A 54,361-nucleotide genomic window follows, 5' to 3' on the forward strand; every position below is an offset into this window, starting at 1 on the left:
GGGGCGGGAAGAAGGCCACTCCGCAACCGGCGAGCGCCGCGACGGCGAGCCAGGCCGGCCAGGCCACGGCCCGTGCGGCGGCCGGCCGCCGGGCCTCTCGCCGCACGTCGTGCCGTTCGTCCCGCGGCGCCTCCTGCCGGGGGTCGCGCGGCGCGTCCCGTCGCTGGTCGTGCCGGGCGTCCTGCCGGGCGGCGCGGACCCGCCGCGGTGTCCGGCGGCGTTCACGGCCGGACCGGCCGGCGCCCACGAGCGCGCCGGTCAGCCCGCCCGACCGGGCCGGCGGCTCCGGCCGGTCCGGGTCGCCGTCCTCCGCGAAGGTCCGCGGCTCCTCGTCCGGCCGGTCCGCGTGCTCCCGCCGCTCCTCGGCGAGCCGGCCGATGAGCTGCACCAGTTCCTCGACGGGGCGTCCGGTGGCGGCGGCGCGCACCGCCTCCTGCCCGCAGTGCGGTTCCAGGGGGGTGCGGTGCAGCAGCGCCATCAGCCGGGTCACGTCCTCCACCGACCGGCACTCGGCCGCGGCGCGGAGCGCCTCGTCGGCGCTGTCGGGGTGCCGGGGCGGCCGGGTGAGCAGGCCGACCAGCCGGGTGACGTCCTCCACGGACCGGTTGACGCCGACCGCCCGCAGCGCGTCGACCGTCGCCTCCGCGTACTCGGGCGACTGCTCCAGCATGGTGATCAGGGCGACGACCTCTTCCAGCGGCCGGTCGGCCACGGCGGCCCGGACCAGGTCGCCGACCGGGTCGCCGTACGCCGCCGCGTCCCGGTGGGCGGGGGGATCCTCGTCGTGGGCCGGTTCGGCGCGCTCCGGGCCCCGCTCGGCGGCGGGCCGGGGGCCCGGGCCGGCGTCTGGCCGGGGGCCGGGGTCGGCGGCGGGCCGGGGGCCGGGGTCGGCGGCGGGCCGGGGGCCGGGGTCGGCGGGCCCGGGACCGGGATCGGCGGGCCGGGGGCCGGGGTCGGCTCCCGGCGGATGCATCGTGTGGGTGCCGGTGGCTGTGGTGGTCTCGGCGGTCGGCAGGTCCACGGGGGCTATGGCGAACTCGTTCGAACGCGATGTTGAAGAGCCGGTGGTCATGGTCTGCTCCGTGTGTGGGGGGTGCGGCCGCTCCTGCGTCCCCGACGTGCGACACGCGACTTCGTGCTGACCATTACTAAGCGCCCGGGTCCCGGCCTGCCACTCGGACGGTCCACAGGGATGAGTCGCCCGCCCGGGAGCCATATGTGTGCCTCAAACGGGAATCTCGTAAAGGACGCGTGCCCGACGGCACACACCGGAAGGAGGGGCGGGTGGACACGACCACAGCGCTGATCGTCGCGGCGGTGTCGCTGGCGGCGGTCGTGCTCGCTCTGGCGGTCGCCGTCCTGGTGCGGCTGGTCCGGACCCGGCGGGACCTCAGGCGGGCCGGGCTGCCGACCGGACCGCGCTGGGTCTTCTGGGGGGCCGTCCTCTATCTCGTCCTGCCGGCCGACCTGGTGCCCGATCCGGTGTACCTGGACGACGTCGGCGCACTCCTCCTCGCTCTGCGCGGCATGCGCGGCTCCCTCGGCGAGCGGGGGCGGCGCACCGCGCCACTGCGGCCGGACCACGAACCCACGGCATGACGGCATGTCATTACGCGGCGTAGTACTACGGAGCGTAAGGAAACCATTCACCCGTTCGATTCGTATAAGTCTCTGGGAGCCGAAGGAAGTCGGCGGACCAGGCGACGGCGCAGCTGGACCATCGCTTGATCGGCGAGCACCGACGAGGGAGAGACGATGCAACCGTTCGCGCTCAACTACGCACGTCCCGCAGCGGAGTTGGAAGCGGCCACTCCGTACGTCTACGACTCCGGGCTGCAGTTGAACGTACTCCTCGACGGCCGGGTGGCGGCCCGCGACCACACCCTGCTCAGGGAGCTGGGGACCACGACCTCCACGGCGGGCTCGAAGACTCACTTCGACGACTGAACGCGGACCGCCGACGATGACGGTGTTGATCCTGACCTGTGAAGAGGACGTCACCGCGGACATGGTGGTGGTGCACCTCAACGAATCGGGGGTTCCGGTGGTCCGGCTGGATCCGGCCGACCTGACCGGTTCCGTGGCCCTCTCCGGGGAATACGTGCACGGCTCCTTCCGCGGCCATCTGTCGTCCGGGGGGCGGCTGGTGAGCATCGGCTGCCTGCGGTCGGTCTGGGTGCGCCGGCCGGGCACCCCGGCCACGCGGGCGGCCGAGCCGTCCGCGTGGCTGACGGAGGAGTCCGCCCAGGCGCTCTACGGCATGCTGCGCGGCTCGGGGGCCCGCTGGATGAACCATCCGGACGCGGCCCGCCGGGCCCGCCACAAACCCTGGCAGCTGAGGCTGGCGCAGAGCTGCGGCCTGCCGGTGCCTGCCACGCTGATCACCACGTTCCCGCGGGCGGCGCGGGAGTTCGCGGAGCGGTATCCGGACCTGGTGGTCAAGCCGGTCTCGGGCGCCCACCCCCAGGACCCGCCCCTGGCGGTGCCGGCCAGCCGGGTTCCGCCGGAGGCGGACTTCTCCGCCGTCGCCTTCGGGCCCACGCTGCTGCAGCGCCGGGTGCCCAAGCATGCCGACATCCGGCTCACCGCCGTCGGCGACCGGCTGCTGGCCGCCCGCAAGGCGACCGCCGCGGACGCGGACCCCGACGAGGTGGACGTCCGGTTCACCACGTCCCCGGAGCCCTGGCGCCCCGTCGACGTGCCGCCCCGCGTCGCCTCGGCCGTCCGGGAGTACCTCCGTGCGGCCGGACTCGCCTACGGCGCCTTCGACTTCGCCGAGGACCGCGACGGCACCTGGTGGTTCCTGGAGTGCAACCAGTCGGGGCAGTTCGGCTTCGTGGAGGTGGACACGGGCCAGCCGATCGCCCGCACCATTGCCCAGTGGCTGGCCCGGCCGGAGGCGCCGGAGCCGGTGCGCCTGGGCTGCGCCGACAGGGCGGTCGGCTGACCGGTGGCGGGGCCGGCCCGGTCAGTTCGGGCGGGGGCCGGGCAGCATGGCGGTACGCTGCCAGCCGTTGCCGGGAGACGGCGGGCGTTCGCCGCCGGGCGAGTGCAGCGGGCGCATGACGACCTCCAGTTCCCGGCTCACGCGCTCGGCTTCCCGGCGCACCTGCGCGGGGACGTCACCGCATTCGGCGACCAGTCGGTCGTAGATGGGGGAATCCTGGAACACCCGTCAACGTGCCTTTCGTGTCGTCAGCCCCTGTGTGCGAGGGCCGACTGAGCAGTCTAGGGGTCCGCCGGCCCGGTGGGGGGGGCGTTCCGTCCAGAGCGGGGTGACAGGCGCTCAGGCTCCGGTGGTGGAACCCGGCCGCACGATCATCAGGACGGTGACCGTCGCCCAGAGCAGGTTGAACACCCCGGTGAACATGGCGAGCCGGACGGTGCCGGCGCGTTCGACGGGCTTGCGCTCGGTCAGCTGGTCCAGCAGCTCCCCCTGGTGGGGCAGGACGAAGGCGATGAGGACGCCCGCGGCCGCGGCCGTCAGCGTCATGGAGACGATGAGCCAGGCGTCGCCCAGGACGCCCATGGCGAGCGCGGTGGCGAGACCGAGCACCGGAACCGCGACGCCGAGGCCCGCGTAGACCCGGCAGATGCGGTGCAGCAGCCGCACCGTGCCCACCGCGCTGCCGGTGCCGTCCGTACCCGCGCCGGGCAGGGCCGCCCGGCGGGCCGCCGGCGGGAACATGCTCGCCGCGACGGTGACGGGTCCGACGGCGATGATGGCGGCCAGGACGTGCAGGGACAGCAGGATCTTCGTCATCGGTCGGGGCTCCGGAGGCAGCAGGGGCGTCGGGGATCGGACACCACGCTAGGAATCCTCCGCAAGATCGCACAGAGGCTGAAACGACAGCCTCCAACGGATTCTCGCCAACGCTCCCACCTGGGACGCGTCCCCGGCCCACGGTCCTCCTCCAGCTCCCGCACCCGGCGTGATCCCGCTTATGGTGGCGGACATGCACACCGTGGCGATCCTGGTCCTCGACGACGTGGTGCCCTTCGACATGGCGGCACCCCTGCAGACCTTCGACTGGACACGGCTGCCCGACGGACGCCGGCCGTACCGGGTCCGGCTGTGCGCAGAGTCACCGGAGGTGCGCACGTCGGGGCTGGGCCTGCGGATCGACCGGGGGCTCGAGGCGCTCGAGGACGCCGACACGATCATCGTCCCGGGCCGCTCCGAGGAGTCCGGGCCGCCCTCCGGCCGGGTGCTGGCCGCCCTGCGCCGCGCGGCCGGGGCCGGTACCCGGATCGCCTCCGTGTGCGTGGGCGCCTTCGTCCTCGCGGAGGCCGGGCTGCTGGACGGGCTGCGCGCCACCACGCACTGGATGGCGACGGAGGAGCTGGCCCGCCGCTACCCGCGCGTCGAGGTCCAGCCGGACGTGCTGTACGTGGACAACGGCCAGATCCTCACCTCGGCGGGTGCCGCCGCCGGGCTGGACATGTGCCTGCACATGATCCGGCGCGACCTGGGTTCCGCGGTCGCCGCGCACGCCGCCCGGATGTGCGTCATGCCGCTGGAACGGGAGGGCGGTCAGGCCCAGTTCATCGTGCACGAGCATCCGCCCGTGCCGCGCGGCTCGGATCTGGAGCCCGTGCTGGAGTGGATCGAGGACAACCTGGCCCGGGATATCACGCTCGCGGCGATGGCGGAGCGCTCGGGCATGAGCGAGCGCACCTTCAGCCGCCGGTTCCGCGAGCAGACCGGCACCACACCGTTGCAGTGGGTGCTCCGGGCCCGGGTGCGGCGGGCGCAGTACCTGCTGGAGAACAGCGACCACCCGGTCGAACGGATCGCCCGGCAGGCGGGGTTCGGTTCCCCGACCGCGCTCCGGGAGCGGTTCCGCCGGGTGGTCGGCACCACGCCGCACGCCTACCGCGCGGCGTTCCACAGCAGGCCGGCCTCCCTGGCGGACCGCTCCGAGGACAGGCCCTGACGGATCAGACGGCCAGCGACAGGTCGCTCTCGCCGTCCTGGCCCGTCGGCTCGGCGGCGTTCTTGCGCCCCTTGGCGAGCAGCAGGGCGTCCGCTCGCTCCACCGCGTCGTGGATGCTGGTCGTTCCCATCATCACGCACAAGGTGTAGCTGACGTCCGCCAGCTCGCGCGCCGTCGCCGGCCTCTCCCGTTCCGCCTGAGCGATCCGCAGTGACGCGTAGCGCGTCAGCAACTCCCTGACGACCTTCGGGTCCGGTACGAGCACGAAGCGCCCCTCTCTCGATTTTCGCTGCGTATGCCCGGACCCGGTCGAAACATTCGCACCTTGCACATGCCTGGGCGCAATTGACGAGAAATAGTCGCTTACTGACCTGCCGATGACCGGAACGGGCGGCAATTCGGGCGAAACGTTACGGCAGCGCCCGGGCGGCCCGCGTCCGGTTCCGTGCCGGCGGGCGCGGGCCTACTCCCCCAGCGTCCGGGCCAGTTCGGTGCTGGCGCGGGCGATCTCGGTGTCGTCCTCGGCCAGCAGCCGCCGCAGGTCCTCGCGCCGGGCACGGACGGCCTGACGCGCCGCGCGCTCCCACACCACGGGGTTCTCGCGGTGATTGAGCAGCTTGGGATAGACGGCGGCGGTGCTCTCCCACTGCCGGGCGTCGGCGATGCTCCTGAGCAGCTGGATGATCTGCGCCCGGCAGCTGACCTCGGGGCGCTGGGCCAGCTCCCACAGGAAGGGGACGGTGGCCGCGGTGGCCTGCTCGACGACGAAGCCGTACTGGCAGATGCGGCGGCGCAGCTCACCGAGGGCCGTCCGGGCGGTGTCGGGGTCGCCCCAGGCGACGCTGTGCAGAAGCCGCGGGATGGCCGCGGCGGAGCCGCTGGAGTCCTGGATCTCGCGCCAGGGAACCTGGTCGAGCCCGACGAGGGGGGCGGTCCGGGCGTGACCGGTCGGCGGCGTGCGACGGTCGGCGCGCGGCGTGCTCGGCTGCTGGGTCGGAGCGGTGCGCATGGGGGGGCCTTTCCGCGGCAGTCGGATCAGGTGAGGGGGCGGGTCGACAACTTGGCCCAGACGGTCTTGCCTGCGGGGGGTCTCGGAGTCCAGCCCCACTCGTCCGCCAGGGCGTCGACGATGCACAGTCCGCGGCCGTGCTCCCGCAGGGAGGCGCCGCCGGACGGTGCGTACACGGGCGCGTCGTCCCCGGGGTCGGAGACGGTCAGCGTCAGGAAACCGGGGTCCAGGGTGAGCCCGAGCCCGATCTCGTTCGTTCCGGCCGCCGTCGGCACCGCGTGCGCCACGGCGTTCGAGGCCAGCTCGGTGATGACGAGGACGGCGTCGTCGCAGCGGTGGTCGAGCGCCCAGCCGCGCAGGGTGTCGCGGGTGAACGCCCGCGCCCGGGCGAAGCCCTCCGCGCTGCACGTGACGCGGAGCACGGCCGGTACGGGCCCGTCGCCGGAGGGCCGGCGACGCTCCTGTGCTGCGGACCGCGGGCGGTCGGCCGGAACGGTGGCCGGTCGCGCCGTGCGCGGAAGCAGGTCGTACCGGCTCACCCCGCCTGCCGTCGAGGCTGGTTCGCTCCGCGGGCGGAGCGTTCGGTGCGCGGGTGATGACACGGCATCTCCTCGATGCGACGTCAGGTCGGGGCGTCTCCCGGGGGGTTGACGCCGCGGCTATTATCCACGCTGACGGCGCTCGCGTGCAATTGCACGAGAAATTGCGCAGAAAATCGGCTGGAAGCGCGTGCGGGCCGGCAGGGCGGGTAACGCTTCCCCGAAACAGGCAAGGAGACTGTGGTGCCACCAGTGCGGAACGGAGTACGGGCCAGTTCGCTGGACGCCCGCTGGACGAAGAGCCGGCACAGCAACGCCGAGGGCAACTGCGTCGAGGTCGCCCCGGTGGACGGGGGCATCGCGATGCGCAACTCCCGCGATCCGGACGGACCGGCGCTGGTGTACACCTCGGCCGAGGTGGCGGCCTTCCTGGCCGGGGCCAAGGACGGGGAGTTCGACCACCTGCTGTGACCGCCCGGCCGGGGAGGTGCGGACCGGGCGGTGAACTGCCCGATGCGGCCGCAAGGATGCGGCGCGGCGGATCGGGTGAGATAGTGTATGTCTCAAGTCTGCCGGTCTGCTGGGAGTCAGGATGTCCGCCGCGTCGCACCGCCTCTCCCGTCTCGAACCCTATCTGGACCGGCCCGAGCCGGCTCCGACCCTGCTGAAGATGCTCGTCGGCGTGCAGCTGGCGGGTTTCCGTGAGGACGCCGGCCTGTCGCAGGACCAGGCGGCCCGCGAGCTGGGTTTCAGCGCGGCGAAGCTGTCCCGTATCGAGGCGGGCAAGGGCCGCAGGCCTCCGGCGGAGACCGACGTCCGTGCGCTGCTGCGGCTGTACGGCACGGACGACTACGAGGTCTCGGTGCTGCTCAAGCTGCTGAAGCGGGCCGGTGAGCCGGGCTGGTGGCAGCGGTACGACAAGCGGCTGATGCCGGAGTGGTTCGACCGGCTGGTCGGGCTCCAGGAGGCCGCCGCGACCATCCGGACGTTCGAGATCCAGTACGTTCCCGGGCTGCTGCAGACCCCGGAGTACACCCGTGCCGTGGTCCGGCGCGGCCTGCCGAACGCGCCCGCCGGTGAGGTGGAGCGCCGGGTCGAGCTGCGGATGCGCCGGGCGCGGCTGCTGGAGCGCGTGGACGCGCCGCAGCTGTGGGCGGTCATCGACGAGTCGGTGCTGCTGCGCGTCCTGGGCAGTCGCGAGGTGATGCGCGAGCAGCTGGCCCATCTGGTGGCGATGGCCGAACGGTCCCATGTGTCCCTGCAGATCGTGCCGTTGGACGTGACGAACGCGTCGGCACCCGCGATCCCGGTGACCTACCTGCGCTTCTGGGGAGCCGACCTGCCCGATGTGGTCTATCTGGAGCACATCAAGAGCGCGAACTTCCTCGAGGACCGCGACGAGACCGAGGAGTACCGCGTCGCGCTGGACCGGCTGGCCGACGAGGCGCTGACGCCGCGCGAGTCGCTGGAACTGCTGCGCAAGACGATGGACGACCGCTACCCGGCGGTCTGAGAGACGGCGGTCCGAGAAGACACGAGAAGCGGCTACCGGGCCGCGCGCTCCGCGGTGACGGTGCCCGCGGCCCGAGCCGTTGCGGACGGCCCGAGCCGTTGCGGGCGAGTCCGGTCAGACGATGCGTCCGACGCCGCCGAACTCGATCCACTCCTGGGTGACCTGCCGGGGCGCCACCTCGCTGTCCGGGCGCCAGGTGGAGACCTCCACCAGACCGGGCTCGAGGATCTCCATGCCCTCGAACCACTCCGCGACGTCCTTCTCCTCGCGGACCCGGCCCCAGTGACCCTGTGTCGCCTGGTCCATGAAGTTGGTGACGAACTCGCGGACCTCGGGATCACCACTGACGAGCTGGCACATCACCGCGTAGCTGCCGGGTACGAGCCGCTCGGTCACCCGGCGGACGACGGCCATCGGTCCGTCGGTGTCGCTGTCCGGGATGCAGTGGAAGACCGAGTTGAACAGCACGGCCACCGGCTCCGAGAAGTCGATCAGGCGCTGGGTGTCCGGGTGGGAGAAGATCTCCTCCGTCGAGCGCATGTCCGCGTGGATGACCGCCGTCCGGTCGTTCTGGTCGAGCAGCGCACGGCCGTGGACCAGCACCATCGGGTCGTTGTCGACGTAGACGACGCGGGACTCCGGCTCGATGCGCTGGGCGACCTGGTGCACGTTGTCCTGCGTGGGCAGGCCGGAGCCGTGGTCGAGGAACTGGCGGATGCCGTAGTCCTCGCTGAGGGTCCTGACCACCCGGTTCAGGAAGCGCCGGTTGTTCAGGGCCAGCGCGCGGGTGCTGGGCACGACCTTGTCGAGTTCCGCGACCGCCGCCCGGTCGGCCGCGTAGTTGTCCTTGCCGCCCAGGTAGTAGTCGTACATACGAGCGGCTGTCGGCACATTGGCATTGATCTCCGTGGACAGCTGCTTGTCGGCTTGCATCTTTCCCCCAGCTCCGTACGGCGCCAACTGCACTGACTGCACAGAGAGTACAGCGTGAGGAACGTCTCGTTCACCGGAACCGCAAGACGTCCCGCGGACGGGGACGGACCGGCGGTCCGACGGCCGGGTCGCCGTCGAGCCGCCGGTCCGGCTGCCGCGTCGGTCCCCGGTCAGTCGCGCGACCTCAGGTACTCCTCGGCGCCGGGCACTTCCTGGGCGTCCTCCGCGACCACCAGGCCGCCGACGGCCTTCTTGTCGGGCTTGAGCACGTAGGACGACGTGCTGGCGGGGCGGGAGACGTCGGTGAAGTCCTGCGGGGTGCCGAGGCCGGTGTCGGCGTCGTCCTGCGAGCGGTGCGCCTTGACCAGGTCCTCCCGGGTCAGGCTGCCCAGCGCGCAGGCCTTCTTCAGGTCGTCGCCCATCACCTGGGCGGCGTTGTATCCGGAGAGCACGCCGGAGTCGACCGGGGAGTCGGGGTACTTCTTCTGGTACGCCGCGACCATCCGCTCGACGCCCGGGATGTCCGCGCTGACCGCCGGGGCGGCGCTGACCACGTGCAGCATGGCCTGGAGGGCTCCCGCCGCGGGCGTCTCCATCAGCTGCGGGGCGTAGCCCGGGGCACTGCTGACGACCGGCACCTTCAGGCCGCGGGAGGCGGCGACGCCGACGAGGGAGGCGGTCTGCGCGGGGCCGGCGCTGATCAGGATCGCCTTCACGCCGGCCTGGCGGAGGGCGGACACCTGGGCGGACAGGTCGGTGTCCGTGGCCTTGATCTTCTGGCCGACCACCGTCATCCCGGCCCGCTTCGCGGCCCACTGGGAGCCCTCGAGGGCGTTGGTGCCGTAGTCGCCCTCGAAGTAGACGTGGCCGATCTTGTCGCCCTTGGCGAGCTTCTTGGTCCGGGTGAGGAAGTCGACCGCGGCGATCATGTCGATGTCGTACGTGGTGCCGAGGACCTGGACGGGGTCCTTGCCCAGCAGGGAGGCGGCCCAGGCCTGCGGGAAGGTCAGGACCTGGTCCCGCTCGATGTCGTCGAGCAGGGCCGCGACCACCGGCGAGCCGATGACCTGGGGCATCGCGACGACGTCCGGGGAGATGTCGGCGTAGGCGGTGACCGCCTTCTGCACGTCGTAGCCGTGGTCCTTGACCACGATCTCGACCTTGCGCTCGCAGATGCCGCCCTTGGCGTTGACCTCGTCGGCCCACATCTGCTGGGCCTGCACGATGCTCTTGCCGAGGGTGGCGTAGGGGCCGGTCAGGTCGGTCAGCGCGCCGAGCTTGATCGTCTCGGCGCTGACACCGGGGCCGGTCTTGAGGCCGTCGGCGCCGTCGCCGCCACTGCCGTCGTCCCCCTTGGAGCTGCATCCGGTGCCCGCGAGCAGTACGGCGGCCAGTGCCGCGGCCAGGGCGGTGCGGGTGGTGCGGGGCCTGGGGTGGTGCGTGAGGTTCACGGGGTGTGCTCCTTGGTTCGTACGGCGGTGGCGGGTGGCCGGACCGAAGTCGCGGTGTCGGAGGGGCCGGTAGGGGTGCGTCGGCGCCTGAGGCGGGCGCGGAGACGGCGGGCGAGACCGTGCAGGCCGTCGGGGGCGTACAGCAGGATCACGACGATCGCGGCGCCGTAGAGGTAACGGGCGGCCTCGGTGGGGCCGATCGAGCCGTCGCCGGAGCCCGGGGCGGCGACCAGCGGCAGCTGGTCGGCGTAGCGGGTCATGAGCAGGGGCAGCGCGGTGACGAAGACGGCGCCGGCGGTGGCACCGGCCACGGAGCCGAGGCCGCCGATCACGATCATGGCGAGGTAGTCGACGGAGAGGGCGAGGGAGAAGTAGTCGGGCACCACGCGGCGGAAGGACAGGGCGAGGAGGACCCCGGCGAGTCCGGCGTACATCGAGGAGACGACGAACGCGGCGGAGCGGTAGCGGGCCACGTGCACGCCCATCACGGACGCGGCCGTCTCGCTGTCGCGCAGCGCCGCGAGGGCGCGGCCGGGGCGACCGCGCAGCAGGCCGCGCGCGGTGAACCAGGTGAGGGCGAACAGGGCCAGGCCCAGGTACCACAGGCGTTCCTCGGCGCCGAACGGGACGCCCAGGACGGTGAGTTCGGGGTCGCTCTGGGCGAAGGTGAAGCCGCCGATCTCCAGCGGCGGGACGGAGCGTCCGTTGAAGCCGCCGGTGACGGAGTCCGCGGTGAGCAGGATGTGGTGGCCGAGGAAGACGAGGGCGAGGGTGGCGACGCCCAGGTAGATGCCCTTGACCCGGCCGGCGACGGGGCTGAACAGGCCGCCGGCGGCGCCGGCGAGCAGGACGGCCAGGAGGACGGCGACGGCGGGCGGCAGGCCCGGCCCGGGTTCGCCGGCCAGCCACACGTAGCCGTAGGCGCCGACGGCGAGGAAGAAGGCGTGGCCGAGGGAGAGCTGACCGGCGGTGCCGCTGAGCAGGGCGAGTCCGACGGCGCCGATGGCGGCGGCCATGGCGAACAGGCCGATGCGCAGCCAGAAGGCGTCGAGGTAGAAGGGCAGCGCGCACAGCAGGAGGACGGGCAGCAGGAGGGCGGCTCGCTTGCGCAGGTCAGACACGGGCCGCTCCCTTCGCCGCGAACAGCCCGGCGGGGCGCACCAGGAGGACGAGGACCATCACGGCGTAGGGGGCGACGTCGCCGAAGCCCTCGCCGAGGACGTGCAGGTCGGACTGGTAGCCGGCGACGAAGGCCTCGGTGAGGCCGATCAGCATGCTGCCGACCAGGGCGCCGACCGGGGAGGCCATGCCGCCGAGGATGGCGGCCGGGAAGGCCTTGAGGGCGATCTGTCCGGTGGTGCGTTCCAGGCCGGGGGCGGGGAAGGCGACCAGGAAGATCGCGGCCAGTGCGGCGAGGCCGCCGGCCAGGCACCAGGCGAGGGTGCGCACCCGGGTCAGCCGTACGCCCATGAGGGCGGCGGCCTCGCCGTCCTCGGCCGCCGCCCTGAGCGACAGGCCCCAGGGGGTGAACCGGAAGAGGGCGAAGGCGCCGGCGATGGCCGCGCCGGAGACGAGGATGGCGGCGATGCGGCTGTCGGCGACGGTCACCGGTCCCATGTCGGTGACCGCGTCGCCCCAGGGGTCGCCGGTCGAGAGCAGGTCGCCGCCGATGCGCCGGGCCAGGTCGGTGACGAGGACGATGTCGATGCCGATGGTGACGATGGTCTGCACATGGGCGGCGTGGGCGTCGGTCCCGATCCGCTGGAGGACCAGCCGGTCCAGGGCTCCGGCCACCAGGGCGGTGACGACGATCGCGAGCGCCAGGGCGCCGGCGAAGCCGAGGTCGTCGTGGAGGACGGCGACCAGGTAGCCGCCGAGCAGCAGCAGGGAGCCGTGGGTGAAGCTGAGGACGCCGGAGGCCTTGAAGATGGTGACGAAGCCGAGGGCGATCAGGGCGTAGACCGAGCCGAGGGCCAGGCCGTTGACGAGGCTGTCGAGCACACCGGTCATGCCGCCTCCTCCCCCGTGCCGTCGGTGCCGAGGTAGGCGCGCAGCACCTCGGGGTCGCGGCGGACCTCGTCGGGGGTGCCGTGGGCGATGACCTTGCCGAAGTCGAGGACGGTGACCTCGTCGGCGAGCCGCATGACCAGGCCCATGTCGTGCTCCACCAGCAGCACGGTGAGGCCGAGTTCGGCACGGACGTGCCGGACCACCTCGGCGGTGCGGGCGCGTTCGGCGGCGTTCATGCCGGCCACGGGTTCGTCGAGCAGCAGCACGGTGGGCTCCAGGCAGAGGGCGCGGGCGAGTTCGACCCGCTTGCGGTCGCCGTAGGACAGCAGGGCGACGGGGGTGTCGAAGTGGCTGCCGAGGCCGGTGAGTTCGGCGATCTCGCGGGCCTCGGCGAGGTGTCGGCGCTGTTCGCGCACGGCGCGCGGCAGGCGCAGGGCGCTGGCGGCGAAGCCCGCGCGGGACAGGGCGTGACGGCCGAGCATCAGGTTGTCGGCGACCGTGCCCTGGGTGGTGACGATGTTCTGGAAGGTGCGGGCGACGCCGAGGGCGGCGATCCGGTGCGGGGCGAGCCGGGTCAGGTCGGCCTGGCCGAACCGGACGGCGCCCCGGGTGGGCCGGTACAGGCCGGACAGGACGTTGAAGCAGGTGGACTTGCCGGCTCCGTTGGGGCCGATGACGGCGTGCACCGTGCCGGGGGTGACGGTGAAGGAGACGTCGTCGAGGGCGGTGAGCCCGGCGAAGCGCACGGTGACGTCACGGACCTCGAGTGGGTGCGGGGCGGCGGTACGGGTGGTCACGCGGCCCCCTGACCGTCGGCGGACTCGTCGGCGGCCTCGCCGAGGTAGAGGCGGCGCACGGCGTCGGTGCGGGCGAGTTCGCCGGCGGGACCGGACAGCCGGATCTCGCCGACGTCCAGGACGTACGCCCGGTCGGCGAGCGACAGCGCCATGCCGGCGTTCTGCTCCACCAGCAGGACGGCGGTGCCCTGGGCGTTGATCTCGCGGACCACCTCGGCGATCCGCTGCACCATCAGGGGGGCGAGTCCGAGGGAGGGCTCGTCCAGCAGGAGCAGGCGCGGGTGGGCCATCAGGGCCCGGCCGATGGCCAGCATCTGCTGTTCCCCGCCGGAGAGCAGGCCCGCGGCCTGGCCGGTGCGTTCGGCGAGCCGGGGAAAGAGGGCGAAGACGCGGTCCCGGGCCGCACGGACCTGGGCGGGGGCGCGGCGGGACAGGCCGAGCCCGCCGGCCTTGAGGTTCTCGTCGACGCTGAGCCCGGCGAAGACCCGCCGGCCCTCGGGCACCTGGACGACGCCGGCGCGTACGGCGGCCACCGGGTCGCGGCCGTCGAGGACCGTGTCGCCGTAGCGGACACGGCCGGCCGTGATGGCGCCGTGGTGCAGTCGCAGCGTGCCGGACACGGCCCGCAGCAGCGTCGTCTTGCCGGCGCCGTTGGCACCGAGCAGGGCGACGACGCCGCCGGGCGGGACGGTCAGCGACACGGAGCGGAGGGCGGACAGGGCGCGGCCGTACGTCACGTCGAGTTCCTCGACGTGCAGCGCGGGCGCCCCGCCCGGTGGTGCTTCGGGCATTGCGGCTCCTTGGCACCGTGCCGGACCGGCACGGCTTCGGGGGTCGTTCGGGCGTTCGACGAAGGAACGCCGCTCACGACAGCACGGCCGCCGGTGCCGGTACAGCGCCCGGACCGGGGACGCTGCGGCGTCCCAGTCCCGGGCGGGTCAGTCTGTGCGGGTGCCCAGCCCGCCCCTGCCCGGAGCCGGAGCCCGTGCCGGCGCCGGTACCGTCAGTCGCGCAGCAGCGTGCGGGCGGTCAGGGCGAGGCTGACCTCGACGACGTCGGACGGGCGGGCCAGGGAGCGCCCGGTGAGCTGCTCGCAGCGGCGCAGCCGGTTCAGGACGGTGTTGCGGTGGCAGTAGAGGCGCTCCCCGGCCCGCTGGGCGGAGCCGTCGCAGGCGAGCCAGGTGGTGAGGGTGTCGAGCAGCACCTCGCGGTCGGCGGGTTCCAGGCGCAGCAGGGGTCCGAGGACCTTCTCGGCGAGCGCGCGGCCGAGTTCGGGGCTGGAGACGACCAGCGCGGCGGGCAGGTGGTCGGCCAGGCGGACGGTGCCGCCGCCGGCGGGGCAGATGTTCAGCGCGGTGTCGGCGAGCCGGCGGGCCTCACCCACGGAGGCCAGCCCGTCGACGGGGCTGCCGATGCCGATACGGACGCCGGAGGCCGGGCCGTCCGGCCGCGGGTCCGGCTCGGGCAGCCCGCCCTGTCCCACGAGGACGATGCCGTGGTCCACGTCGACGCCGGTGTGCCAGTAGACGCGCAAGGCGTCGGGTACGGCCGCGGCGCGGGCGGTGGTGCACCGCGCGGGGTGTCCGCCGGCCACGGCGACGACCACGTACCGGCCATGTTCGGGCAGGTCGAGGGCCTGCGCGGCCTCGGGCAGGTCGGCGATGCGGCTGGTGCCGTCGAGCAGGGCGGCGGCCAGCAGCCGGGCCCGGTTCTCGCGGCGCCGGTTCAGCTGCCACTCGACCTGCCGGTAGGCGTCGGCGACGAGGGTGCAGTGCTCGTCGACGAAGTTCCACACGTCGGCCGCCACGTGCACCAGCAGGCGGACGTCCTCGGGGGCGGTGCGGGAGGTCTCCTCGACGAGGCGCTGCCACACCAGGGAGCCGCCCAGCCGGAAGGCGTGCAGCAGGGCGTCCAGCGGCAGTCCCTGTTCGGCGCGGGTGGCCCCGATCCGCCAGGAGCAGCGGCGGGCGGCGTCCCGGGTGCCGCGCGGGTCGATCAGTGAGGTGACGCTGTGCCGCAGCGAGCGGTGCACCTCCTGCCAGATGCCGGTGGGGTCGCCCGCGACTGCCGTGCGGTAGGCGGGCTCCTGCTCCTGCAGGATGGCCACCAGCCCGTCGGTCAGATCGGGCAGGTCGTCGAGGAGCACACCGGCGGCCCGGTGCAGGACGCGCAGCGCGTCGGCGTCGATCAGCGACCGGACGCGCGGTGTCCGCGGGCGCGGAACCGGCGTGGGTCCGGTGCGGATGGCGGCTCGGGACCGTATGGCGTGGTGCGTCGCGGCGGCGTGGTGCATCGCGGCCCTCCCCCAGGCTCGGGCTTCCGGCGGCGGGACGGCCCGGGGCATGCCGCCCCGCGCCGTGCCACCCCTGACTCGTCCTGCCCGAAGGATGGCATACCGTCCGGTCGGTCCCTAGGCCTTGGCGGCAAATTCTGGTCGATCCGCCCGGCGGACCGGGCCGGCTGCGGGCGGCCGTCGCCCACCGGCGGCAGACGCCTGAGCACCTTCGACGGGCCTCCCCGGCCCGCGGGGAGCGCGCCGGACCGGCGCCACCGAGCGGGCGGAACCGGCCACCGGGCGCCGGCTAGGTGTATTGCCCTGTGAGGTTGGGGACGCGGCTGGCGGGTGGCTGGCCCTTGAGCGCGGTGTGTCCGCGGTGGTGATTGTAGGTGTGCAGCCAGCTGGGGAAGGCGTCACGTCTTTCCTGCTCTGACTGGTAGGGGCGGGCGTAGGCCCACTCGTCGAGCAGGGTGCGGTTGAAGCGTTCGACCTTGCCGTTGGTCTGGGGCCGGTAAGGCCGGGTTCGCTTGTGGGTGATCCCGGCCGCTGCCAGCGCGTCGCGCCAGGCACGGGAGCGGTAGCAGGAGCCGTTGTCGGTCAGGACCCGCTCGACGCTGATTCCCGCCTGTGCGAAGAAGGTCTGGGCCCGCTGCCAGAAGCCGGTGGCGGTCTCCTTCTTCTCGTCGGTGTGTATCTCGCTGTAGGCCAGGCGGGAGTGGTCGTCGACGGCGGTGTGCAGGTAGCTGTAGCCGACGCTGGACCGTTTGGCACGACCGGCCTGGCGGCCGAGGACGTTGTGGCCGCCGCCGTCGGGGATGTTGCCCAGCTTCTTGATGTCGACGTGGACCAGCTCGCCGGGCTTGTCGCGTTCGTAGCGGCGTATGACACGGCCCGTTGCCCGGTCCAGATGGGCGAGGCGGGCCAGGCCGTAGCGGGTCAGGACCCGATGCACGGTCGAGGGCACCAGGTGCAGCAGGTGCGCGATGCGAGCCGGGCCCCACCGGCGCAGCACGCGGACCTTGATGATGCGCCGCTCGGTGCGGGTCGGGGTGCGGCGCGGGCTCGTGTGCGGGCGGGAGGACACATCACTCATCCCGGCCTCGCCGGACGCCCGGTAGCGGTCGGCCCACCGCTGAGCGGTGGTGGGCGAGACCTGGAAGCGTTCAGCGGCCCGGCGAAGAGTCCAGCCGTCCTCGACCACGCAGCGGGCCAGACGCAGCCGTCCAGTCTCGGTCAGGGGTGCATTACGGTGGGGCACGAGGGCCTTTCTGTTGGTGTAGACGTCGCAATCCACACCGAACCGGAAGGCCCTCACCTGTTCAAGATCCCTCAGCCGAGACCTGGCTCACCCGTCCACAACCTCCCCGGACAGAACAGCTAGGGCTCCGCCGCGGTCTTCTCCGCCTCGTCGACCAGGCGGGCCAGCTCCACGCGGGAGCGGACGCCGAGGGCCGCGAAGACCTTGCGCAGGTGGTAGTCGACCGTGCGGGTGCTGACCGCGAGGGTGAGGGCGACCTCCCGGTTGGTGGCGCCCTCGGCGACCTGCCGGGCGATGCGCAGCTGCTGCGGGGTCAGCCGGGTCAGGGCGCCGGCGTCCCGGCCGCGCGGGGCGGCCCCGAGGGGGCGCAGCTCGCCACGTGTCTGCTGGGCCCAGACGCCCGCGCCGCAGCGCTCGAAGCCGGCCAGGGCGGCGCCGAGGCGGTCACGGGCCTCGCGGGGCCGGCGTCGGCGGCGCAGCCATTTGCCGTACAGCAGCGCGGTGCGGGCGCGTTCGAAGTCGCCGCCGGCCTCGTCGTGCCGGGCCAGCGCGCGCCGGTAGAGGTCGTCCGCCCGGTCCGGCGGTGCCAGCAGCGCACGGCAGCGGGCCAGCTGGGCGGCGGCCTGCGCGTCGGCGCCGAACGCCGCCCACCCGGCGAAGTCCTCCAGCAGCGTCCGGGCGTCGTCGTGCCGTCCGGCGAGCGCCGCGGCCTCCACGAAGCAGGGCACGGCGAGCCGCCACACGGCGAAGTGGCCGCGGCGGGGGCCGGGCAGCACGAGGAGGCCGAGCCGGTCGGCGGCGTCGAGGGGGCGGCCTCGGCCGAGGTCGGCCCGGCCGGCCGCCCACTCCGCCAGGGTGGCGGCCTGCGCCAGACCGTGCCGCCGGGCCGTGGCCAGGGCGGCCGTCACATGCCGGTCCACGACGGCCGGCTCCTCCTCGATGGACGCCGCCAGGGCCAGTACGGCGTGGTGGTGGGCGGCGGTGTTGCGCTGTCCGGCACGCAGCGCGGTGCGCAGTCCCTCCTCGGCGTGCGCGCGGGCCTGTGCGTGCCGGCCCGCGCGGAGTTCGGCGTAGGCGAGGTACTCCAGGGCCTGTGGCACCAGCGCCGCCGACCCGAGGTGCCGGGCCGCCGCAAGGGCCCGGGCGCCGGCGCGGCGGGCGGCGTCCGCCTCACCGAGCAGCAGCGCGGCCGCCGCCGCCCGCAGCAGTTCCTCGGGACGGTGGCCGGTCCGGCCGCGGTCCACCACGTGCCCCAGCGGTACGGCGGCCCGGTCCCGGTGGCCTTCGAGCAGGGCCCGCATGCCGAGGCGGTGGTCACGCATCGCGTCCCCGGCCGGGACGGCGGCGGCCTCGCCGTGCCGCTGTTCGTTCCCGAGCGTCGCCAGACACGCCGTGAGGTCCCCGGCCGCCCAGGCCGCGTCGACGGCGGCGAGAGCGGCGACGGCCGCCTGCTCGGGGGCGGAGGCGGCGAGCAGGGACGCCGCCAGCAGCAAGGACTGGTGCGCGTCTCCGACGGGGCCGTCCCGCAGCTCGGTCAGGCCGCTCACCAGCTCGGCACGTCCCCGTGTCCCCGCCGGTGCGGCCCGGTCGCGGGCGGCTGCGATCAGCGGACGGGCCCGGTCCGGCCGCCCGGCGAGCAGCGCCTGCTCGGCCGCGGCCGTGTACCGCTCGGCGCGGGCCGGGGCGTCCGCCGTCAGCTCCGCGGCCCGGGCGTACGCCCTCGACCGCAGCAGGTGGGAGGCGGCGAGCGACTCGTCGGCCGCCTCCGCCGCCAGCCGATCGGCCAGCGCGGCCCCGGCCGAACCGCCCACGAGGGCCCGGCGCGCGCCGGCCACTCCGCCCCCGGCCAGGCCCGCTGCCCCACCTCCGGGCACGTCGGCCGACCCCTCCCCCACCAGGTCGCCCACCCCACCACCGGACGCGTCGGTCACCGAGCCCCCGGACACGCCGGGCTCCCGAGCCCCGGACACGCCGGAAACCCGCGCCCCGGACCCGTCGCCCACTCCGCCCCCCGGCAGGGCGGCCGGCCCGCCTCCGGACGCGTCGGCCGCCGAGCCGACGGACACGTCGGGCGCTTCCCTCCCGGACACCTCGGCGACACCCCCGAACACACCGGCCGCCTCCCCGGACGCGTCGGTCACACCCCCCGGCGCGTCGGCCAGTGACCACGTGTGGTGCAGGAGTCCGGTGAGGCGGTGGCCGGTGGTCCGTGTCGCCCGGGCCAGTGCGGCATGGGCGGCGCGGCGGCGGTGGGGGTCGGCGGTCGCGTAGGCGGCGCGGCGGAGCAGGGAGCCGAGCAGGCGGAGCCGGCCGTCGGCCGGTTCGGGTTCCGGCGCGGTGGGCCGCAGGTGCCGTACGGCTCGATGGACGAGGCCGGCGTCGGCGTCGGGCAGGTCCGATGCCCGTACCGCGGCCGCCGCCGTCAGCAACAGGTCCCGGTCGTCGGGGTCGAGGCCGTCGAGGGCGGGCCCCGCCACGGCCGCCAGCGTCGCGGCGTCGGCGAGAGGTCTCGGCAGCGGGCCGTGGCCGCGCAGTTCGGCGGACGACAGCCGGCCGACCAGGGCGAGCAGCAGGGCCGGGTTCCCCTCGGCCTCGGCCAGCAGCTCGGCGGCGACGGCCGGGTCCGCGGCGCCGTCGGTCGCGTCGTCGAGCAGGGCGGCGGCCTGCGGCGGCGACAGCGGGTCCAGGCGTACCACGGGCAGCCGGGCGAACTCCGGGTCGGCGGCGCGGTGTCCGGCGACGGAGAGCAGCAGCCCGGTCCGGCCCGTGCCGGCCGCGCCGCGCAGCGCGGCGCGGGCGGGAGCGGACCACAGGTGGACGTCGTCGGCGCACAGCAGCACCGGCGTGTCCGGCGCGAGGGCGCGCAGCGCGTGGGGGGCCGTCCCGTTCTCCAGCCACAGGACGGGCCCGGCCGTGAAGGTGCGCGCGGCCCAGCGGAGCAGGGTGGTGCGGCCGAGACCGGGCTCGCCGGTCACGACGAGTCCGGCGCTGTGCGTCCGCAGCCGGTCCGACAGCGCGGCCACCGCGCGCCGTTCGGCGCACCGGCCGTGCAGCCGCACCGCCGGACGTACGGTCGTCTCTCCGGTCATTCCCGGGAGGTTACGCGCGCGTAACCCGAGGCGGAAGCCTCCGGTCCTCACCGGTCGGCGGCTGTTTTCCGCCCTGTCACCTGCGCTTCGGCCGGCGGCGCGGGCGGGTTGCGGACTGTGCCGCCGCACAGCGTGTGCGACGCCCGGAGGTGCTCCGGCACAACGCCGGCGGCGGCCGCCGGGTGGGCGACCGCCGCCGGATGGTGCCGTCGGGGGATCAGGAACGGAGCGGGCAGTTGCCCCGGTACTCCTCGATGGTCAGGCTCGGACGCGGCAGCGGGCACAGGAACTGCTCGTAGCGGGTGTCGTTGTCGATGAACCGCTTGAGCCAGGAGATGCTGTACTTCGCGATCGTCGTGTTCGACGTGTTGGGCGCGAAGTGGCTGGCGTTGTTCAGCTCCAGGTAGGCGCGGTCCGTGCTGGACGGCAGGGTGTTGTAGAACGGCTCGGAGTGGGAGGAGACGGGGGCGACGGTGTCGCCGTCCGCTCCGATGATCATGGTGGGGGTGCGGACCTCGGGCCAGGTCTTGTCGAGGTTCCACGGGGTCAGCGGGATGGCCGCCTGGAGGGACGGGCGTGACTTGGCGGCCTCCAGCGAGCCACCGCCGCCCATGGAGTGGCCCATGACGCCGAGGCGGCTGCTGTCGATGCGGCTTCTGACCGAGCTGCGCTCGGTGAGGTAGTCCAGGGCCGCGAGCAGCTGCCGTCCGCGCGAGTCCGGCTGGTCGTACCTGGAGTTGGTGTCGATGGTGAACACCACGAAGCCCTGCGAGGCCAGACGCGGTCCGAGCCAGGCCATGGAGGACTGGCTGGCGGTGTAGCCGGGGGCGACCGCGACCGCGCCGAAGGTACCGTCGCTGGTGGTGGTCGGGTAGTAGATGGTGCCGCCGCCGAAGCCGGTGACCACGAGCGAGGAGACGCTCGTGTCCGAGACGGCGTACGGGCCGCGCAGTGCCTCGATGCTGGACTCGGTGGGCGCCGGGCCGCGCTCGTAGGGGTTGTCGGCCGCCTGGGCGGCCGGACCGGTGAGGGTGCTGAATCCGACGACGGCGGCGATGGCCGCCGCCGCGCCGGCGAACCGCCGCCGGATCCCGCCGGACGGCGGCCGGGGAGCCCGGTGAGTGGCAGTGACGTGGGGGTTCGACTGCACGACGAGTCGTCCTCTCTGTCGTGGCGAGGGGCCCGGCCGGTGGCCGCACACGGCTCGGGACGCGTGGGGCCGCGTCCCTCAACTCCGCCGGACGGGCATCGCCGCTGAGCTGGCCGTGCCACTGTCGAGGGGTGCGCCGGTTCCGGGGATCGGCAATATCACCGGTCTCTCGAAACCCTCCGGTCGCGAAGGGCGCGGCGGCCCGGGCGGCCCCGTTCCCCAGGGGTTGCGCGGGAGCCCGGTCGGTGTGTCACGCTCGGCCCCGGCCGGGCGGCCGCGGGCCGGCCCGGGGTTCACCACCGTGGAGAGGCGGCGGCATGCGCATCGGACTGCTCGGCACCGGTCCCTGGGCGGACATGGCTCACGCTCCCGCCCTGAGCCGGCACGACGACCTGGACTTCGTGGGGGTGTGGGGGCGCCGCCCCGAGGCCGCCAAGGAACTGGCGGCGCGTCACGGCACGCGCGCGTACGACGACGTGGACACCCTGCTCGACGACGTGGAGGCCGTCGCCGTGGCGCTGCCCCCGGCCGTGCAGGCCGATGTCGCGGTGCGCGCGGCACGGGCGGGCCGTCATCTGCTGCTGGACAAGCCGCTGGCGGCGACGGTCGCGCAGGGGCGGGCCGTGGCCGAGGCCGTGCGGGAGACCGGCGTCGCCTCGGTCGTCTTCTTCACCGCCCGGTTCCGGCCGGAGACCGAGGGGTGGATCGCCGAACAGGCGGCCCGCGGCGAGTGGTTCACGGCGCGGGCCCAGTGGCTCGGAGCGGTGTTCACCGGTGACAGCCCGTTCGCCCGGTCGCCGTGGCGGCGGGAGAAGGGCGCCCTGTGGGACGTCGGGCCGCACGCGCTGTCGGTGCTGCTGCCGGTGCTGGGCGATGTGGTGCGGGTGACGGCCGCCGGGCACGGCCCGGGGGACACCGTGCACATCGTCCTGGAGCACACCGGCGGCGCGTCGAGCGTGCTGACGCTCAGCCTGACGGCACCGCCGGCCGCGGCCGGCGCCACGGTGGAACTGCTGGGCGGTACCGGGGTGACGCTCCTTCCGCAGAGCGCGGAGGGACCGGTGCCCGCGCTGCTGCGGGCCGCGGACGCGCTGCTCGCCGCCGCGCGTACCGGACGCCCGCACGCGTGCGGCGCCGCGTTCGGTCTGCGGGTGACGGAGATCCTCGCGGAGGCCGAGGCGCGGCTGGCCGGCGCGGTCGGCTAGCCGCGCCGCGTGGTGCCGCGGCCGCCGTGGACCGGCTGCGGGTCCGTCGTGGCCGGCCGGGCCCGGACGGCGGCGCTCGTCGTCCCGCTTCGGTGTGCGGGCGGTGAACGGGCGTGGCGGCGTGAGGGCCCGCGTGGCGGCGTGGTGGTGTCCGAACGGGCCCGAGAGGCGTCCGCCGTGCCGTCGCACCGGGATTCCGGCCGGTGGGGGCCCGCTCCGGGGGCGCCGGGCTCCGGGCGGCGCGGCCCAGGCGGAGCGCCCGGCGAGAAGGGACGTTACGGTGATAGCGGGAGATTCGGAACCGATGGCAGAACCGGGACCGAAACCGACAACGGACCGGAGGAGCTTCAGATCATGGAGATGTCACAGCCCGAGGCTTCCCGGCCGTCCGAGGTTCGCGTGGCCGACGACCGCGCCACCCCGGACGACCTGCTCCACACCCGCACCGGCGTCGACGTGTCGCCGGAGGATCTCGTCCTGGCGTCCGGCAAGGACCTCACGGAACGCAATCTGGAATGGGCCCGGCGCAAGCTGGCCGACGAAGGCCCGGCCGCCCTGGACAAGCTGCTGCCCTGACGCTGGGCGGGCGCCCGGCCGGACTCCCCGGCCGGGCGCCCGCTCAGCGGTCCTCGCGGTCCGGCAGCGCCGTGTCGTCCTCGACGGTGTGCATGGCGGCCTCCTCGGCGCCGGCCGCGCCCCCGTCGATGCCCACGTCCCGGGCGACGGTCTCCTTGGTGGTGTCGGTGCGCGCCCCCTCGTCCGGCGCCACCAGGCGCCCGGAGCGGTCCGTGCCCGCCTCCGGGTCGACGGGCTCGCCGTCCCCGCCGGGGGCGTCGCCCACACCGTCCCCGGAGGGCTCGGTGACGTCGGGGACCTCCTGGGAGAGCCGCTCATCGAGGGTCTCGCCGTCGTGCTGCTCGGCCGCGGTGGTGCCGTGCTTGGTGACGCCGAGCGGCTTCTCCGGCGGCGAGTAGCCCTCGTCCAGGGTGTCGTCGTAGTCCCGCTCGTCGAGGGCGTCCTGCAGGTCGAGCGGCGCGGCGTCCTCCTGCTCCTCATTGCTTCCGGTGGGCTGGTAGGCGTCGTCGGCCATCGGGTTCGTGCCCATCTCTGCCTCCCTCTCGCGCTGCGTCGACTCGGTCGTGTCGGGTGTCTGCATTCGCGTTTCCCGTCACGCGATCTCTAACCTCCGCGGCGCCCGCACGGGCGTACGGGCGCCGCCGGACCGAGAGGGCGGGCGGTCACTTCGCGAGGGGCTGGGTGAAGCGCAGCAGGTTGCCGGCGGGGTCGCGGAAGGCGCAGTCGCGGACGCCGTACGGCTGGTCCATGGGCTCCTGGAGCACCTCGGCGCCGGAGGCGCTGATGCGCTCGAAGGTGGCGTCGCAGTCCTCGGTCGAGAAGAGGACGCCGCGCAGCAGACCCTTGGCCATCAGCTCCGCCAGGGCCTGTTTGTCGGCGGCCGAGGTGCTCGGGTCGGCGGCGGGCGGTTCCAGGACGATGTTCACGTCCGGCTGCGCGGGCGACCCGACGGTCACCCAGCGCATCCCCTCGAACCCGACGTCGTCGCGCACCTCGAGGCCCAGCACGTCGCGGTAGAAGGCGATGGCCTTGTCGTGGTCGTCGACGGCGATGAAGCAGGTGGAGAGCTTGATGTCCATGGCGGACACGCTACGGCCGATCGGTTGGGCGCGCTTCTCCGTTCCTGACCGGCCGTGTGTAGATCTTGGCCATGCACGCCGGGATGGCGGCGCCCCGGTCGTGGTCGCGGGCCCGGTAGGCGCTCGGGCTCTCGCCGACCAGCTCGGTGAAGCGCGAGCTGAACGAACCCAGCGACGTACAGCCGACCGCGAAGCAGACCTCGGTCACCGTCAGGTCGCCGCGCCGCAGCAGCGCCTTGGCCCGCTCGATGCGGCGGGTCATCAGGTAGCTGTACGGCGTCTCGCCGAAGGCGGCGCGGAAGCTGCGGGAGAAGTGGCCCGTCGACATCAGGGCGTCCCGCGCCAGCGCCGGGACGTCGAGCGGCTCGGCGTAGTCGCGGTCCATCCGGTCGCGCGCCCGGCGCAGCCGGACCAGGTCGTCGAGATCGGGCCGTTTCACGTCACGAGTTTCCCACAGCACCCGGGGCCGGGCGGCGGGCAAGTCACCGCCCGGCCTCCGCCACGGACAGGGTCAGGAGCCGACGTAGGCGGCGAGGTGCTCGCCGGTCAGGGTGGAGCGGGCGGCCACCAGATCGGCGGGCGTGCCCTCGAAGACCACCTTGCCGCCGTCGTGGCCGGCGCCGGGGCCGAGGTCGATGATCCAGTCGGCGTGGGCCATGACCGCCTGGTGGTGCTCGATGACGATGACCGACTTGCCGGAGTCCACCAGCCGGTCGAGCAGGCCGAGCAGCTGTTCGACGTCGGCGAGGTGAAGGCCGGTGGTCGGCTCGTCGAGGACGTAGACGCCGCCCTTCTCGGCCATGTGCACGGCCAGCTTCAGCCGCTGCCGCTCACCGCCGGACAGCGTGGTCAGCGGCTGCCCCAGGGTGAGGTAGCCGAGCCCGACGTCGGCGAGCCGGCCGAGGATCTTGTGCGCGGCCGGTGTGCGGGCGTCGCCGCCGCCGAAGAACTCCTCGGCCTCCGCCACCGACATCGCGAGCACCTCGCTGATGTCCCGGCCGCCGAGGTGGTACTCCAGCACCGCCGCCTGGAACCGCTTGCCCTCGCAGTCCTCGCAGGTGCTGGCGACGCTCTGCATGATCGCCAGGTCGGTGTAGACGACCCCGGCGCCGTTGCAGGTGGGGCAGGCGCCCTCGGAGTTGGCGCTGAACAGCGCCGGCTTCACACCGTTGGCCTTGGCAAAGGCCTTGCGGATCGGGTCGAGCAGTCCGGTGTACGTCGCCGGGTTGCTGCGCCGGGAGCCGCGGATGGGGCTCTGGTCGACCGACACCACACCCTCGCCGGCGGGGATCGACCCGTGCAGGAGCGAGCTCTTGCCGGAGCCGGCGACGCCCGTGACGACGGTCAGCACCCCGAGCGGGATGTCGACGTCGACGCTTCGCAGGTTGTTCGCCGTGGCGCCGCGGACCTCCAGCGCGCCCTTCGGCGTGCGCACCGTCTCCTTCAGCGCCGCCCGGTCGTCGAGATGACGGCCGGTGACGGTGCCGGAGGCCCGCAGCCCCTCGACGGTGCCCTCGAAGCAGACCGTGCCGCCCGCCGTACCGGCGCCGGGTCCGAGGTCGACGACGTGGTCGGCGATCGCGATCGTCTCCGGCTTGTGCTCCACGACGAGCACGGTGTTGCCCTTGTCCCGCAGGCGCAGCAGGAGGTCGTTCATGCGCTGGATGTCGTGCGGGTGCAGGCCGGTGGTGGGCTCGTCGAAGACGTAGGTGACGTCGGTGAGCGAGGAGCCGAGGTGGCGGATCATCTTCACGCGCTGGGCCTCGCCGCCCGACAGGGTGCCCGCCGGCCGCTCCAGCGAGAGGTAACCGAGGCCGATCTCCACGAAGGAGTCGAGGGTGCCCTGGAGCTTGGTGAGCAGCGGCGCCACGGTCGGCTCGTCCAGGCCCCGCACCCATTCGGCCAGGTCGCGGATCTCCATCGCGCAGGCGTCGGCGATGGAGATCCCCTTGATCCTGGACGAGCGGGCCGCATCGGCGAGCCGGGTGCCGCCGCACTCGGGACAGGCGGTGAAGGTGACCGCCCGCTCCACGAAGGCCCGGATGTGCGGCTGCATCGCCTCCTTGTCCTTGGCCAGGAACGACTTCTGGATCTTGGGGATCAGGCCCTCGTAGGTGAGGTTGACGCCGTTGACCTTGACCTTGGTGGGCTCCCCGTACAGGAAGTCCCGCATCTCCTTCTCGGTGAAGTCACGGATCGGCTTGTCGGGGTCGAGGAAGCCCGACTGGGCGTAGACCCCCACGGTCCAGACGTTGTCCGACTTCCAGCCGGGGATGGTGAACGCGCCCTCGGCGATCGACTTGGAGTCGTCGTAGAGCTGGGTGAGGTCGATGTCGGAGACCGTGCCGCGGCCCTCGCAGTTCGGGCACATGCCGCCGGTGCGGGTGAAGGTCGCCTTCTCCGTCTTCTTGTTGCCGCGCTCGACGGTGATCGCACCGCTGGCCCGGACCGAGGGGACGTTGAAGGCGAACGCGCCGGGGCCGCCGATGTGCGGGTCGCCGAGCCGGCTGAACAGGATGCGCAGCATGGCATTGGCGTCGGTGGCGGTGCCCACGGTGGAGCGGGGGTCGGCGCCCATGCGCTGCTGGTCGACGCTGATCACGGTGGTCAGCCCGTCGAGCACGTCGGCCTCGGGCCGCGCCTGCGTCGGCATGAAGCCCTGCACGAAGGCGCTGTAGGTCTCGTTGATCAGCCGCTGCGACTCCGCCGCGACCGTGTCGAAGACCAGCGAGCTCTTGCCCGAGCCGGAGACGCCGGTGAACACCGTCAGCCGGCGCTTCGGGATCTCGATGCTGACGTCCTTGAGGTTGTTCTCGCGCGCACCGTGCACGCGGATCATGTCGTGGCTGTCGGCGGCGTGCGGCGCAGGCGACTGCGGGTCCGTGCTCGGTGCCATGCTCATCGTGTCTCCATTCCATGGGGGGCCGGCCTCGCGGCCCGGATCGGCGTCGCCGGACCCGATCCAACCAGCTTTGCTCCGGTGCTCGCCGGTGCTTTCGTGTCAGTGGACTTCGTCGACGCGGATCATGTTGCCCGCGGGATCACGGAAGGCGCGGTCGCGCGTGCCGTGGGGCTGCTCGGTGGGCTCCTGGACGATCTCGGCGCCGACGGCCCGCACCCGGGCGAAGGTCCCGTCGAGGTCGGTGGTGGCCAGGGTGATCCGGGCGCAGGTGCCCTTGGCCGTCATCTCCGTGACGGTGCGGCGCTCGTCGTCGGTGACCCCGGGGTCCGCGGCTGGCGGCTCCAGCACGAGGGACGTGCCGGGCCGGCCGGCGGGGCCGACCGTGATCCGGCGCACGGCGCCATGGCCGACGTCGTCGCGGACCTCGAAACCGAGGGTGTCGCGGTAGAAGGCCAGGGCGGCGTCCGGATCGTCGTGCGGGAGAAAGGCCCGGTGGATCGTGAGGTCCATGGCCTTGAGCCTAGGCAGGTGGCGTGACCGGTGCTTCTCCATTCCTGACCGGTCCCCGGCCGGTCACGACCGGCCCTCGACCGGCCCTCGAGCCCGCTTCGAGAGGTCCTGGTTTCGCGCCTGCCCCGGAGCCACCCGGATCTCGAGGCCGGTGACCTCGTGCGGGGTCCAGGTGCGGGCGTACTCGGGCGGGGTGCCGCCCGGGCCGGTGAGGGCGGCCACCGGGATGCGCCGGGCGGTGCGCACGATCTCCGCCACGGTGATGTTCTCGTTGTTCCCGGCGCTGTTGCCGGAGGAGCAGCCGGCGTAGTAGGCGATGGGGATGGCCTCGTGCCCGGTGAGCAGGCAGGGTGGGCGGACGCCCAGGCCGTGCAGCGTCTCGGCGACGCGGGCCCAGTCGCGGCGGCTGTCGGTGTTGCGGTCCACGGTGTGCACGAGGACGGTGAGCTGCACCGCCAGGTGCCCGGCCAGTCCGAGCGCGACCAGGGTCGTGGCGACCGGCCGCCACTGCCCGCCGGGCCGCTTGACCAGCTGCCAGAGCGCGTCGGCGACGGGGATGGCCAGCAGGGCGTAGGCGGGCTGGAGGAAGCGGGGCGCCGCGTAGTCGATCATGAACAGGTAGGGCAGGGCGACCGTCGTGGCGCAGACGAACGGGATCAGGGTGCGGGCGGTGCGGCCGGCGCGTACGGCGACGACGACCCCGAGCACGGCGAGCACCGGCAGGAGGAACCACCACGCGGTGACCGGCGGTGGCGGCATCTCCCCGGCGCACGGCCACCGGCACAGGGCGCGTCCGCCCAGGCTGCGCAGCTGGTCGTCGACGGCGATGTGCCAGCCGAGCCCGCCCTGGATCTCGGAGGCCCGGGACAGCCGCTCCCCGAGGCCGCCGTACCAGGCGTACGCCTCGGCCACCCACTCCGCTCCTCCGGTGGCGAGGCCGCCCGTCAGGGCGAGCAGGAGCGGCCAGTACCGTCGCACCAGCGCCAGGACGAGCAGCGGAACGGTCACCCAGACGGCGTCGGTGGGCCGCATCCACGCCATCAGCGCGGCCCCGGCCACCACACCCCACAGCGCCGCCCGTCCGGAGTGGCCGGCGCGGACGCGCAGGAAGCAGCCGACGCAGACGAGGGCACCGATCGCGACCCAGTAGTTGGGCATGGCCTGCGGGCCGTAGAAGAGCGTGATCCACAGGGTGGCGAACAGCGCGCCCGCGGTGGCCAGGACACGGGCCGGGAACAGGTCCCGCCAGGCGCGCAGGGCCAGGTAGAGGCCGAGACCGGAGAGCAGGGCGAGGTAGACGCGCAGCAGTTCGGTGGATGACGACCAGGAGGCCACGGGCGCCACCAGCACGGAGACGCCGCGGGAGCGGGGTGCGCTGAAGAAGGCGGCCGGGGTGTGGGTGGTGACCTGACTGACGTAGACGGTCTCGTCCCAGCCCAGGCCCATGCCGGGGCGGACCAGCAGCAGTTGGGCGAGGGTGAAGGCGCAGGCCACCGCCGCGAGCAGCCGGGTGCCGGGCACGCGCCGGGGGCGGCCGGACGCCGGGGCGCCATCGCGGTGGCGCATGCCCCCGAGGATGGTGTTCACTGCGCCGGCCATCGTCCGCCCCTCCGTCGTGAACGCGCGGGAAAATCCGATGCGAAATTATGAATTCCAGATAAAACAAGCACAAAGCTAACCCTTGCACGGCCGCTCCGCAGGGCGGCGTCCGGCCCCTCCGGCGTCCGGGGGTCGGCGGCCGGTCACCGGGCGTGGGGGCGGCGGTGCGGGGGCTGTTCCGGGGTCGGCCGGCGTTTCACGTCGGGGACGGGCCGGCGCACCGGTCCGTCGCCGTTCAGGGCGACCTCCGTCCCGTGGTGACGGATCGTCAGCGGCGGTCCGGACAGCAGGGTGTACGTCGCCTCGCCGGCGGCGATCTCCACGCGCACGCACCGGCCGCGGAACTGGAGCCGGAAGGCCAGACGGCCGAACTTCTCCGGCAGGCACGGCGCGAAACGCAGGGTGTCGCCGTCGCGGCGGGTGCCGCCGAATCCGGCGACCAGGGCCATCCAGGTGCCGGCCAGGGACGCGATGTGCAGCCCGTCGCGGGTGTTGTGCTCCAGGTCCGCCAGGTCCATCAGCGCGGCCTCGGCGGCGTAGTCGTAGGCCAGGCGCAGGTGGCCCGTCTGGGCGGCGACCACGGCCTGGCAGCAGGCCGACAGCGAGGAGTCGCGGACGGTCAGCGGCTCGTAGTAGGCGAAGTTGCGGGCGATCTGGTCGTCGTCGCAGTGCGCGTCGAACCAGCTGCCGCAGGTGTACATGGCCAGGACCAGGTCGGACTGCTTGATCACCTGTTTGCGGTACAGGTCGAAGTAGGGGAAGTGCAGCATCAGCGGGTACTGGTCGGCGCCCGTGCGGGCGAAGTCCCAGCGCTGGTGGCGGGTGAAGCCCGCGTGCTGCTCGTGGACGCCGAGTTCCTCGTTGTAGGGGATGTGCACGGCCTCGGCGGCGTCCCGCCAGGTCGCGCTCTCCTCGTCGTCGACGCCGAGCCGGGCGGCCTCGTCGGGGTGGCGTTCGCAGACGTCGGCGGCGGCCAGCAGGTTCGACCGCGCCATGAGGTTGGTGTACACGTTGTCGTCGGCGATCGCGCTGTACTCGTCCGGGCCGGTGACCCCGTCGATGTGGAAGGTGCCGTGGTGGTCGTGGTGGCCGAGGGAGCGCCACAGCCGGGCCGTCTCCACCAGCAGCTCCAGGCCGGTGTCGCGTTCGAAGTCGGTGTCGCCGGTGGCCGCCACGTAGCGGACGACGGCGTGCGCGATGTCGGCGGCCACGTGGAAGGCGGCGGTGCCGGCCGGCCAGTACGCGGACCCCTCCGAGCCGTCGATGGTCCGCCAGGGGAACGCCGCGCCGCGCAGGCCGAGCTGGGCGGCGCGGTCCCGGGCGGCGGGCAGGGTCTCCTGGCGCCAGCGCAGCGCCTCGGCCACCGCCCGGGGCTCGGTGTAGGTCAGGACGGGCAGCACGAACATCTCCGTGTCCCAGAAGGCGTGGCCGTCGTAGCCGGAACCGGTCAGTCCCTTGGCCGGGATCGCCCGCTGCTCGGCGCGGGCGCCGGCCTGGAGGACGTGGAAGAGGCCGAACCGGACCGCCTGCTGGATCTCCTCGTCGCCGTGCACCTCGACGTCCGCGCGCGCCCAGAAGTCGTCGAGGTAGGAGCGCTGTTCGGCGAGCAGTCCGGCCCAGCCGCTGTGCGCGGCGGCGGCGAGCGCGGCCTCGACCTGGTCGCTCATCGCCGGCCGGGAGCGGGCTCCGGACCAGCCGTGGGCGACGGTCTTCTGCACCCGCAGCCGCTGCCCGGGCTCCAGTACGGCGGTGATGGTGAGCCGGGCCACGTCGATGTTGCTCTCGCTGCTGGTGGAGACCCCGTCCGGGCCCTCGACCACGTGGTTCGCGGCGACGGCGACCCGCAGCCCGCTGCGCCGGGTGCGGTGGACCAGGCGCAGCCGCGGCCCGAGGGCGAGGGCTTCCTCCGGCTCCAGCGGGGATTGCAGCGCCTTGGCCGCGCGGGGGTCGCCGTTCGGGTCGGGCAGGCTCTCGTTGGCCACCAGCTCGGACTGGATCACCACCCGGATGCGGGCGTCGACGGCCTCGACCTCGTAGTCCACGGCGGCGATCGCCCGCTGGGTGAGGGAGACCAGCCGGGTGGAGCGGACCCGGACCGTCGAGCCGGCCGGGGAGGTCCACTCGCAGGCCCGCTCCAGCACGCCCCGGCGCAGGTCGAGGGTCCGTTCGTGCTTGCCGAGGCGTCCGTAGCGCAGGTCGAACGGCTCGTCGTCGACCAGCAGCCGCAGCACCTTGCCGTTGGTGACGTTGATGACGGTCTGGCCGGACTCGGGGTAGCCGTAGCCGGCCTCGGCGTAGGGCAGCGGGTGCAGTTCGTGGACGCCGTTGAGGTAACTGCCGGGCAGGCCGTGCGGTTCGCCCTCGTCGAGGTTGCCGCGCCAGCCGACGTGCCCGTTGGAGAGGGCGAAGACGGACTCGCTCTGCGCCAGCAGGTCGAGGTTGAGGGCGGTCTCGCGCACCGACCACGGTTCCACGGCGTACGTCAGGTTGGTGATCACGCCCGGCCTCCCAGCTCGGCGAGGTCGGTCACCACGCGGTCGGCGCCGTGCGCGTAGAGGGCATCGGTCTGCCCGACGCGGTCGACGCCGACGACGTAGCCGAAGTGTCCCGAGCGGCCGGCGTCCATGCCGGCCAGGGCGTCCTCGAAGACGGCGGCGCGGGAGGGATCGACACCGAGGTCGCGGGCGGCGGCGAGGAAGGTGTCGGGGTGCGGCTTGCCCGGCAGCTTCCGCTCCCGGGCCACCACGCCGTCGATCCGGACGTCGAACAGGCGCTCGGCGTCGATGGAGCGCAGCACGTCCACGGTGTTGGCGCTGGAGGAGACGATGGCGGTGCGCAGGCCGAGTGCGCGGACGGCCTCGATGTAGCGCAGCGAACCCTCGTACGCCTCGACGCCGTCGGTGCGGATCTTCTCCAGGAGCAGTGCGTTCTTGCGGTTGCCGACGCCGTTGACGGTCGGTGCGTCGGGCGGGTCGTCCGGGTCGCCCTCCGGCAGTTCGATGCCGCGGGAGGCGAGGAAGGTGCGGACGCCGTCGGCCCGCGGGCGGCCGTCGACGTACTCGCCGTAGTCGGAGTCGGTGAACGGCCGGAAGTTTGCGCCGTCCCGCTCGCGCAGGAACGCGTCGAACGTCTCCTTCCAGGCGGCGGCGTGCACCACCGCCGTCCGGGTGACGACCCCGTCGAGGTCGAAGAGGCAGGCCTGGATGTCGTCGGGGAGCCCGAGCTGCGTCGTCATACCCGACACAGTTCCCCATACCCGACACAGTTCTCCGCCGCGGCGCGTCCCATCGGGTGGTCCGTACGGCGCCGGGGCGATGGCGGGGCGGGGCGGGGCGGGTGGCAGACTCGGCCGCATGCCGCCGACCTTCGACGACCTCCTCGCCCGGGCCCGCCGTCTGCCGCGGGGCGGCCGGCGGGCGGTCCTCGGCATCGCCGGCAGTCCCGGCGCCGGCAAGTCGACCCTGGCCGAGCGCCTGGTGCGGGAGCTGAACGGCGCCGGCGCGCCATGGGTCGCGCACGTCCCGATGGACGGCTTCCACCTCGCCGACGCCGAACTGGACCGGCTCGGCCGCCGCGACCGCAAGGGCGCCCCCGACACCTTCGACGCCGCCGGGTACGCGGCGCTGCTGCGGCGGCTGCGCGAGGAGGGCGGGCGGGATGAGGGGGGCGAGCGGCGTGAGCGGGGTCAGGGGGTCGACGAGGCCGGCGGGGGGCGTGATGGCGAGGTCGTGTACGCGCCGGGCTTCGAACGGGTGCTGGAGCAGCCGCTCGCCGGGGCCGTCCCGGTGCCGCCGTCGGCCCGGCTGGTCGTGACGGAGGGCAACTACCTGCTGCTGGACGACGGGGCCTGGGCGCGGGTGCGGCCGCAGCTCGACGAGGTGTGGTTCTGCGAGCTGGACGAGGAGGAGCGCATCCGCCGACTGGTCGCCCGGCACGAGGAGTTCGGCAAGTCCCACCGGGAGGCGGTGGCCTGGGAACTCCGTTCCGACCGGCGCAACGCCGAGCTGGTGGCAGCGACCCGGCACCGGGCGGACCTCGTGGTGACGGTCACGGCCCTGGACGGCGCCGGCCGGCCGGGGTGACCTTCGCCGGCGGGGGCCGCCCGGGGTGAACCCCGGCCCGCCGGTGGCCGTACCCGTGGGTGCGGTGGAATGTCTGCCGTCATGACACGAGCCGAGGGCGGCATGGGGGGCGGGACGCGGTGGCGCCGGCGGGGCGGGCGATGGCTGGTGCCCGCCCTCGTGGTCGTGCTGCTCGGTCAGATGACCGTGGCGGCGGTGACCGCCGCGGTGCGGCAGACGCCGACGATCGACGAACCGGTGTACGTGTCGGCGGCCGCCGACCAGTGGTACGAGCACCGGCTGCGGTACAACCCCGAGCATCCGCCGCTCGGCAAGCTCGTCGTCGGCGTGGGCGTGGCGCTCGCCGGTCCGCGGGTCGATCCCGCCTTCACCGGCGATCAGGGGGCGCTGGGACGGCGTCTGCTGTACGAGTCGGGCAACGACCCGTGGCGGCTGATGCTGTGGGCGCGCCTGCCGGTGATCGTGCTGACGCTGCTGTTCGGTCTGGTGGTGTTCGCCTTCGCCCGGGAACTCGCCGGTGCGGCGGGCGGGGTGGCGGCGCTCGCGCTGTACGCCTTCTCCCCCGACGTCCTCGCCCACGGCTCACTGGCCACCCTCGACGTGCCCGTGGCCGGCTTTCTGCTGACGTCGGTGTGGCTGGTGTGGCGGGCCCGGCTGCGGCCGTGGCGGTACCTGCCGCTCGCCGGGGCGGCGCTCGGTGCCGCGCTCGCCACGAAGATGAGCGCGCTGGCGGCGGTGCCGGTGCTGTGCGGGCTGGCCGCGCTGTCGGCGCGGGGCGGTCCCTCGCGGGGGCGGTGGACGCGGGGGGTGCGGGCCTCGGGGGTGGTGCTGGTGGTCGCGGTCGCCGTCGTGTGGGCCGCGTACCTGGTGGTCGATCCACGGCGGCGCTGGACCCCGCAGCAGCAGGTGCCCGACGTGCGGGGGCTCAAGGGGCTGCTGGTGGGGCTGCTGCCGTTCCCGGAGGCGTACCGGGACGGGATGCGGCTGCAGTTGGCCATGGAGAACCGGCCGTGGCAGGGCTTCCTCTTCGGCCGGCTCTACACCGGCTCGCTCTGGTACTACCTGCCGGCCGCGCTGCTGGTGAAGACGCCGCTGGGGCTGCTCGCCCTGTGGGCGGCGGGCGTCGTCGCGGTGGTGGCGGTACGGCGGCTGCGGCTGGCGGCGCCCTACCTGCTGGCGCCCGCCGCCGTGCTGCTCGCGGCGGCCCTGCCGGGGGCGCGCAACCTCGGCACCCGGTACGTCGTATTCCTGCCGATGTTCCTGGCGGTGGCCGGGGGCTGCCTGCTGGCGGCCCGGGTGCGCTGGGCCCGGGCGGCGACCGGGGCGCTGGCGGCGCTCGTCGCGCTCAGTTCGCTGCGGACGTACCCCTACTACCTGCCGTACGCCAACGAGGCGTTCGGCGGTCCGGCCCGCACCCGGCTGCTGCTGCACGATTCCAATGTCGACTGGGGCCAGGACCTGGGCCGGCTCGCCGACCGGCTGCGAGAACGGTATCCGGGCGAACGCGTCTGGCTGGTGTACAAGGGCAGCGGTGTGCCGTCCTTCTACGGCATCGAGGCGTCCGATCCGCGGGCGGTGCCCGCCCCTGCCGTGCGCGGGCTGCTGGTGGTGTCCGACTCCGCGGCCGCCAAGGCGACCGGCCGGCTGGCCGAGCTGCTCGACGGCAGCCGGCGGGTCGACGGCGTCGGCCACTCGATCTCGATCTACCGCCGATGAGCGCCGCCGATGAGTGCCGCTAGCCCGTCGCGTGCGGGAAGTCCTCGGCGCTCACGTGCGGCAGCACCCGGCTGGCCACGCGGTAGCGGCCGTTGGGCACGTCCTGGGCCCTGGTGATGTGGACCGCGAGCGGCCCCGCCCATTCGTAGCCCTGCCGCTCGGCGTGCCGGACGAGGCTGTCGGTGAGCGCCTGCCCCACCCGGCCACCGCGGCCGGACAGTTCCTCGTGGACGGCGTCGGTGAGCGCCACGTCGTAGGCGTTGGGCACCAGCACCCGGCCCTCGGCGCAGACCACCGCCTTGCTGTCGCACTCGGTGCGCAGGGCCTGGACGAGTTCGACCGGTTCCCTGTCGAACACGCGCGCCCGGAGCGCTTCCCATCGGCCTTCCAGTGTCTCTTCCAGCGCGCTGAGGGCGCCCATGGGTATGTCACCTGCCGGATCGGTCGAATGCGTGCGGAACGGAGCCCTGCGGAACGGAGCCCTGCGGCGCGGGGCCCTGCGAAGTGGGGCTCTGCAGGGTGGGGCTCTGCGGGGTGGGATGCCACTGGGCCGGCTGCCGGGTGCCGGCGCTCACTTCTCGTCGTAGTCGTCGGGACGTACCTGGGCCTCTTCCAAGGCCTCGCGCATCGTGCGGCCGGTGGCGCCCTGACTGTGCTCGGCGTCCTCCCGTGCGCGGGCCTCCTCGCGGGTCCGGCTCGGATTCGCGTGCGGGTCCTGTACGACGTCGTCGGTGCTCTCGGTCTTCCGGCGGTTCTCTTCCGGAACGGTCATGACGGTGACTCCTCGTGGTTCGGTCGGGTCCTCGTGGTTCGGGTCGAGGCCTGCTTCCGTGGCGGCGGGTTCCCGGACCGGGCGCGGCTATCCCTCCGCGGCCGCCGGACGCCCGCCCGCCGCCCGCGAAGGCGCCCTGGTGGGGGCGGCCGGTGGGCTATGTTGAACCTCCGTGGGAGACTCCGTGGGAGACAAGGGAGGCGCACCCGTGCCATCGCCGCAGCAGGCACGCGCGCAGGCGTCAGCGATCACCTCGGGCAGGAGCGTGCCGGAGAGGGAGGCCTCCCCCACGTCCCAGCTGCGGACGCTGTTCGACCGGCCCCGGCTCTCCCCCGGTCACCGGCGCATCGCCCAGTACCTGATCGAGCACCTCCCCGAGGCGGCGTTCCTGTCGATCACGGATCTCGCCGACCGGGTCGGTGTCAGCCAGCCGTCGGTGACCCGGTTCGCCTCGGCGGTCGGCTTCAGCGGCTACCCCGCGCTGCGGGAGCGGCTGCAGTCGATCGCGCTCGGCACCCGGGGCGGCGGGGCGGCCGAGGAGCACCACGGCAACGAGCTGCAGGCCGCGGTGGACGCCGAGATCGAGAACCTGGAGAACCTGCGGCGCGACCTCGCCGATCCCGACCTGGTGATCGACATCGGCCGGAAGCTGTCGTCGTCCACCCCGCTGACCGTGCTCGGCCTGCGCATCTCCGTCTCGCTCGCCGAGTACTTCGCCTATGCCGCCCGGCGCATCCACCCGGACGTGCGGCTGGTGACCCTGGGCGGCAGCGTCGCCTACGACGCGCTGCTGCAGTCCCGGGAGGCCGGCGGCACCTGGGTGCTGGCGTTCTCCATGCCCCGGCACGCCCAGGAGACGCTGACCGCCGTGCGGGTGGCGCGGGGCGCGGGACTCAAGGTGGCGCTGATCACCGACCTGGCGCTGGGTCCGGTGGTGGACGAGGCCGACGTCACCTTCGCCACCGGCACCGGTTCCCGGCTGGTCTTCGACTCCTACGCGGCGCCGGGCGTGATGTGCGCCGCGCTGCTCCAGGCCATGACGGATGCCGACCCCGAGCGGACGCAGGCCCGCCTCGAGGAGTACGAGCACCTGGCCGATCAGCACCAGTTCTTCCTCCGGGACTGAGCCGGCCGCAGGCGCTGGGCGGGCCGGACGGCCGGGGCGGGCCGTCGGCAACAAAGCAGGCATGAATGTTTTCATACGTCTTGCAAAGCGGATGGCATATATAAATACTGCTCACGGATCGCGACCCGGCGTCCCGGCTCGCATCCGCCCTTGCACGGACACCCGAGGCCGCCGACTCCTACCCGCCCCGGCGCCCCGAGGGTGTTCGGCCGGGGGGCATCGCCTGCGCGAGCGCCCGCCCGTGGCGGTCCCGGTCACCCCCTAGGCCGGGGCCGCCCCCACTGTCGCCTCACTCCGACGACGCCGCACACCCCGGAAGCGATGAACATGTCCCTGACGTCCACGCGTACCCGCCCGGACTGGCCCTGCCAGGTCAAGATCCCCGGCAGCTACGACTGGGAGCGCTCGGCCGCCAAGTGGCTGCGGGAGCTGGTGCCGGCGCGTTATGCCGGCTACCCGGCGCTGGTCCGCCACCCGGTGCTGCTCGCCCGGCACGCGCACATCCAGGTGCAGCACGAGATCCGGATGGCGCGCACCGCGTTGCAGACCGCGCGGGCCGACCTGCCGCGGCTCGGCGTGCCCGAGGCGGCCATCGAACACACGATCAAGCTGTACGCCGCGGAGGTCTCGCAGCTGCAGCACATCGCGCGCAGCGTCCGCGCGGTCACCGAGGCCCTGGTGGAGCGGAACGCCGCCCGCTGAGCAACGGCCGTGCGGGCCCGCGGGTGCGGCGGCGCGGGCATGCGGTGCGCGAGGAGCCGGGCCGGCCCGCTCCCGTGGCCCCCGGCGCCCCGGCCTGCCGGGCGCGGCCCCCGCGGTCGTACGCGTTCCCGCTGCCCCGGCCGCCCAGGAGTGGTCCCCCAGTGGCCGTGCGGCCTCGGTACGGGGAGCGCGACGAGCCGGTCTGCGCATCCGCTTCATGTGCAATGCTCAACCCGTGACGAGCGAGCAGGCCACGCCGACGGGTTCCGGCGCCGCGCCCGACCGGGCCACACCGGCCGAGGCCGTGGCCGGGCCGCGCGCCGAGCCGGACCCCCTGCGCGAGCTGACCGCGACGTCGGCCGTCCTGGAGCGGGCCAAGGGCGCGGTGATGGCGCGCACCGGCTGCTCGGCGGAAGCGGCGCGCGAGACGCTGGTGCAGCAGGCGCGGGCGGAGGGGCGGACGCTGCTGGAGGAGTGCTGGATCACCCTGGGCACCCTGCTGCCCCCGCTGTCCAGCGTCGGTCGCACCGCGGAACCGACGGTGCGGGCCCCGGCACAGGCTGACCCGGCCGGCACCGGCCGGACACCGGACGTCACTGCGGACGTCGGCCCGGCGCCGGATTCCGCCCCCGGCACGACACCGCCCTCCGCGCCCGGCCGGGCGTCCACGCCGCTCCGCGCGTCCGCCCCCGGCACGACGGCGCCCTCCACGACCGGCCAGGGGCCCGCACCGGCCCCCGCGACCCCGCCCGGCCCGGTACCGCCTTCCACGACCGGCCGGGCGTCCACGCCGCTCCGCGCGTCCGCCCCCGGCACGACGGCGCCCTCCACGACCGGCCAGGGGCCCGCACCGGCCCCCGCGACCCCGCCCGGCCCGGTACCGCCTTCCACGACCGGCCGGGGACCGGCGTCACGCCCCGCGAGCACGTCCGGCCCGACGCCGCGGTCCGCGACCGGCGCCCGGCCGGCACCGACTCCCGCGGCCGCACCCGCCCCGGCGCCGGACGCCGCGTCCCGTTCCGTGCCGGGCGTCGCGCACGGGCGCGACGACGTCGCGGAGGGTCTCGCCGGGCTGGCGCGGTGGCTGGTCCGGGCCGGGTCGCCGCAGGAGCTCGCGCGAGGCCTGCTGGAGCACCTCGCCCCGGAGGTCGGCGCCGACGCCGTGATGCTCTACGCCCGTACGCCCGCCGGAGGGCTGGAACTGCTCGGCCACGCCGGTGTCGACGGGACACTGGCCGCGCAGTGGCGCCACGTGCCCCCGCTGAGCGGCATGGCCGCGCTGGACGCCGTGCGCGCCGGTGAGCCGCGCTGGCTGGAGGACATCGCGCGGGACAGGGAGCGGTACCTGCTCATCGGCGGCCCGCCCGAGCGCTGGCGGTCCCGGGCCTGGCTGCCGGTGCCGTCCGGGGCGTCGGCCGATGTGTGCCTCGGTGTGCTGCGCCGCCGCGGCGGGCCGTTCTCGCCCGAATCCCGGGAGCACCTGCTGGCGGTCTCCCGGCTGTGCGCCGGCCGGCTGCGCGCCTTCGGCGTCCGGCCGGCACCGGTGGCGAGCACCGCCGACCTCATCCAACAGATGTTCGACGCACTGCCGGTCGCGGCGGTGCTGGTCACCCCGTTGCGCGCGCCGTCGGGCGAGGTGCAGGACTACCGCATCGACGCCGCGACCGCTCAGGCGGGCGACCTGGCCGGTGCCCGCACCGCAGAGCTGCGCGGCAGGCGGCTCCTGGAGTGCTTCCCGGTCCTCGCGGACGGCCCGCTGTGGCAGGGCTGCCGGGAGACGCTGCTCACCGGGGAGCCGTACCAGGGCGAGCCCTCCGGGCAGCAGGCGCCGGCGGCCGACTCAGGGGAGCTGTCGACGTACTCGGTCCGGGTGGCGGCGCTGGGCGGCGGTCTGGTGCTGACCTGGGTCAGGCACGGCCTGTCCGACCGGCAGGAGCAGCGGCTGGCCGACCTCCAGCGGCTCGGCGACCTCGGCTGGGCCGACTGGAACCTGGTCACCGAGGAGGCCGCCTGGTCCGACCAGGTCTTCCGCATCTTCGGCCGGGACCCCGCGCGCGGCCCGATCCCGCTGGCCGACCTCCCCGGGCTGGCGCTGCCCGACGACGCCCCCGCGCTGTCCCGGGCCGTCGAGGGCCTGGTGGGCGAGGGCCGGCCGTGCGACGTACCGTTCCGGACCCGCACGCCGGTCGGCGTCCGGCATCTGCGAGTCGTCGCCGAGGCCGTGCCGGACGCCGACGGCACCCCCGTGGAGGTGCACGGCTTCGTACAGGACCTGACCACACGGCGCCGGGCGGAACTCGCCCTGGTGGAGAGCGAGCGGGCGATGCTGACGCAGCACGACGTGCTGCGGGCCGAGCAGACGCTGGCCGCCCGGTTGCAGCACGCGCTGCTGCCGCTGCCCCGGCGTCCGCTGCGGCCGGCCGGGTTGCGCGTCGAGGTCGCCTATCTGCCCGCCCAGTCCGGGGTGCAGGTCGGCGGCGACTGGTTCAGTGCCGTGGAACTGCCCGGCGGCGACGCGCTGCTCGTCGTCGGGGACGTCGCCGGGCACGGGGTGGACGCCGTGGCCACGATGGCCCAGCTCCGGTTCACCGCCAAGGGCATGGTCACCACCGGCTCGTCGCTGACCGGGGCGCTGGCCCGGCTGAACGCGCTGCTGCTCCACTCCCGCGACGCCCACGGCACCGCCAGCATGGTCATGGCCCGCTACCACCCCGCCCGGCGCCGCCTGGTGTGGGCGCAGGCCGGCCATCCGCCGCCGCTGCTGGTACGCGCCGGTGCCGTCCGCTACCTGGACCGCCCGCGGGGCATCCTGCTCGGCGCGGGCACCGATCCGGTGTACGAGGAGGCGGAGTGCCGGCTGGAGCCGGGCGACCGGCTCCTGCTGTACACCGACGGGCTGGTCGAGCGGACCGACGAGAACATCGACCGGGGCCTGAAGCGGCTCGCGCAGGCGGTCCTGGCCACCACCGGCCACGAGACCGGCGCCCACGGAGCCCTGGAACGGCTGCTCACCGCGATGCTGGCCGGGCAGGAGCGGCGGGACGACGTCTGTGTCCTGGACATACGGGCGCCGGAGGAGGACCAGGACCCGCCCCGGTGAGCGGGATCAGTCCACCGGATGGCCGGGGTCGATGCCGAGGGCGTCGCTGAGCCGCAGCAGCGGCCCGCCCCCGCCCTCCCCCGTGCCCCATTCGACCGGGTCCAGGACGAACCCGATGTGGTCGCCGCCGCCGGCGTGCCCCACGACCCGGCCGACGAACCACGCCTCGGCGTCCTCCAGGACCACGGCGCCGCCGTGCCCCTCCCGCCAGCGGACGTTCCGGAACTTGTCGACCCCGTCGTCGCCGGTCCGCCCGCCGAAGACCTCGGCCAGCCCCAGCTGGTCCCGCCCGAGCAGGTGAACGGCGAGGAACCGGGCGGACCGCGCCACCCGGAAGGTGCGGTTGACCTCCGACAGCCACACCACGAACCGCACCGGCCGCAGGGAGCACTGCGAGGCGAAACCGACCAGGCACCCGGCCCGTTCCCCGCCCGCCGCGGCCGTCACCACGCACATGTCGGGATCGAGCCGGCCGGTGAACGCGTCCATGTCCCCCATGTTCCCGTCGCTCCCCTCGCTCCAGTCACTCCCGGTCACGTCGTCACGCCGTCACGCCCGTCGTCGGCGGGCCGCGTCACGGCATCACCTCACCACGTCACCGGCCCGTATGCCATCGGACCGCGTGACGGACACCGGCTCAGGCGTCGAGGAAGCGGCGCAGCGAGGCCGTCATCGCGGCGACGAAGGCGTCCCGTCGCGCCTCGTCGAGGGCGTCCAGGGACAGATACGGGTTGAGGTCCTCCAGTTCGACCAGCAGCAGCTCGCCGCCCGGGGCGCGGCAGGCGTCGACGCGCTGGATGCCGTGGCCGATGCCGTTCCAGTCGACGAAGCGCCGGGCGAACGCGAGGTCGTCCGGGCCGGGTTCGTACGGTCGGAGCCGCCAGCGCCGGCCGGGGTCCGGAGCGTACAGGGCGTACTGGAACTCGTCGTCGACGAAGTAGAAGGAGACCTCGTAGGCGGAGTCGACGCGCGGCTGCGCGAGGACCTCACCGGCCTCGGCGCCCACCACCTCGTGCAGCCGGTCCGCGGGCACCGTGCGCAGGCCCAGGGAGTCGGCGCCGAGCCTGGGCTTGACGACGTACAGCTCGGCGGCGGGCAGCCGGTGCAGGTCCTCGGGGCGGTCGACGGTGGGGATGACCGGGTACCCGGCCTCGCAGAGGTCGAGCAGATACTGCTTGCCGGCCATGTCCGCCTTGCCGGTGAGCGGGTTGTAGACGCGCGTGCCGCGCTCGGCCGCCCGCTCCCGGAAGGCGGTGTACGCGTCGAGGTGGCCCAGCACCGGGCCGCTGTTGCGGACGACGACGGCGTCGAAGGAGTCCATCAGCGCGGTTGCCTCCCGGGGATGGCACAGCGCCAGGTCGAAGGTCCGGCGCAGGCGGGAGGTGAGGAAGATGTCCTCGTCGCAGTAGCGCCGCCCGCCTGCCTGGTAGGCGAGGTCGGTGACGTACAGGATGCGGGGACGGCCGGACATCATGCGCGGACTCCTCGGGGCGACTGGCGTGAGCGGTGAGCGGTGAGCGGTGATCGTATGCGATCACACGGGTCGGTCCGGTCGGGGAGCACTCAGTTCCCCGTCTTGGCTGCACTGAGTGCCATGCACCCCGGTGAGCTGCTACGTTCCCGTTCATGAGCTCCAGCAGTGCGGCGCCCCGCCGCGGTGAGAAGGTGGAGCCCGCGCCCGGACGGCCGCCGATGCGCGAGGCTCTGGTCGCGGCCGCGTTCCGGCTGTTCCTCGAACGCGGCTACGAGCAGACCACCGTGGACGACATCGTGGCGCTGGCCGGTGTGGGCCGCCGGTCGTTCTTCCGCTACTTCCCCTCCAAGGAGGACGTGGTCTTCCCGGACCACGAGCGGTGCCTGGCCGACATGACCGACTTCCTGGCCGCCTCCCCCGAGGACGCCGAACCGGTGCGGCGAGTGTGCGACGCTGCCCGGCTGGTGCTGCGCATGTACGCGGAGAACCCGTCCTTCTCGGTGCAGCGCTACCGGCTGACCAAGAAGGTGCCCGGGCTGCGCGCCTACGAGCTGTCGGTGGTGTGGCGCTACGAGCGTGCCCTCGCCGCCTACCTGCGCGAGCGGCTGGCCGGGCACCCGGACGGCACCCTGCGGGCCGATGTGATCGCGGCGGCGGTGGTGGCGGCGCACAACAACGCGCTGCGCTCCTGGCTGCGTTCGGACGGCCGCGGAGACGCGAGCGCGACGGTGGACCACGCGCTGGCCTTCGTGCAGTCGGCCTTCGGCACCGTGCCGGCGCTGCCGCGCGGCGCGGAGCCCGAGGACGTGGTGGTGGTCGTCTCCCGGCGGGGCGCCCCGCTGTGGCGGGTGGTGCGGGAGCTGGAGACGGCGCTCGCCCGGAACTGACCGCCACGGGAGCCACGGGATCCCCTCGGGACTCACAGAATCCGAGGGTACGGAGTGCCTTTACGAGTGGCACTCAGTGCCATACTCTGTCGTCGTGCACGGTGGCACGGCGCACCGCGCACTCGCGTGCCCGGGTGACCGAGCACGTGGGATTCCGGCCGAGTGCAGGGAGTTGACCAGCGTGTACCACCACTCAGGAAGTGTCGCTCAGCAGGCAGCCGGCTCCGCGACGGGCGTGCTCGAGCCCAGGGCCGCGGACACCGACGCCATCGTCTTCCAGCGCTGCACCTGGTGCGGTACGGCCATGTACCACAAGCTGCTGTGCCCCGTCTGCCGGGGCAGCGACCTGCGCACGGAGCGCAGCGAGGGCACCGGGACGGTGCGCCACTCGACGGTGGTGCACCGCAACACCCCCGCCGCCCGCAATGTCTCGCTGATCGAGATGGCCGAGGGTTTCGTGGTCCGGGGCCGGGTGCTGGGCCCGCCCATCGGCATCCACAGCGGGGACCGGGTACGGCTGTCCACGGCCAAGGACCCGGTGCGCGGGGAGCCGGTGTTCCAGCTGGTCGACGAGCCCTACCGGGCCTGGACCTGACGGTCGGTCACCGGCCGCCGGGTTCCTGCGCCGCGGGCCGTCGCGGGGTCCGGCTGCGCCCGCGGAACTCGGCGAACACTTCCTCGCCGCGCCGTACGGTGACGTCGTGGACGCCGCTGCGGCCGAATCGGGTGCGCTCCTCGGCGTGCTCCAGCAGTTCGATGCCGAGCCCGCGGGAGGCCCGGCCGGCCTCCCGTACGCGCGCGGTGGACGACCTCCCGTCCCGTTCGGCCCGCGCGGTCACGGCGCCGCCGTGACGCGTATGCCCACGGTGCCGTCCGTGCCGCGGCGCAGCCGGCTGCCGAGCAGGGTGAGCCGACCGGTCAGGCCGTACTTGCGGGCGATCAGCCGGCGGTAGCGGGCGGTGGTGGCCGCGTCGCAGATCTCGGCCTTCGCCGGGACCTGCTCGCCGGTCGGGTTGCCGCGGAAGTCGCAGGGGCCGACCAGGACGTCGGCGCGGTTGCGGACGCGTTTGACCTTCCAGGAGTCCGCGGCGGTCCAGACGCCGAGCGCGTCCCCGTCGGGCACGACCCACACCGGGGTGGCGACCGGGGTGCCGTTCCTGCGGTACGTGGTGAACAACAGGTACTTGCCCGTGCCGAGCCGGGTGCGCAGAGCGTCGTCCATGGTCGCGCAGTCTAGGCGCCGGCTCCGGGACCCACGTGGGTCGGCCCCGCTCTCCGGCCCCCGGCACCGGGCCCCGGTCCCTCGGCGCCCGCCGCGCTCAGGCCGTCGCCGTGGCCGTCGCCATCCGCCGGACCGCCTCCTCGATCACCTCGGGTGAGGTGCCCAGGTTGAGCCGGACGTGCCCGGCCCCGCCGGTGCCGAAGGGCAGCCCCGAGCTGAGGGCCACCCGGCCACGGCGCAGGAAGGTGTCCGCCGGGTCGTCGCCGAGACCCAGCGCACGGCAGTCCAGCCAGGCCAGGCAGGTCGCCTCCGCCGGGCGGTGGACGATGCCCGGCAGGTGCTCGGCGAGCAGGGCGGCGAGCAGCCGCCGGTTGTCGTCGAGGCCGGCCAGCAGCGCGTCCAGCCAGGCGGTGCCCTCGCGCAGGGCGGCGGTGTGGGCGAGGATCCCGACGTGGCTCGGGCCGTGGCCGACCTCCTCGGGCATCCGTGCGAGGTCGGCGCCGGCCCCGGGGCCGGCGAGGGCGAGCGCCGCCTTGAGGCCGGCCAGGTTCCAGCCCTTGGACGCCGACATCAGCGCGAGGCCGCGCTCGGCCCCCGGCACGCTGAGATACGGCACGAACCGCACGCCGCCGGCGACGACCGGCGCGTGGATCTCGTCCGCGACGACCCGGACGCCGTACCGCTCGGCGAGCGCGGCGACCGCGGCCAGTTCCTCGGCGGTGTGCACGGTGCCGGTCGGGTTGTGCGGGCTGCACAGCAGGTGGGCGGCGCGTCCGCCGTCCGCGACGGCCCGCCGGAAGGCCGCCTCGAGCGCGTCGAGGTCGAGACGCAGGTCCGCGCCGAGCGGGGCCTCGACCACCTGCCGGTCCAGGTGCGTCACGAAGTCGTGGAAGGGCGGGTACACGGGCGGGTTGACGATCACCGGGTCGCCCGGCCCGGTGACCAGTTTGAGCATCTCGACGACGCCCAGCATGACGTCCGGCACCAGCGCGCTGCGCTCCACCGACAGCCCGTCCCAGCCCCACCGCTTGCTCGCGAAGGCGGCGAGCGCCTCGGCGTAGGCGGTGCCCGCGGGGTATCCGGTGTCGCCCAGCTCCATGGCCTCGGTGACGGCGCGCACGACCGGCTCGGCGAGCGGCACGTCCATCTCGGCCACCCACAGCGGCAGCACGTCCTCAGGATACGTGCGCCACTTCATGCTGGTACGGCGCCGGAGCCGCTCCAGGGTGAGTGCGCGCAGGGGATTCGGCTCGCCGGGGCCGTCCTGCGGGTTGCTGGTCATGGGGCTCACGATAGGCGGACGCGGTGTGACCGGGGAAGCACGAGGGCGAGCCGTGGCCCGCCGGCCCTGGACACCGGCGCGGAACCGTCCGTGCGGTGAACGCGGCCCCTTCCGCCCGCGTATCGAGGACGGGCGCTCGAACTTCCGGAGGGCCCCGCGGTGCTGACGCCGCGTGACCGGACACGGGAGCACACGCATGAGGCACGCACGACGACGCATCGTCCGGCGAGCGGTACGGCTGGCCGCCGTCGGCGGGCTCCTCCTCGGGACCACGATGGTCACCGGCGCGGTGGCGAGCGAGCCGCCCGGCGTCTCCCCCGCGCCGCGCACCCTCGCGCAGCCGGCCGGCGACGCCGGGGCCGGTCTCGTGGAACGGCTCGGCACCTCACGTACGGCGGGGCACTGGATCGGCACGGACGAACGGCCGGTCGTGGCGGTCACGGACGCCGATGCGGCGGCCGAGGTGCGCCGGGCAGGGGCCGAGGCGAAGGTCGTCCGGCACAGCATGCGCGAGCTGAAGTCGGCGGCCTCGCGCCTGGGTTCGGCGCCCCGGGTGGCGGGCACCGCGTGGCTGGTGGACTACCGGTCGAACGAGGTGGTGGTACGGGGCGACAGCACGGTTTCCGGCGTCGACTGGTCCCGGCTGACCGAGGTCGCGGAGGGCATCGGCGGCCATGTGCGCATGGAGCGCACCGAGGGGAGGTTCACCACCCGGCTGAACGGCGCGCTGCCGATCCTGTCGACGGCGGGCCGCTGCTCGGTGGGTTTCAACGTGACCGACGGGCAGAGCGAGTTCATCCTCACGGCCGGTCACTGCGGCCCGACGGGGTCGGTGTGGTTCTCGGACGGCGGGGGCGACCGGCAGGTCGGCGAAACGGTCGCCGGGAGTTTCCCGGGTGACGACTTCTCCCTGGTGGAGTACGCGAACGGCGATGCGGGGGACGCCGCCGACGTGGTGTCGGTCGGCGGCGGCAAGGGCGTGCGGATCACGGGGGCCGGTGAACCGTCCGTCGGGCAGCGGGTGTTCCGCAGCGGCAGCACCAGCGGGCTGCGCGACGGGCGGGTGACCGCGCTGAACGTGACCGTGAACTACCCGGAGGGCACGGTCACCGGTCTCATCGAGACGGATGCGTGCGCCGAGCCGGGGGACAGCGGGGGGCCGATGTTCTCCGAGGGGATCGCGCTCGGTGTGACGTCGGGCGGCAACGGCGACTGCACCACGGGCGGCACGACGTTCTTCCAGCCCGTCGAGGAGGCGATGGACTCGCTCGGCGTCCGGCTGCTCACCGCCCCCGAGCGGGGCGCCGGGCAGGGCGCCGCGCCGCCCCCGAGCGCGGCGCCGGGTGACGCCTCGCCGGGGAATGCGGCGTCGGTGCCGGGCGCCGACGGCGCGACGCTGCTGGCCCGCCTGGCCGACCGCCGGAACATCGGTCCCGGCCTGCTGGTCGTCGCGGGCAGCCTGATCGCCCTGGCGGCCACCCGCTGGATCCGCACGGAGCAGGACCGCAACGCCTACCGCCGCCAGTACGCGGCCCTGTGGGGCTGAGGGGCGGGGGCAGGCGGCGGCAGCGCCGACGAGAGCGGCCCGGCGGGCCGGTGGCAGCGGCCGGCCGGACGAGGAGGGAAGAGACGGCCGTGGTGAAACGCACACGGCGGGACTGCGGGCGGTCGAGGAAGTGCCCTGATGCTACGAGGAGCCCGGCGTGCCGGTCAGGCGGCCTGCCCGGACTCCGGGGCCACGGCGGCCCACTCCATGACGAGCCGCTGGTACTCCTCGCGTTGCTCGACGCTCAGTGTCCCGCCCGACCGGAGCCACAGGGCCCGGATCTCCTCGTTGACCTCGGCCGCCGATCGCTCGGAGGAGGGTTCAACAGTGGTGGACATACTGTGAAGCATACGGCGGCCAAGGTGAAGGTCATGTGAGTAAGCGGGAGCTAATCGGACATATCGGACCGTGTCTCTGGTCACGTCCATCTGGCAAGGGACACCGGCGAGTTCGCGTCGGCCCCGGCGACGTGACCAGCGGCACAGCACCGCCGCGCCGGTCAGGTGCCCGGCTTGCGACCGTACACGTAGACGTCGTCGCCCTTCTTCAGCAGCGACCAGTACTTCTTGGCGTCGGTCTTCGTCATGTTGACGCAGCCGTGCGAGCCCGGCGGGCTCCACATGCTGACGCCGGCCGAGTGGAAGGCCTGGCCGCCGTCGAAGAACTGGCTGTAGGGCATCGGCACGTCGTAGAGGGTCGAGTGGTGGTCGATGTTCCGCCAGTAGATCTTCGTCGCGCCGGTGCGGGTCTCGTGGCCGTCGCGGCCGGTGCGGACCGGGACCGGCCCGTACACCAGCTTCTTGCCGTCCTGGACCCAGCTCAGCTGGAGGGTGAGGTTCACGCAGGCGATGCGGCCCTTGTTCACCGGGCACTTGCCGTCCTTGTTCGGGTTCTTCCCGACGGCCTTCTGCTTGCCCATGAGGTCCATCACACCCCAGGTGACGGGACCGGCGTAGCCGATGTTCGGGGTGATGCCGTGCTTGGTCTGGAAGGCGCGGATCGCCGTGCAGTCGGCGGCCGACTGCTTGCCGTCGACCGGGCGGCCGAGGAACTTCTCCACCTGCTTCTGGTACGGGCCCGTCGCCGTGGTGCAGCTCGCCGCCTGCGCGGGCGCGGCGCCCAGCGCGAGGGTGAGCGGCGTCACCAAGCCAGTGATGCCGAGTACGACGGCTCCCCGTCTGCGTGTCTCCCCCATGGCCGGCCAGCCTTTCGCGTCGAATGGGTCGAGTGGGCGGAATGTCCCGCGAGTGGTGCGGTTTCCTGCCTGCTAGACCGGCCTGCGGCGGCCTGGGTTGCCCACGGCCCGCGCATCGCGACGAAACGGTGACCTACCGCGCGGGGCGGGCCCGGTCAGCTCCGGTCGTCCCCCTGGTGCAGGGCCTGGTGGAAGCCGGTGTTGACGGCGGTGAGGCCGCCGTCGACGACCAGGGTGGTGCCGGTGATCCAGGACGCGTCCGGCGAGGCGAGGAAGGCGACGGCCGCCGCGATGTCGTCCGGCTCGCCGGCTCTGCCCAGCGGGTACAGCCGCGCGGCCGCGTCCAGCTCGGCGTCCCTCCCGCCCCAGGCCGGGGTGCGGACGGTGCCCGGGGCCACCAGGTTGACCCGGACGCCACGGGCGGCGGCATGCCCGGCGAGGGTTCGGGTGAGGGAGGCCAGGCCCGCCTTGGCAGCGCTGTAGGCGTGGTTGCCGAAGTCCTGGATGCCGTTGACCGAGCCGACGCTCACGATCGCGCCGCGCCCCGAGGCCACGAGGTGGGGCAGGGCGGCGCGGCAGCAGCGGTAGGCGCCGGTCAGGCTGACGTCGAGGTCACGCGCCCAGCTCTCGTCCGGCTCGTCCTCGAACAGCGGGGCGTCGGGGGTGCACGCGTAGGCGTTGTTGACCAGCACGTCCAGACCGCCGAAGGCGTCGACGGCGTGCCCGACGGCCGCCTCGACCGAGGCCCGGTCGGCGACGTCGCAGCCGTACGCCCGCACGGCGAGCCCTTCCTCGCGCAGCCGGCCCGCGGCCCGCTCGGCCGCGGCCGGGTCCACGTCGGTCAGCAGCACCCGCGCACCCTCCCGGGCGAACCGGCGGGCCGTGGCCGCGCCGATGCCGCGGGCCGCGCCCGTGACCAGGACTCCGTACTCCGTGAAACGCGTGATGTCGGTCATGCGCCCGACCGTACCGCCGTGCCGGTCACCGGGGCGGATACCGTTCCCGCAGGTCCGAGTTCATCCAGCAACTCCCCGCGCTCATAGACGTCGTGATCGGTGCCCTGGGTTCGTATCTCGCGATCGTCCGCAGCGACCGGGCCCGGTTCCGCCGGGAGACCGCCGCCCGCTGGGAGGAGCGGAAGCTCGCCGTCTACGCCGACTACGCGCGGGCCCTGAAGAGGTCCGTCACGCTGACCTACCGGATCGCCTCGCACCTCGGCAACGCCCCCCGCCCGCACCCGCTGGCGCCCGAGGAGGCCGCGCCGCTGCTGGCCGAGGCCACCGTCGCGCGGGACCCGGCCGGGGAGGCACTGGTGATGCTGGGCAGTACCGAGGTGGTGGAGAAGGCGCGGGCGTGGGTCGTCACGGTCCTGGAGATGGAGGCGTTCCTGCGCGCGGAGACCCGTGACCCGGCGGCCTGGCAGGCCCTGCTGGAGCGGCAGCGCGCCGCCCGCGAGGGCTACTACTCGGCCGTCCGGGAGGACCTGGCGCTGCCGCCGGGTCACGGGGCCCGCTGGGCGCTGCCGCCGGTCAGCGGTACCCGGTGACGTCGGCCGGCCTGCCCGCGTCCTGGACCTCGGCGATATAGCGCCAGGCGTCGGGGCGGCTGCCGTCCAGGTCGGTGAAGCCGTACTCCTGAGCGAGGCCGCCGCTGGAGAGGGACCGCCCGTTGAAGCGGGCCACGTCCGGGTCGGCCGCGAGGGCGGCGACGGCGCGGCCGACGTAGCGGGGCGTCTCGGAGATCGCGAAGTGCGGTTCCGCGGCGAGCGCGTCGCGCCAGTTGTCCTCCCGGACGCCGAAGTGGCCGAGCATCATCTCCGACCGCAGCCAGCCGGGGGTGAGCGCCACGGCCGTGGCGCCGCGGGGGCCGAGTTCGTGACCGAGGGAGAAGGCCATGCGCAGCACGGACGTCTTGGCGAGGTCGTAGAAGAAGGAGTTCCGGTAGTGCTCGCGGTTGTAGTCGGCGGTGCCGTCGGTGACCTCGACGACCAGACCGCCGGGGCGGCGCAGCAACAGCGGCAGCGCGTGGTGGCTGGTGATGGCGTGGGTCTCGACGGCGAGCCGCAGCAGCCTCAGTCCGTTGTCGAGGTCGTGCTCCCAGACGGGGCTGTCCCACTCGAAGAGGTTCTCGCCGCCCCAGACGTCGTTGACCAGGACGTCGAGGCGGTCCTGCTCGCGGGCGACGCGGTCGACGAGCGCGCGCACCTGGGCCGGGTCCAGGTGGTCGGCGGGGTGGGCGATGCCGTGCCCGCCTGCCTCGGTGACCAGGTCGGCGGTGTCCTCGATGGTCTCGGGCCGGTCGTACTCCGAGCGGCGGGCGCGGGTGCTGCGCCCGGTGACGTAGACGGTGGCGCCGGCCGCGCCGAGTTCGACGGCGATGCCCCGGCCGGCTCCCCGTGTCGCCCCGGCCACGAGTGCGACCCTGCCCTCCAGCGGACGTGACATGTCCGGCCTCCGTTCCCTGTTCCGTGTGTGGCTCCGGGTATCAGGGTGCCGGGTAAGCCGGACAGCTTCTGTCGCCTTTTCCGGGCCGTCCTGGCCGTCCGGGGCTCAGTGCCCGCGCTTGATCCACTCCTCCAGGTGCGGGGCCTCCGCGCCGATGGTCGTGGGATCGCCGTGGCCGGTGAGGACCTTGGTCTCGGGCGGGAGCGTGAGCAGCCGGCCGCGGATGGAGTCGATGATCGTCGGGAAGTGGGAGAAGGAGCGGCCGGTGGCGCCGGGGCCGCCCTGGAACAGGGTGTCGCCGGTGAAGACGGTCCCGAGGCCGGGGTCGTGCAGGCAGACCGCGCCGGGAGCGTGTCCGGGGGTGTGCAGGACCGTCAGGTCGGCTCCGGCGGCCTCGATCACCTGGCCGTCGGCCAGCCAGGCGTCGGGTTCCCGCTCGGGGTGGGTCTGGCGCCACAGCGGCAGGTCGTCGGGGTGCAGCCAGATGACCGCTCCGGTGCGCTCGGCGAGGGCCGGAGCGGCGCTGATGTGATCGTTGTGTGCGTGGGTGCACACGATCGCGGTCAGGTGCCGGTCGCCGATCGCGGCGGTGATGGCGTCGGGGTCGTGGGCGGCGTCGACGACGATCACCTCGTGGTCGTCGCCGATCAGCCACACGTTGTTGTCGACGTCCCAGGTGCCGCCGTCCAGGGTGAACCGGCCGGAGGTGACGAGTCGTTCGATGCGGGCGGTCATCACAGCACCACCACCGAACGCAGGACGTCACCGGCGTGCATCCGCTCGAACGCCTTCTCCACCTCGTCCAGCCGGATCGTCTCGGTGACGAAGCCGGCCAGGTCCAGTCGGCCCTGGAGGTGGAGATCGATGAGCATCGGGAAGTCCCGGGAGGGCAGGCAGTCGCCGTACCAGGAGGACTTCAGGGCGCCGCCGCGGCCGAAGACGTCCAGCAGCGGCAGTTCCAGCTTCATCTCCGGGGTCGGGACCCCGACGAGCACCACCGTGCCGGCCAGATCGCGGGCGTAGAAAGCCTGCCGGTAGGTCTCCGGCCGGCCCACCGCCTCGATGACGACATCGGCGCCGAAGCCGCCGGTCAGCTCCCGGATCGCCGCGACCGGGTCGGTGTCGCGCGAGTTGACGGTGTGCGTGGCGCCCATCGTGCGGGCGGTCTCGAGCTTGCGGTCGTCGATGTCCACGGCGATGATCCGCGCCGCCCCGGCGAGGCGGGAGCCGGCGATCGCCGCGTCTCCGACGCCACCGCAGCCGATGACGGCCACGGTGTCGCCCCGGCCGACGCCGCCGGTGTTGATCGCCGCGCCGATGCCGGCCATCACACCGCAGCCCAGCAGGCCGGCGACCTGCGGTGAGGCGGCGGGATCGACCTTGGTGCACTGCCCGGCGGCGACCAGGGTCTTCTCGGCGAAGGCGCCGATGCCCAGGGCCGGGGACAGTTCCCGGCCGCTGCCGGCGAGGGTCATCTTCCGCGCGGCGTTGTGCGTGTCGAAGCAGTACCAGGGCCGCCCGCGCCGGCAGGCCCGGCACTTGCCGCACACCGCGCGCCAGTTGAGGACCACGAAGTCACCGGGCGCCACGTCCGTGACGCCCTCCCCCACCGACTCGACCACACCCGCCGCCTCGTGCCCGAGCAGGAAGGGGAAGTCGTCGCTGATGCCGCCCTGCTTGTAGTGCAGGTCGGTGTGGCAGACCCCGCAGGCCTGGACGCTCACCACGGCCTCGCCCGGACCGGGATCGGGCACGACGATCGTCTCGATCCGCACCGGCTCGTCCCTGCCCGGTGCGATCACGCCGCGTACTTCCTGCGCCATGGTGCTGCCCCCTTCGTCGGCCGCTGTCCGTTCCCTCCGACCCTACGTCGGACTGATCAGTGAGGGACCGCAACCGGGGGACATGCCCGAGGGCCGCCCGTTCCGGGCGGCCCTCGGCGGAACACCGGAGTCAGTGGATGGCGGGGGCCAGGCCGAACAGCGGGGAGACCAGGCCGGTGACCTGGTGCAGCTGGTTGACGTCGTTGAGCCGGTTGAGCTGGGCGGACGGCGGCAGGATCTCGTCCCGGTACTCGGCGGGGATGTCACCGGCGGCGAGCCAGTCGAGCGTCCCCTTCACACTGAGGCCACCGGCCTTGCCGGCCTCTGCGTCGGCCGCGCTCGCCATGGGCGCGGCGAGGCCGGCGGCTCCGGCGGCGAGACCAACGGCGGCGAGGATACGTCGTGTTGAGATCACGTCTTCAGCAAGGCCGGACGGCCGGGCGCGGACACGGGGCCGGAGGGCCGCTCACCCGACAGGCGCAGTGCTCCGCCGCGCTTGCCAGGCACGGCGGGGCGGGGGAGTCTCGAAGAAGAAGGCCCCTCGCGGCCCGCAGCCGCAGTCGGGCCGCGGCCTTCGAAGGAGGTCGCCATGGGCACTACGGCATCCTCCGGATTCGACACCGAGACGTTCCGCCGGGCTCTCGAAGGAGGAGCGGTGGCGACCTGGTGTCCCTGTACGCGGACGACGCGCAGGTGCGCATCGTGGACCGCAACACCCAGCCCAGCCGCCCCCGTGTCCTGCACGGACGCGACGAGATCGCCGAGATGCTCGACGACGTCTACAGCCGCGACATGACGCACAGGCTGGAAGGGTGCGTCGTCCAGGGCGACCACGGTGCCTTCGCCGAGTCCTGCGCCTACCCGGGCGGGGTCCGGGTCCTCGCGGAGTCGATGGTGTCGCTGCGCGACGGCAAGATCGTCGACCAGACCATGATCCAGGCCTGGGACGAGTGACGAGCACGGCGGAGGCACGCGCAGGAAGGAGGGAACGGCAGACGTCGGGCGGGGCGCGGGCCCGGTGGGCCGGGCGGGTCCCGCCGGCCGATCCGGGTCAGCCGCCGAGCCTGCGGGTCACGTTCAGCAGGTACTCCTTGCGGTCGAGCGGGTTGTGGTCGGTGCGCGGCCGGTGCGGCACCGCGCCGTGCGTGACGGGCGCGTAGTGGTCGAAGGCGCTCTCCAGTTCGCCCTCGCCCCGGGTGAGGCCGGGCAGCCGTTGCCCCAGCTCGTGCACCCGGGCGGCGGGAACCGTGCCGTCGAGGACGCAGGTGCGGCCCCGTGTCCGGGTGGTCCGCGGTACGGCGCCCAGGGCGGCCACTACCGGCAGCAGGGCGCCGAGGGTGTCGGCCGGGGCCTCGATGCCGAAGCGGTGCACCGGCTCGTGCACCCGGGTTCCCGCCCGGCGCAGCGCCTCGGTCAGCACCAGCGGGGTGAGCCCGCGGAAGTCGGCTCCGGTGGAGGACATGCTCTTGTCGAAGCCCTGGTGGGCGTGGCTCTGCCGGGGCGAGTAGCCGCAGTGGGTCAGGGTCACCGTGCAGTCGGTGACCGGCCAGCCGGCCAGGCCCTGGCCGAGGGTCTCGGTCACGGTGTCCTCGATGGCCTTGAAGAAGGCGTACGGCATCGAGCCCAGCTCCACCTCGCGGCGGAGGCCGACGCCCGAGCCGGGCGGCGCCGGGTCGACGCGCAGTCCGACGGTCGCGAGGAACGGGTTGTCGTCCTTGCCGTTGAACTCCACCGCCGCGCCCGTGCCGACCGGCCGCTCGACACACAGCGGCGTGGTGGCGCGGAAGCCGACGGCGAGGCCGTAGTCGTCGGCGAGCGTGGCCTGCAGGACCTCCTTCTGGACCTCGCCGTAGAGGGACACCGAGGTCTCCCGGCGGGTGTCGTCGTGCCGCAGGCCGATCAGCGGGTCCTGCTCGGCGAGCTGGGTGAGGGCCAGGTGCAGGGCACGCCGGTCCGTGCCCGGGCCCGGCAGGACGACGGTCTCCAGGGTGGGCGGGGCGAAGTGGTGCCCGTGCGCCCGCCGCGGCTCTCCGATCGCGTCGCCGATGCGGATGCCGGTGAGCCCCCACAGCCGGGCGATCCGTCCCGCCGGGACCGCGTCCCGGCGGAGGTCGGCGCCGTGCTCGAAGACGCTGACGGCGGTGATCCTGCCCTC

56 protein-coding genes and 1 pseudogene (2 of these 57 running past the window's edge) are annotated in these 54,361 nt (G+C 74.0%); 18 read left to right on the plus strand and 39 right to left on the minus strand.

Features of this window, described 5'->3' with window-relative positions; translation table 11 throughout:
- Nucleotides 1-1,072, minus strand: the 5' portion of a protein-coding gene (locus ACLGIH_RS02820) for a hypothetical protein (protein WP_416523604.1). Its footprint begins 350 nt before the window's first position; 1,072 of the gene's 1,422 nt are visible here — the first part of the coding sequence; it begins with the start codon at nucleotides 1,070-1,072; its stop codon lies off the left edge, out of view.
- 212 nt (nucleotides 1,073-1,284) lie between these two features.
- On the opposite strand from ACLGIH_RS02820, the gene ACLGIH_RS02825 reads away from it, so the two are divergent.
- The 3 genes from ACLGIH_RS02825 (at nucleotide 1,285) to tgmB (ending at nucleotide 2,947) form a co-directional block, all read left to right on the plus strand.
- Nucleotides 1,285-1,599, plus strand: coding sequence for a YkvA family protein (locus ACLGIH_RS02825; RefSeq protein ID WP_416523605.1), 315 nt, complete (start codon nucleotides 1,285-1,287; stop codon nucleotides 1,597-1,599).
- 156 nt (nucleotides 1,600-1,755) lie between these two features.
- Entirely contained in the window at nucleotides 1,756-1,947 is a 192-nt protein-coding gene (gene tgmA, locus ACLGIH_RS02830) for a putative ATP-grasp-modified RiPP (protein WP_416523606.1), read from the plus strand.
- A gap of 16 nt (nucleotides 1,948-1,963) precedes the next feature.
- Complete coding sequence (gene tgmB / locus ACLGIH_RS02835; protein WP_416523607.1) at nucleotides 1,964-2,947, plus strand: ATP-grasp ribosomal peptide maturase; 984 nt, start codon at nucleotides 1,964-1,966, stop codon at nucleotides 2,945-2,947.
- 21 nt (nucleotides 2,948-2,968) lie between these two features.
- Here the strand turns inward: tgmB and ACLGIH_RS02840 are convergent, their stop codons facing one another.
- Both ACLGIH_RS02840 and ACLGIH_RS02845 read right to left on the minus strand, forming a co-directional pair.
- A complete protein-coding gene (locus tag ACLGIH_RS02840) occupies nucleotides 2,969-3,172 on the minus strand; it encodes a hypothetical protein (protein ID WP_416523608.1) in 204 nt (67 codons plus the stop codon).
- A gap of 114 nt (nucleotides 3,173-3,286) precedes the next feature.
- Entirely contained in the window at nucleotides 3,287-3,763 is a 477-nt protein-coding gene (locus tag ACLGIH_RS02845; RefSeq protein ID WP_416523609.1) for a hypothetical protein, read from the minus strand.
- A 193-nt stretch (nucleotides 3,764-3,956) separates the two neighbouring features.
- Between ACLGIH_RS02845 and ACLGIH_RS02850 the strand changes: the two genes are divergently transcribed.
- The gene (locus ACLGIH_RS02850) at nucleotides 3,957-4,937 is read left to right on the plus strand and encodes a GlxA family transcriptional regulator (protein ID WP_416523610.1); all 981 of its coding nucleotides are present in this window, start codon (nucleotides 3,957-3,959) and stop codon (nucleotides 4,935-4,937) included.
- A gap of 4 nt (nucleotides 4,938-4,941) precedes the next feature.
- Here ACLGIH_RS02850 and ACLGIH_RS02855 read toward each other — a convergent pair whose 3' ends face one another.
- The 3 genes from ACLGIH_RS02855 to ACLGIH_RS02865 form a co-directional block, all read right to left on the minus strand.
- The gene (locus tag ACLGIH_RS02855; RefSeq protein ID WP_416523611.1) at nucleotides 4,942-5,202 is read right to left on the minus strand and encodes a DUF5133 domain-containing protein; all 261 of its coding nucleotides are present in this window, start codon (nucleotides 5,200-5,202) and stop codon (nucleotides 4,942-4,944) included.
- 198 nt (nucleotides 5,203-5,400) lie between these two features.
- Nucleotides 5,401-5,946, minus strand: a complete 546-nt coding sequence (locus ACLGIH_RS02860; protein WP_416523612.1) for a hypothetical protein — start codon at nucleotides 5,944-5,946, stop codon at nucleotides 5,401-5,403.
- A gap of 26 nt (nucleotides 5,947-5,972) precedes the next feature.
- Nucleotides 5,973-6,485 carry an ATP-binding protein gene (locus ACLGIH_RS02865; RefSeq protein ID WP_416523613.1) on the minus strand — a complete coding sequence of 171 codons (513 nt, stop codon included), beginning with the start codon at nucleotides 6,483-6,485 and terminating at the stop codon, nucleotides 5,973-5,975.
- A gap of 243 nt (nucleotides 6,486-6,728) precedes the next feature.
- On the opposite strand from ACLGIH_RS02865, the gene ACLGIH_RS02870 reads away from it, so the two are divergent.
- Entirely contained in the window at nucleotides 6,729-6,956 is a 228-nt protein-coding gene (locus ACLGIH_RS02870) for a DUF397 domain-containing protein (RefSeq protein ID WP_416523614.1), read from the plus strand.
- A gap of 121 nt (nucleotides 6,957-7,077) precedes the next feature.
- Nucleotides 7,078-7,998, plus strand: a complete 921-nt coding sequence (locus tag ACLGIH_RS02875) for a helix-turn-helix domain-containing protein (protein WP_416523615.1) — start codon at nucleotides 7,078-7,080, stop codon at nucleotides 7,996-7,998.
- Between the two features lie 114 nt (nucleotides 7,999-8,112).
- Here ACLGIH_RS02875 and ACLGIH_RS02880 read toward each other — a convergent pair whose 3' ends face one another.
- From ACLGIH_RS02880 to bdeA, 10 genes are all read right to left on the minus strand, one after another.
- On the minus strand, nucleotides 8,113-8,931 hold the full coding sequence (locus tag ACLGIH_RS02880; RefSeq protein ID WP_416523616.1) for an SAM-dependent methyltransferase: 819 nt from the start codon (nucleotides 8,929-8,931) through the stop codon (nucleotides 8,113-8,115).
- Between the two features lie 170 nt (nucleotides 8,932-9,101).
- The gene (locus ACLGIH_RS02885; protein ID WP_416523617.1) at nucleotides 9,102-10,382 is read right to left on the minus strand and encodes an ABC transporter substrate-binding protein; all 1,281 of its coding nucleotides are present in this window, start codon (nucleotides 10,380-10,382) and stop codon (nucleotides 9,102-9,104) included.
- Nucleotides 10,379-11,503, minus strand: coding sequence for a branched-chain amino acid ABC transporter permease (locus ACLGIH_RS02890; protein ID WP_416523618.1), 1,125 nt, complete (start codon nucleotides 11,501-11,503; stop codon nucleotides 10,379-10,381). Before ACLGIH_RS02890 ends, ACLGIH_RS02885 begins: the two co-directional genes overlap by 4 nt.
- Nucleotides 11,496-12,392, minus strand: a complete 897-nt coding sequence (locus tag ACLGIH_RS02895) for a branched-chain amino acid ABC transporter permease (RefSeq protein ID WP_416523619.1) — start codon at nucleotides 12,390-12,392, stop codon at nucleotides 11,496-11,498. The genes ACLGIH_RS02890 and ACLGIH_RS02895 overlap by 8 nt, the downstream gene beginning before the upstream one ends.
- Nucleotides 12,389-13,189 (minus strand): ABC transporter ATP-binding protein, encoded by an 801-nt coding sequence (locus tag ACLGIH_RS02900; RefSeq protein WP_416523620.1) that lies wholly within the window; start codon nucleotides 13,187-13,189, stop codon nucleotides 12,389-12,391. The genes ACLGIH_RS02895 and ACLGIH_RS02900 overlap by 4 nt, the downstream gene beginning before the upstream one ends.
- Nucleotides 13,186-13,980: an ABC transporter ATP-binding protein gene (locus tag ACLGIH_RS02905; protein WP_416523621.1), complete on the minus strand. Its 795-nt coding sequence runs from the start codon at nucleotides 13,978-13,980 to the stop codon at nucleotides 13,186-13,188. Before ACLGIH_RS02905 ends, ACLGIH_RS02900 begins: the two co-directional genes overlap by 4 nt.
- Nucleotides 13,981-14,192: 212 nt before the next feature.
- Nucleotides 14,193-15,482, minus strand: coding sequence for a PucR family transcriptional regulator (locus tag ACLGIH_RS02910; protein ID WP_416523622.1), 1,290 nt, complete (start codon nucleotides 15,480-15,482; stop codon nucleotides 14,193-14,195).
- A 289-nt stretch (nucleotides 15,483-15,771) separates the two neighbouring features.
- Complete coding sequence (locus tag ACLGIH_RS02915; RefSeq protein ID WP_416523623.1) at nucleotides 15,772-16,725, minus strand: IS481 family transposase; 954 nt, start codon at nucleotides 16,723-16,725, stop codon at nucleotides 15,772-15,774.
- A gap of 119 nt (nucleotides 16,726-16,844) precedes the next feature.
- On the minus strand, nucleotides 16,845-19,814 hold the full coding sequence (locus ACLGIH_RS02920) for a helix-turn-helix transcriptional regulator (protein WP_416523624.1): 2,970 nt from the start codon (nucleotides 19,812-19,814) through the stop codon (nucleotides 16,845-16,847).
- A gap of 217 nt (nucleotides 19,815-20,031) precedes the next feature.
- Nucleotides 20,032-20,964: a bis(hydroxyethyl) terephthalate hydrolase gene (bdeA, locus tag ACLGIH_RS02925; RefSeq protein WP_416523625.1), complete on the minus strand. Its 933-nt coding sequence runs from the start codon at nucleotides 20,962-20,964 to the stop codon at nucleotides 20,032-20,034.
- 317 nt (nucleotides 20,965-21,281) lie between these two features.
- Here bdeA and ACLGIH_RS02930 point away from each other — a divergent pair, with 317 nt between their 5' ends.
- On the plus strand, nucleotides 21,282-22,169 hold the full coding sequence (locus ACLGIH_RS02930) for a Gfo/Idh/MocA family protein (protein ID WP_416523626.1): 888 nt from the start codon (nucleotides 21,282-21,284) through the stop codon (nucleotides 22,167-22,169).
- A 354-nt stretch (nucleotides 22,170-22,523) separates the two neighbouring features.
- Nucleotides 22,524-22,745, plus strand: coding sequence for a hypothetical protein (locus ACLGIH_RS02935; RefSeq protein ID WP_416523627.1), 222 nt, complete (start codon nucleotides 22,524-22,526; stop codon nucleotides 22,743-22,745).
- Between the two features lie 43 nt (nucleotides 22,746-22,788).
- On the opposite strand, the gene ACLGIH_RS02940 is transcribed toward ACLGIH_RS02935, so the two are convergent.
- The 8 genes from ACLGIH_RS02940 to ACLGIH_RS02975 form a co-directional block, all read right to left on the minus strand.
- Nucleotides 22,789-23,274, minus strand: coding sequence for a DUF5709 domain-containing protein (locus tag ACLGIH_RS02940; protein WP_416523628.1), 486 nt, complete (start codon nucleotides 23,272-23,274; stop codon nucleotides 22,789-22,791).
- A gap of 133 nt (nucleotides 23,275-23,407) precedes the next feature.
- Nucleotides 23,408-23,824, minus strand: a complete 417-nt coding sequence (locus ACLGIH_RS02945) for a VOC family protein (RefSeq protein ID WP_416523629.1) — start codon at nucleotides 23,822-23,824, stop codon at nucleotides 23,408-23,410.
- A 10-nt stretch (nucleotides 23,825-23,834) separates the two neighbouring features.
- The gene (locus tag ACLGIH_RS02950) at nucleotides 23,835-24,209 is read right to left on the minus strand and encodes a helix-turn-helix transcriptional regulator (RefSeq protein ID WP_416529267.1); all 375 of its coding nucleotides are present in this window, start codon (nucleotides 24,207-24,209) and stop codon (nucleotides 23,835-23,837) included.
- Nucleotides 24,210-24,335: 126 nt separating this feature from the next.
- Nucleotides 24,336-26,726, minus strand: a complete 2,391-nt coding sequence (locus ACLGIH_RS02955) for an ATP-binding cassette domain-containing protein (protein WP_416523630.1) — start codon at nucleotides 26,724-26,726, stop codon at nucleotides 24,336-24,338.
- A gap of 99 nt (nucleotides 26,727-26,825) precedes the next feature.
- Nucleotides 26,826-27,236 (minus strand): VOC family protein, encoded by a 411-nt coding sequence (locus ACLGIH_RS02960; protein ID WP_416523631.1) that lies wholly within the window; start codon nucleotides 27,234-27,236, stop codon nucleotides 26,826-26,828.
- Between the two features lie 63 nt (nucleotides 27,237-27,299).
- Nucleotides 27,300-28,802, minus strand: coding sequence for a hypothetical protein (locus ACLGIH_RS02965; protein ID WP_416523632.1), 1,503 nt, complete (start codon nucleotides 28,800-28,802; stop codon nucleotides 27,300-27,302).
- Between the two features lie 176 nt (nucleotides 28,803-28,978).
- The gene (locus ACLGIH_RS02970) at nucleotides 28,979-31,333 is read right to left on the minus strand and encodes a glycoside hydrolase family 65 protein (RefSeq protein WP_416523633.1); all 2,355 of its coding nucleotides are present in this window, start codon (nucleotides 31,331-31,333) and stop codon (nucleotides 28,979-28,981) included.
- Nucleotides 31,330-32,070 (minus strand): beta-phosphoglucomutase family hydrolase, encoded by a 741-nt coding sequence (locus ACLGIH_RS02975; RefSeq protein ID WP_416523634.1) that lies wholly within the window; start codon nucleotides 32,068-32,070, stop codon nucleotides 31,330-31,332. Before ACLGIH_RS02975 ends, ACLGIH_RS02970 begins: the two co-directional genes overlap by 4 nt.
- A gap of 118 nt (nucleotides 32,071-32,188) precedes the next feature.
- Between ACLGIH_RS02975 and ACLGIH_RS02980 the strand changes: the two genes are divergently transcribed.
- Both ACLGIH_RS02980 and ACLGIH_RS02985 read left to right on the plus strand, forming a co-directional pair.
- Nucleotides 32,189-32,917: a nucleoside triphosphate hydrolase gene (locus ACLGIH_RS02980; protein WP_416523635.1), complete on the plus strand. Its 729-nt coding sequence runs from the start codon at nucleotides 32,189-32,191 to the stop codon at nucleotides 32,915-32,917.
- A gap of 81 nt (nucleotides 32,918-32,998) precedes the next feature.
- Nucleotides 32,999-34,633, plus strand: a complete 1,635-nt coding sequence (locus ACLGIH_RS02985) for a phospholipid carrier-dependent glycosyltransferase (protein ID WP_416523636.1) — start codon at nucleotides 32,999-33,001, stop codon at nucleotides 34,631-34,633.
- A 19-nt stretch (nucleotides 34,634-34,652) separates the two neighbouring features.
- Here ACLGIH_RS02985 and ACLGIH_RS02990 read toward each other — a convergent pair whose 3' ends face one another.
- On the minus strand, nucleotides 34,653-35,054 hold the full coding sequence (locus ACLGIH_RS02990; protein ID WP_416523637.1) for a DUF3662 domain-containing protein: 402 nt from the start codon (nucleotides 35,052-35,054) through the stop codon (nucleotides 34,653-34,655).
- Between the two features lie 150 nt (nucleotides 35,055-35,204).
- On the minus strand, nucleotides 35,205-35,405 hold the full coding sequence (locus tag ACLGIH_RS02995) for a hypothetical protein (protein ID WP_416523638.1): 201 nt from the start codon (nucleotides 35,403-35,405) through the stop codon (nucleotides 35,205-35,207).
- Between the two features lie 208 nt (nucleotides 35,406-35,613).
- On the opposite strand from ACLGIH_RS02995, the gene ACLGIH_RS03000 reads away from it, so the two are divergent.
- The 3 genes from ACLGIH_RS03000 (at nucleotide 35,614) to ACLGIH_RS03010 (ending at nucleotide 40,333) form a co-directional block, all read left to right on the plus strand.
- A complete protein-coding gene (locus ACLGIH_RS03000) occupies nucleotides 35,614-36,531 on the plus strand; it encodes a MurR/RpiR family transcriptional regulator (RefSeq protein ID WP_416523639.1) in 918 nt (305 codons plus the stop codon).
- A gap of 321 nt (nucleotides 36,532-36,852) precedes the next feature.
- Nucleotides 36,853-37,233 (plus strand): hypothetical protein, encoded by a 381-nt coding sequence (locus tag ACLGIH_RS03005; RefSeq protein WP_416523640.1) that lies wholly within the window; start codon nucleotides 36,853-36,855, stop codon nucleotides 37,231-37,233.
- Between the two features lie 235 nt (nucleotides 37,234-37,468).
- Complete coding sequence (locus ACLGIH_RS03010) at nucleotides 37,469-40,333, plus strand: SpoIIE family protein phosphatase (protein WP_416523641.1); 2,865 nt, start codon at nucleotides 37,469-37,471, stop codon at nucleotides 40,331-40,333.
- Between the two features lie 6 nt (nucleotides 40,334-40,339).
- On the opposite strand, the gene ACLGIH_RS03015 is transcribed toward ACLGIH_RS03010, so the two are convergent.
- Both ACLGIH_RS03015 and ACLGIH_RS03020 read right to left on the minus strand, forming a co-directional pair.
- Nucleotides 40,340-40,831, minus strand: coding sequence for a flavin reductase family protein (locus ACLGIH_RS03015; protein WP_416523642.1), 492 nt, complete (start codon nucleotides 40,829-40,831; stop codon nucleotides 40,340-40,342).
- A 139-nt stretch (nucleotides 40,832-40,970) separates the two neighbouring features.
- Entirely contained in the window at nucleotides 40,971-41,807 is an 837-nt protein-coding gene (locus ACLGIH_RS03020; RefSeq protein WP_416523643.1) for an ATP-grasp domain-containing protein, read from the minus strand.
- A 152-nt stretch (nucleotides 41,808-41,959) separates the two neighbouring features.
- On the opposite strand from ACLGIH_RS03020, the gene ACLGIH_RS03025 reads away from it, so the two are divergent.
- The gene (locus ACLGIH_RS03025; RefSeq protein ID WP_416523644.1) at nucleotides 41,960-42,694 is read left to right on the plus strand and encodes a TetR family transcriptional regulator; all 735 of its coding nucleotides are present in this window, start codon (nucleotides 41,960-41,962) and stop codon (nucleotides 42,692-42,694) included.
- Nucleotides 42,695-42,875: 181 nt separating this feature from the next.
- Nucleotides 42,876-43,289, plus strand: a complete 414-nt coding sequence (locus ACLGIH_RS03030; RefSeq protein ID WP_416523645.1) for a Zn-ribbon domain-containing OB-fold protein — start codon at nucleotides 42,876-42,878, stop codon at nucleotides 43,287-43,289.
- Between the two features lie 7 nt (nucleotides 43,290-43,296).
- Here the strand turns inward: ACLGIH_RS03030 and ACLGIH_RS03035 are convergent, their stop codons facing one another.
- From ACLGIH_RS03035 to ACLGIH_RS03045, 3 genes are all read right to left on the minus strand, one after another.
- Nucleotides 43,297-43,533 carry a hypothetical protein gene (locus ACLGIH_RS03035; RefSeq protein WP_416523646.1) on the minus strand — a complete coding sequence of 79 codons (237 nt, stop codon included), beginning with the start codon at nucleotides 43,531-43,533 and terminating at the stop codon, nucleotides 43,297-43,299.
- Nucleotides 43,530-43,916, minus strand: coding sequence for a PPOX class F420-dependent oxidoreductase (locus tag ACLGIH_RS03040; protein WP_416523647.1), 387 nt, complete (start codon nucleotides 43,914-43,916; stop codon nucleotides 43,530-43,532). The genes ACLGIH_RS03035 and ACLGIH_RS03040 overlap by 4 nt, the downstream gene beginning before the upstream one ends.
- A gap of 97 nt (nucleotides 43,917-44,013) precedes the next feature.
- A complete protein-coding gene (locus ACLGIH_RS03045; RefSeq protein ID WP_416523648.1) occupies nucleotides 44,014-45,198 on the minus strand; it encodes a MalY/PatB family protein in 1,185 nt (394 codons plus the stop codon).
- A gap of 196 nt (nucleotides 45,199-45,394) precedes the next feature.
- On the opposite strand from ACLGIH_RS03045, the gene ACLGIH_RS03050 reads away from it, so the two are divergent.
- Nucleotides 45,395-46,744, plus strand: coding sequence for a S1 family peptidase (locus ACLGIH_RS03050; RefSeq protein ID WP_416523649.1), 1,350 nt, complete (start codon nucleotides 45,395-45,397; stop codon nucleotides 46,742-46,744).
- A gap of 164 nt (nucleotides 46,745-46,908) precedes the next feature.
- Here the strand turns inward: ACLGIH_RS03050 and ACLGIH_RS03055 are convergent, their stop codons facing one another.
- The 3 genes from ACLGIH_RS03055 to ACLGIH_RS03065 form a co-directional block, all read right to left on the minus strand.
- Nucleotides 46,909-47,094 carry a hypothetical protein gene (locus tag ACLGIH_RS03055; protein ID WP_416523650.1) on the minus strand — a complete coding sequence of 62 codons (186 nt, stop codon included), beginning with the start codon at nucleotides 47,092-47,094 and terminating at the stop codon, nucleotides 46,909-46,911.
- A gap of 149 nt (nucleotides 47,095-47,243) precedes the next feature.
- A complete protein-coding gene (locus tag ACLGIH_RS03060; protein WP_416523651.1) occupies nucleotides 47,244-47,939 on the minus strand; it encodes a L,D-transpeptidase family protein in 696 nt (231 codons plus the stop codon).
- A 155-nt stretch (nucleotides 47,940-48,094) separates the two neighbouring features.
- Entirely contained in the window at nucleotides 48,095-48,895 is an 801-nt protein-coding gene (locus tag ACLGIH_RS03065; RefSeq protein WP_416523652.1) for an SDR family NAD(P)-dependent oxidoreductase, read from the minus strand.
- 92 nt (nucleotides 48,896-48,987) lie between these two features.
- Here ACLGIH_RS03065 and ACLGIH_RS03070 point away from each other — a divergent pair, with 92 nt between their 5' ends.
- Nucleotides 48,988-49,485, plus strand: a complete 498-nt coding sequence (locus ACLGIH_RS03070; RefSeq protein WP_416523653.1) for a hypothetical protein — start codon at nucleotides 48,988-48,990, stop codon at nucleotides 49,483-49,485.
- Here ACLGIH_RS03070 and ACLGIH_RS03075 read toward each other — a convergent pair.
- The 4 genes from ACLGIH_RS03075 to ACLGIH_RS03090 form a co-directional block, all read right to left on the minus strand.
- Nucleotides 49,469-50,383, minus strand: a complete 915-nt coding sequence (locus tag ACLGIH_RS03075) for an SDR family oxidoreductase (RefSeq protein WP_416523654.1) — start codon at nucleotides 50,381-50,383, stop codon at nucleotides 49,469-49,471. The genes ACLGIH_RS03070 and ACLGIH_RS03075 overlap by 17 nt on opposite strands.
- A 105-nt stretch (nucleotides 50,384-50,488) precedes the next feature.
- The gene (locus ACLGIH_RS03080) at nucleotides 50,489-51,118 is read right to left on the minus strand and encodes an MBL fold metallo-hydrolase (protein WP_416523655.1); all 630 of its coding nucleotides are present in this window, start codon (nucleotides 51,116-51,118) and stop codon (nucleotides 50,489-50,491) included.
- Nucleotides 51,118-52,206 (minus strand): S-(hydroxymethyl)mycothiol dehydrogenase, encoded by a 1,089-nt coding sequence (locus ACLGIH_RS03085; protein WP_416523656.1) that lies wholly within the window; start codon nucleotides 52,204-52,206, stop codon nucleotides 51,118-51,120. Before ACLGIH_RS03085 ends, ACLGIH_RS03080 begins: the two co-directional genes overlap by 1 nt.
- Before the next feature lie 130 nt (nucleotides 52,207-52,336).
- Nucleotides 52,337-52,621, minus strand: coding sequence for a hypothetical protein (locus tag ACLGIH_RS03090; RefSeq protein WP_416523657.1), 285 nt, complete (start codon nucleotides 52,619-52,621; stop codon nucleotides 52,337-52,339).
- 174 nt (nucleotides 52,622-52,795) lie between these two features.
- On the opposite strand from ACLGIH_RS03090, the pseudogene ACLGIH_RS03095 reads away from it, so the two are divergent.
- Nucleotides 52,796-53,160: pseudogene (locus tag ACLGIH_RS03095) on the plus strand (nuclear transport factor 2 family protein).
- 97 nt (nucleotides 53,161-53,257) lie between these two features.
- Here the strand turns inward: ACLGIH_RS03095 and ACLGIH_RS03100 are convergent.
- Nucleotides 53,258-54,361: the 3' portion of a GTP-binding protein gene (locus tag ACLGIH_RS03100; RefSeq protein ID WP_416523658.1), read on the minus strand. Its footprint extends 867 nt past the window's final position; 1,104 of the gene's 1,971 nt are visible here — the last part of the coding sequence; its start codon lies off the right edge, out of view; the stop codon is at nucleotides 53,258-53,260.

Source organism: Streptomyces hamibioticus (assembly GCF_047946815.1).
In the GTDB taxonomy this organism is placed as follows: domain Bacteria; phylum Actinomycetota; class Actinomycetes; order Streptomycetales; family Streptomycetaceae; genus Streptomyces.

Coding starts and splice junctions, on each gene's coding strand:
- tgmA (WP_416523606.1), top strand. CDS start 1,756: ATGCAACCGTTCGCGCTCAACTACGCACGTCCCGCAGCGGAGTTGGAA.
- tgmB (WP_416523607.1), top strand. CDS start 1,964: ATGACGGTGTTGATCCTGACCTGTGAAGAGGACGTCACCGCGGACATG.
- ACLGIH_RS02845 (WP_416523609.1), bottom strand. CDS start 3,763: ATGACGAAGATCCTGCTGTCCCTGCACGTCCTGGCCGCCATCATCGCC.
- ACLGIH_RS02850 (WP_416523610.1), top strand. CDS start 3,957: ATGCACACCGTGGCGATCCTGGTCCTCGACGACGTGGTGCCCTTCGAC.
- ACLGIH_RS02860 (WP_416523612.1), bottom strand. CDS start 5,946: ATGCGCACCGCTCCGACCCAGCAGCCGAGCACGCCGCGCGCCGACCGT.
- ACLGIH_RS02875 (WP_416523615.1), top strand. CDS start 7,078: ATGTCCGCCGCGTCGCACCGCCTCTCCCGTCTCGAACCCTATCTGGAC.
- ACLGIH_RS02880 (WP_416523616.1), bottom strand. CDS start 8,931: ATGCAAGCCGACAAGCAGCTGTCCACGGAGATCAATGCCAATGTGCCG.
- ACLGIH_RS02895 (WP_416523619.1), bottom strand. CDS start 12,392: ATGACCGGTGTGCTCGACAGCCTCGTCAACGGCCTGGCCCTCGGCTCG.
- ACLGIH_RS02905 (WP_416523621.1), bottom strand. CDS start 13,980: ATGCCCGAAGCACCACCGGGCGGGGCGCCCGCGCTGCACGTCGAGGAA.
- ACLGIH_RS02910 (WP_416523622.1), bottom strand. CDS start 15,482: ATGCACCACGCCGCCGCGACGCACCACGCCATACGGTCCCGAGCCGCC.
- ACLGIH_RS02920 (WP_416523624.1), bottom strand. CDS start 19,814: ATGACCGGAGAGACGACCGTACGTCCGGCGGTGCGGCTGCACGGCCGG.
- ACLGIH_RS02930 (WP_416523626.1), top strand. CDS start 21,282: ATGCGCATCGGACTGCTCGGCACCGGTCCCTGGGCGGACATGGCTCAC.
- ACLGIH_RS02935 (WP_416523627.1), top strand. CDS start 22,524: ATGGAGATGTCACAGCCCGAGGCTTCCCGGCCGTCCGAGGTTCGCGTG.
- ACLGIH_RS02940 (WP_416523628.1), bottom strand. CDS start 23,274: ATGGGCACGAACCCGATGGCCGACGACGCCTACCAGCCCACCGGAAGC.
- ACLGIH_RS02945 (WP_416523629.1), bottom strand. CDS start 23,824: ATGGACATCAAGCTCTCCACCTGCTTCATCGCCGTCGACGACCACGAC.
- ACLGIH_RS02950 (WP_416529267.1), bottom strand. CDS start 24,209: ATGGACCGCGACTACGCCGAGCCGCTCGACGTCCCGGCGCTGGCGCGG.
- ACLGIH_RS02955 (WP_416523630.1), bottom strand. CDS start 26,726: ATGAGCATGGCACCGAGCACGGACCCGCAGTCGCCTGCGCCGCACGCC.
- ACLGIH_RS02960 (WP_416523631.1), bottom strand. CDS start 27,236: ATGGACCTCACGATCCACCGGGCCTTTCTCCCGCACGACGATCCGGAC.
- ACLGIH_RS02965 (WP_416523632.1), bottom strand. CDS start 28,802: ATGCGCCACCGCGATGGCGCCCCGGCGTCCGGCCGCCCCCGGCGCGTG.
- ACLGIH_RS02975 (WP_416523634.1), bottom strand. CDS start 32,070: ATGACGACGCAGCTCGGGCTCCCCGACGACATCCAGGCCTGCCTCTTC.
- ACLGIH_RS02980 (WP_416523635.1), top strand. CDS start 32,189: ATGCCGCCGACCTTCGACGACCTCCTCGCCCGGGCCCGCCGTCTGCCG.
- ACLGIH_RS02985 (WP_416523636.1), top strand. CDS start 32,999: ATGACACGAGCCGAGGGCGGCATGGGGGGCGGGACGCGGTGGCGCCGG.
- ACLGIH_RS02990 (WP_416523637.1), bottom strand. CDS start 35,054: ATGGGCGCCCTCAGCGCGCTGGAAGAGACACTGGAAGGCCGATGGGAA.
- ACLGIH_RS02995 (WP_416523638.1), bottom strand. CDS start 35,405: ATGACCGTTCCGGAAGAGAACCGCCGGAAGACCGAGAGCACCGACGAC.
- ACLGIH_RS03005 (WP_416523640.1), top strand. CDS start 36,853: ATGAACATGTCCCTGACGTCCACGCGTACCCGCCCGGACTGGCCCTGC.
- ACLGIH_RS03015 (WP_416523642.1), bottom strand. CDS start 40,831: ATGGGGGACATGGACGCGTTCACCGGCCGGCTCGATCCCGACATGTGC.
- ACLGIH_RS03020 (WP_416523643.1), bottom strand. CDS start 41,807: ATGATGTCCGGCCGTCCCCGCATCCTGTACGTCACCGACCTCGCCTAC.
- ACLGIH_RS03025 (WP_416523644.1), top strand. CDS start 41,960: ATGAGCTCCAGCAGTGCGGCGCCCCGCCGCGGTGAGAAGGTGGAGCCC.
- ACLGIH_RS03040 (WP_416523647.1), bottom strand. CDS start 43,916: ATGGACGACGCTCTGCGCACCCGGCTCGGCACGGGCAAGTACCTGTTG.
- ACLGIH_RS03045 (WP_416523648.1), bottom strand. CDS start 45,198: ATGACCAGCAACCCGCAGGACGGCCCCGGCGAGCCGAATCCCCTGCGC.
- ACLGIH_RS03050 (WP_416523649.1), top strand. CDS start 45,395: ATGAGGCACGCACGACGACGCATCGTCCGGCGAGCGGTACGGCTGGCC.
- ACLGIH_RS03055 (WP_416523650.1), bottom strand. CDS start 47,094: ATGCTTCACAGTATGTCCACCACTGTTGAACCCTCCTCCGAGCGATCG.
- ACLGIH_RS03060 (WP_416523651.1), bottom strand. CDS start 47,939: ATGGGGGAGACACGCAGACGGGGAGCCGTCGTACTCGGCATCACTGGC.
- ACLGIH_RS03065 (WP_416523652.1), bottom strand. CDS start 48,895: ATGACCGACATCACGCGTTTCACGGAGTACGGAGTCCTGGTCACGGGC.
- ACLGIH_RS03075 (WP_416523654.1), bottom strand. CDS start 50,383: ATGTCACGTCCGCTGGAGGGCAGGGTCGCACTCGTGGCCGGGGCGACA.
- ACLGIH_RS03080 (WP_416523655.1), bottom strand. CDS start 51,118: ATGACCGCCCGCATCGAACGACTCGTCACCTCCGGCCGGTTCACCCTG.
- ACLGIH_RS03085 (WP_416523656.1), bottom strand. CDS start 52,206: ATGGCGCAGGAAGTACGCGGCGTGATCGCACCGGGCAGGGACGAGCCG.